This is a genomic window from Variovorax sp. P2_H12 (genome assembly GCF_056403395.1).
Genome location: NZ_JBFUFO010000044.1, coordinates 1 through 44,509, shown reverse-complemented (window position 1 = coordinate 44,509; position 44,509 = coordinate 1). Strand labels below are relative to the sequence as shown.

The 44,509-nt window shown below is 63.7% G+C and carries 52 protein-coding genes and 4 pseudogenes; 23 read left to right on the top strand and 33 right to left on the bottom strand.

Annotation, left to right across the window (positions count from 1 at the left end):
* Nucleotides 1-348: 348 nt before the first annotated feature.
* The gene (locus AC1DYK_RS29035; RefSeq protein WP_478169447.1) at nt 349-585 is read right to left on the bottom strand and encodes a hypothetical protein; all 237 of its coding nucleotides are present in this window, start codon (nt 583-585) and stop codon (nt 349-351) included.
* A 111-nt stretch (nt 586-696) separates the two neighbouring features.
* Here AC1DYK_RS29035 and AC1DYK_RS29030 point away from each other — a divergent pair, with 111 nt between their 5' ends.
* From AC1DYK_RS29030 to AC1DYK_RS29010, 5 genes and pseudogenes are all read left to right on the top strand, one after another.
* Complete coding sequence (locus AC1DYK_RS29030; protein WP_478169451.1) at nt 697-1,116, top strand: helix-turn-helix domain-containing protein; 420 nt, start codon at nt 697-699, stop codon at nt 1,114-1,116.
* Between the two features lie 40 nt (nt 1,117-1,156).
* The gene (locus AC1DYK_RS29025; RefSeq protein WP_478169446.1) at nt 1,157-2,233 is read left to right on the top strand and encodes a PDDEXK nuclease domain-containing protein; all 1,077 of its coding nucleotides are present in this window, start codon (nt 1,157-1,159) and stop codon (nt 2,231-2,233) included.
* Nucleotides 2,230-2,562 (top strand): annotated as a pseudogene (locus AC1DYK_RS29020) (type I restriction endonuclease); the annotation flags it as partial. The gene AC1DYK_RS29025 and the pseudogene AC1DYK_RS29020, both read left to right, overlap by 4 nt.
* Before the next feature lie 186 nt (nt 2,563-2,748).
* Nucleotides 2,749-3,114: pseudogene (locus AC1DYK_RS29015) on the top strand (helix-turn-helix domain-containing protein); the annotation flags it as partial.
* Between the two features lie 66 nt (nt 3,115-3,180).
* A complete protein-coding gene (locus AC1DYK_RS29010) occupies nt 3,181-4,884 on the top strand; it encodes an ATP-binding protein (RefSeq protein ID WP_478169450.1) in 1,704 nt (567 codons plus the stop codon).
* A 61-nt stretch (nt 4,885-4,945) separates the two neighbouring features.
* Here AC1DYK_RS29010 and AC1DYK_RS29005 read toward each other — a convergent pair whose 3' ends face one another.
* The 9 genes from AC1DYK_RS29005 to AC1DYK_RS28965 form a co-directional block, all read right to left on the bottom strand.
* On the bottom strand, nt 4,946-5,077 hold the full coding sequence (locus AC1DYK_RS29005) for a hypothetical protein (protein ID WP_478169445.1): 132 nt from the start codon (nt 5,075-5,077) through the stop codon (nt 4,946-4,948).
* A gap of 179 nt (nt 5,078-5,256) precedes the next feature.
* Nucleotides 5,257-6,588, bottom strand: a complete 1,332-nt coding sequence (locus AC1DYK_RS29000; RefSeq protein ID WP_478169444.1) for a HipA domain-containing protein — start codon at nt 6,586-6,588, stop codon at nt 5,257-5,259.
* On the bottom strand, nt 6,588-6,887 hold the full coding sequence (locus AC1DYK_RS28995) for a helix-turn-helix domain-containing protein (RefSeq protein WP_478169443.1): 300 nt from the start codon (nt 6,885-6,887) through the stop codon (nt 6,588-6,590). The genes AC1DYK_RS29000 and AC1DYK_RS28995 overlap by 1 nt, the downstream gene beginning before the upstream one ends.
* A 77-nt stretch (nt 6,888-6,964) precedes the next feature.
* On the bottom strand, nt 6,965-7,093 hold the full coding sequence (locus tag AC1DYK_RS28990; protein WP_478169449.1) for a DUF4113 domain-containing protein: 129 nt from the start codon (nt 7,091-7,093) through the stop codon (nt 6,965-6,967).
* Between the two features lie 253 nt (nt 7,094-7,346).
* On the bottom strand, nt 7,347-7,640 hold the full coding sequence (locus tag AC1DYK_RS28985; protein WP_478169442.1) for a BrnA antitoxin family protein: 294 nt from the start codon (nt 7,638-7,640) through the stop codon (nt 7,347-7,349).
* Entirely contained in the window at nt 7,597-7,872 is a 276-nt protein-coding gene (locus AC1DYK_RS28980; protein ID WP_478169441.1) for a BrnT family toxin, read from the bottom strand. Before AC1DYK_RS28980 ends, AC1DYK_RS28985 begins: the two co-directional genes overlap by 44 nt.
* A 169-nt stretch (nt 7,873-8,041) precedes the next feature.
* Nucleotides 8,042-8,689, bottom strand: coding sequence for a hypothetical protein (locus AC1DYK_RS28975; RefSeq protein ID WP_478169440.1), 648 nt, complete (start codon nt 8,687-8,689; stop codon nt 8,042-8,044).
* An 8-nt stretch (nt 8,690-8,697) separates the two neighbouring features.
* The gene (locus AC1DYK_RS28970) at nt 8,698-9,528 is read right to left on the bottom strand and encodes a hypothetical protein (protein ID WP_478169439.1); all 831 of its coding nucleotides are present in this window, start codon (nt 9,526-9,528) and stop codon (nt 8,698-8,700) included.
* A gap of 9 nt (nt 9,529-9,537) precedes the next feature.
* On the bottom strand, nt 9,538-10,245 hold the full coding sequence (locus tag AC1DYK_RS28965; RefSeq protein ID WP_478169452.1) for a hypothetical protein: 708 nt from the start codon (nt 10,243-10,245) through the stop codon (nt 9,538-9,540).
* A gap of 311 nt (nt 10,246-10,556) precedes the next feature.
* Between AC1DYK_RS28965 and AC1DYK_RS28960 the strand changes: the two genes are divergently transcribed.
* Complete coding sequence (locus AC1DYK_RS28960) at nt 10,557-10,934, top strand: PH domain-containing protein (protein WP_478169438.1); 378 nt, start codon at nt 10,557-10,559, stop codon at nt 10,932-10,934.
* Nucleotides 10,935-11,140: 206 nt separating this feature from the next.
* Here AC1DYK_RS28960 and AC1DYK_RS28955 read toward each other — a convergent pair whose 3' ends face one another.
* The 3 genes from AC1DYK_RS28955 to AC1DYK_RS28945 all read right to left on the bottom strand — a co-directional run bounded on the left by AC1DYK_RS28955 (nt 11,141) and on the right by AC1DYK_RS28945 (nt 13,491).
* Complete coding sequence (locus AC1DYK_RS28955; RefSeq protein WP_478169437.1) at nt 11,141-11,488, bottom strand: hypothetical protein; 348 nt, start codon at nt 11,486-11,488, stop codon at nt 11,141-11,143.
* 659 nt (nt 11,489-12,147) lie between these two features.
* Complete coding sequence (locus tag AC1DYK_RS28950) at nt 12,148-12,522, bottom strand: hypothetical protein (RefSeq protein WP_478169436.1); 375 nt, start codon at nt 12,520-12,522, stop codon at nt 12,148-12,150.
* A 615-nt stretch (nt 12,523-13,137) separates the two neighbouring features.
* Nucleotides 13,138-13,491, bottom strand: a complete 354-nt coding sequence (locus AC1DYK_RS28945) for a DUF2726 domain-containing protein (protein WP_478169435.1) — start codon at nt 13,489-13,491, stop codon at nt 13,138-13,140.
* Here AC1DYK_RS28945 and AC1DYK_RS28940 point away from each other — a divergent pair.
* The 5 genes and pseudogenes from AC1DYK_RS28940 to AC1DYK_RS28920 form a co-directional block, all read left to right on the top strand.
* The gene (locus AC1DYK_RS28940) at nt 13,440-13,880 is read left to right on the top strand and encodes a helix-turn-helix domain-containing protein (RefSeq protein WP_478169434.1); all 441 of its coding nucleotides are present in this window, start codon (nt 13,440-13,442) and stop codon (nt 13,878-13,880) included. The genes AC1DYK_RS28945 and AC1DYK_RS28940 overlap by 52 nt on opposite strands.
* Nucleotides 13,881-14,186: 306 nt before the next feature.
* Entirely contained in the window at nt 14,187-14,444 is a 258-nt protein-coding gene (locus AC1DYK_RS28935) for a hypothetical protein (protein WP_478169433.1), read from the top strand.
* Entirely contained in the window at nt 14,437-14,721 is a 285-nt protein-coding gene (locus AC1DYK_RS28930) for a BrnA antitoxin family protein (RefSeq protein WP_478169432.1), read from the top strand. The genes AC1DYK_RS28935 and AC1DYK_RS28930 overlap by 8 nt, the downstream gene beginning before the upstream one ends.
* Nucleotides 14,722-14,761: 40 nt before the next feature.
* Nucleotides 14,762-14,956, top strand: a complete 195-nt coding sequence (locus AC1DYK_RS28925; RefSeq protein WP_478169431.1) for a hypothetical protein — start codon at nt 14,762-14,764, stop codon at nt 14,954-14,956.
* 5 nt (nt 14,957-14,961) lie between these two features.
* A pseudogene (locus AC1DYK_RS28920) lies at nt 14,962-15,102 on the top strand (PDDEXK nuclease domain-containing protein); the annotation flags it as partial.
* A 212-nt stretch (nt 15,103-15,314) separates the two neighbouring features.
* Here the strand turns inward: AC1DYK_RS28920 and AC1DYK_RS28915 are convergent.
* The gene (locus AC1DYK_RS28915; protein WP_478169430.1) at nt 15,315-16,133 is read right to left on the bottom strand and encodes a hypothetical protein; all 819 of its coding nucleotides are present in this window, start codon (nt 16,131-16,133) and stop codon (nt 15,315-15,317) included.
* Between the two features lie 284 nt (nt 16,134-16,417).
* Between AC1DYK_RS28915 and AC1DYK_RS28910 the strand changes: the two genes are divergently transcribed.
* The 7 genes from AC1DYK_RS28910 (at nt 16,418) to AC1DYK_RS28880 (ending at nt 21,596) form a co-directional block, all read left to right on the top strand.
* Nucleotides 16,418-16,618, top strand: a complete 201-nt coding sequence (locus tag AC1DYK_RS28910) for a hypothetical protein (protein ID WP_478169429.1) — start codon at nt 16,418-16,420, stop codon at nt 16,616-16,618.
* A 135-nt stretch (nt 16,619-16,753) separates the two neighbouring features.
* Nucleotides 16,754-17,008, top strand: coding sequence for a hypothetical protein (locus AC1DYK_RS28905; RefSeq protein WP_478169428.1), 255 nt, complete (start codon nt 16,754-16,756; stop codon nt 17,006-17,008).
* A 5-nt stretch (nt 17,009-17,013) separates the two neighbouring features.
* Nucleotides 17,014-17,211, top strand: coding sequence for a DUF1016 N-terminal domain-containing protein (locus AC1DYK_RS28900; RefSeq protein WP_478169427.1), 198 nt, complete (start codon nt 17,014-17,016; stop codon nt 17,209-17,211).
* A 22-nt stretch (nt 17,212-17,233) separates the two neighbouring features.
* Complete coding sequence (locus AC1DYK_RS28895; protein WP_478169426.1) at nt 17,234-18,208, top strand: LysR family transcriptional regulator; 975 nt, start codon at nt 17,234-17,236, stop codon at nt 18,206-18,208.
* A 56-nt stretch (nt 18,209-18,264) separates the two neighbouring features.
* The gene (add, locus tag AC1DYK_RS28890; protein WP_478169425.1) at nt 18,265-19,350 is read left to right on the top strand and encodes an adenosine deaminase; all 1,086 of its coding nucleotides are present in this window, start codon (nt 18,265-18,267) and stop codon (nt 19,348-19,350) included.
* Between the two features lie 41 nt (nt 19,351-19,391).
* Nucleotides 19,392-20,399, top strand: a complete 1,008-nt coding sequence (locus AC1DYK_RS28885) for a tripartite tricarboxylate transporter substrate-binding protein (protein ID WP_478169424.1) — start codon at nt 19,392-19,394, stop codon at nt 20,397-20,399.
* Nucleotides 20,400-20,801: 402 nt separating this feature from the next.
* Nucleotides 20,802-21,596 (top strand): SDR family oxidoreductase, encoded by a 795-nt coding sequence (locus AC1DYK_RS28880; RefSeq protein ID WP_478092229.1) that lies wholly within the window; start codon nt 20,802-20,804, stop codon nt 21,594-21,596.
* Between the two features lie 140 nt (nt 21,597-21,736).
* Here AC1DYK_RS28880 and AC1DYK_RS28875 read toward each other — a convergent pair whose 3' ends face one another.
* The 5 genes from AC1DYK_RS28875 to AC1DYK_RS28855 all read right to left on the bottom strand — a co-directional run bounded on the left by AC1DYK_RS28875 (nt 21,737) and on the right by AC1DYK_RS28855 (nt 25,574).
* Nucleotides 21,737-22,225 carry a RidA family protein gene (locus AC1DYK_RS28875; RefSeq protein WP_478169423.1) on the bottom strand — a complete coding sequence of 163 codons (489 nt, stop codon included), beginning with the start codon at nt 22,223-22,225 and terminating at the stop codon, nt 21,737-21,739.
* A 65-nt stretch (nt 22,226-22,290) separates the two neighbouring features.
* Nucleotides 22,291-23,286 carry an ABC transporter substrate-binding protein gene (locus AC1DYK_RS28870; protein ID WP_478169422.1) on the bottom strand — a complete coding sequence of 332 codons (996 nt, stop codon included), beginning with the start codon at nt 23,284-23,286 and terminating at the stop codon, nt 22,291-22,293.
* A 46-nt stretch (nt 23,287-23,332) separates the two neighbouring features.
* Nucleotides 23,333-24,076, bottom strand: coding sequence for an SDR family NAD(P)-dependent oxidoreductase (locus tag AC1DYK_RS28865; RefSeq protein ID WP_478169421.1), 744 nt, complete (start codon nt 24,074-24,076; stop codon nt 23,333-23,335).
* Nucleotides 24,073-24,879, bottom strand: coding sequence for a pirin family protein (locus AC1DYK_RS28860; RefSeq protein ID WP_478169420.1), 807 nt, complete (start codon nt 24,877-24,879; stop codon nt 24,073-24,075). The genes AC1DYK_RS28865 and AC1DYK_RS28860 overlap by 4 nt, the downstream gene beginning before the upstream one ends.
* An 8-nt stretch (nt 24,880-24,887) precedes the next feature.
* A complete protein-coding gene (locus AC1DYK_RS28855; RefSeq protein WP_478169419.1) occupies nt 24,888-25,574 on the bottom strand; it encodes an isochorismatase family protein in 687 nt (228 codons plus the stop codon).
* Nucleotides 25,575-25,684: 110 nt separating this feature from the next.
* On the opposite strand from AC1DYK_RS28855, the gene AC1DYK_RS28850 reads away from it, so the two are divergent.
* On the top strand, nt 25,685-26,677 hold the full coding sequence (locus AC1DYK_RS28850) for a LysR substrate-binding domain-containing protein (RefSeq protein WP_478169418.1): 993 nt from the start codon (nt 25,685-25,687) through the stop codon (nt 26,675-26,677).
* 50 nt (nt 26,678-26,727) lie between these two features.
* Here the strand turns inward: AC1DYK_RS28850 and AC1DYK_RS28845 are convergent, their stop codons facing one another.
* The 5 genes from AC1DYK_RS28845 to AC1DYK_RS28825 form a co-directional block, all read right to left on the bottom strand.
* Entirely contained in the window at nt 26,728-28,404 is a 1,677-nt protein-coding gene (locus AC1DYK_RS28845) for a 3-(methylthio)propionyl-CoA ligase (RefSeq protein ID WP_478169417.1), read from the bottom strand.
* Complete coding sequence (locus AC1DYK_RS28840) at nt 28,401-28,757, bottom strand: Rieske (2Fe-2S) protein (RefSeq protein ID WP_478169416.1); 357 nt, start codon at nt 28,755-28,757, stop codon at nt 28,401-28,403. Before AC1DYK_RS28840 ends, AC1DYK_RS28845 begins: the two co-directional genes overlap by 4 nt.
* The gene (locus AC1DYK_RS28835; protein WP_478169415.1) at nt 28,757-29,608 is read right to left on the bottom strand and encodes an SDR family NAD(P)-dependent oxidoreductase; all 852 of its coding nucleotides are present in this window, start codon (nt 29,606-29,608) and stop codon (nt 28,757-28,759) included. The genes AC1DYK_RS28840 and AC1DYK_RS28835 overlap by 1 nt, the downstream gene beginning before the upstream one ends.
* Nucleotides 29,609-29,774: 166 nt before the next feature.
* The gene (locus AC1DYK_RS28830) at nt 29,775-30,785 is read right to left on the bottom strand and encodes a Bug family tripartite tricarboxylate transporter substrate binding protein (protein ID WP_478169414.1); all 1,011 of its coding nucleotides are present in this window, start codon (nt 30,783-30,785) and stop codon (nt 29,775-29,777) included.
* Between the two features lie 43 nt (nt 30,786-30,828).
* The gene (locus AC1DYK_RS28825) at nt 30,829-31,884 is read right to left on the bottom strand and encodes a beta-keto acid cleavage family enzyme (RefSeq protein WP_478169413.1); all 1,056 of its coding nucleotides are present in this window, start codon (nt 31,882-31,884) and stop codon (nt 30,829-30,831) included.
* Nucleotides 31,885-32,076: 192 nt separating this feature from the next.
* On the opposite strand from AC1DYK_RS28825, the gene AC1DYK_RS28820 reads away from it, so the two are divergent.
* Both AC1DYK_RS28820 and AC1DYK_RS28815 read left to right on the top strand, forming a co-directional pair.
* Nucleotides 32,077-33,105, top strand: a complete 1,029-nt coding sequence (locus AC1DYK_RS28820) for an AraC family transcriptional regulator (RefSeq protein ID WP_478169412.1) — start codon at nt 32,077-32,079, stop codon at nt 33,103-33,105.
* Between the two features lie 398 nt (nt 33,106-33,503).
* The gene (locus AC1DYK_RS28815) at nt 33,504-33,584 is read left to right on the top strand and encodes a DUF2200 family protein (protein ID WP_478169448.1); all 81 of its coding nucleotides are present in this window, start codon (nt 33,504-33,506) and stop codon (nt 33,582-33,584) included.
* Between the two features lie 187 nt (nt 33,585-33,771).
* Here the strand turns inward: AC1DYK_RS28815 and AC1DYK_RS28810 are convergent, their stop codons facing one another.
* The 8 genes from AC1DYK_RS28810 to AC1DYK_RS28775 form a co-directional block, all read right to left on the bottom strand.
* The gene (locus AC1DYK_RS28810; protein WP_478169411.1) at nt 33,772-34,569 is read right to left on the bottom strand and encodes a DUF3047 domain-containing protein; all 798 of its coding nucleotides are present in this window, start codon (nt 34,567-34,569) and stop codon (nt 33,772-33,774) included.
* 295 nt (nt 34,570-34,864) lie between these two features.
* The gene (locus AC1DYK_RS28805; protein ID WP_478169410.1) at nt 34,865-35,560 is read right to left on the bottom strand and encodes a LysR family transcriptional regulator; all 696 of its coding nucleotides are present in this window, start codon (nt 35,558-35,560) and stop codon (nt 34,865-34,867) included.
* Between the two features lie 129 nt (nt 35,561-35,689).
* Nucleotides 35,690-36,955 carry an MFS transporter gene (locus AC1DYK_RS28800; RefSeq protein WP_478169409.1) on the bottom strand — a complete coding sequence of 422 codons (1,266 nt, stop codon included), beginning with the start codon at nt 36,953-36,955 and terminating at the stop codon, nt 35,690-35,692.
* A gap of 136 nt (nt 36,956-37,091) precedes the next feature.
* Nucleotides 37,092-38,720, bottom strand: coding sequence for a 3-(methylthio)propionyl-CoA ligase (locus AC1DYK_RS28795; protein WP_478169408.1), 1,629 nt, complete (start codon nt 38,718-38,720; stop codon nt 37,092-37,094).
* An 11-nt stretch (nt 38,721-38,731) separates the two neighbouring features.
* On the bottom strand, nt 38,732-40,075 hold the full coding sequence (locus AC1DYK_RS28790; RefSeq protein WP_478169407.1) for an aconitase X: 1,344 nt from the start codon (nt 40,073-40,075) through the stop codon (nt 38,732-38,734).
* Nucleotides 40,076-40,114: 39 nt separating this feature from the next.
* Nucleotides 40,115-40,558 carry an aconitase X swivel domain-containing protein gene (locus tag AC1DYK_RS28785; protein WP_478093178.1) on the bottom strand — a complete coding sequence of 148 codons (444 nt, stop codon included), beginning with the start codon at nt 40,556-40,558 and terminating at the stop codon, nt 40,115-40,117.
* A 26-nt stretch (nt 40,559-40,584) separates the two neighbouring features.
* Nucleotides 40,585-41,421: an SDR family NAD(P)-dependent oxidoreductase gene (locus AC1DYK_RS28780; RefSeq protein ID WP_478169406.1), complete on the bottom strand. Its 837-nt coding sequence runs from the start codon at nt 41,419-41,421 to the stop codon at nt 40,585-40,587.
* A 15-nt stretch (nt 41,422-41,436) separates the two neighbouring features.
* Entirely contained in the window at nt 41,437-42,492 is a 1,056-nt protein-coding gene (locus tag AC1DYK_RS28775) for a beta-keto acid cleavage family enzyme (protein ID WP_478169405.1), read from the bottom strand.
* Between the two features lie 131 nt (nt 42,493-42,623).
* On the opposite strand from AC1DYK_RS28775, the gene AC1DYK_RS28770 reads away from it, so the two are divergent.
* Nucleotides 42,624-43,619: an AraC family transcriptional regulator gene (locus tag AC1DYK_RS28770; RefSeq protein WP_478169404.1), complete on the top strand. Its 996-nt coding sequence runs from the start codon at nt 42,624-42,626 to the stop codon at nt 43,617-43,619.
* Between the two features lie 180 nt (nt 43,620-43,799).
* Nucleotides 43,800-44,204 carry a hypothetical protein gene (locus AC1DYK_RS28765; RefSeq protein ID WP_478169403.1) on the top strand — a complete coding sequence of 135 codons (405 nt, stop codon included), beginning with the start codon at nt 43,800-43,802 and terminating at the stop codon, nt 44,202-44,204.
* Nucleotides 44,205-44,370: 166 nt separating this feature from the next.
* Here the strand turns inward: AC1DYK_RS28765 and AC1DYK_RS28760 are convergent.
* Nucleotides 44,371-44,509 (bottom strand): annotated as a pseudogene (locus AC1DYK_RS28760) (IS5-like element ISCARN85 family transposase); the annotation flags it as partial.

Here is a 44,509-nt window from a genome sequence, read left to right as displayed (position 1 = left end):
GTCGTCCTCGGTCGCCAGAAATCCATCAAGGCTTGTAGATGTGTAGTACTGGGTTTTCATGGTTCGGGAAGTCCTATTGATTTTTAAGCGTCTGGCAGGCGCTTCCGGGCGAAAACTGGATGTCCGTGGCGTAGTTCCGCTCTTGGCCGAAAGCGGCCTTCCGATAAGGGCAACACGGAGGACCGCACGCTAGCGCTGTGCGGACATTCGTGTTGACAATCTCGCCCCCGAACCGGCCCACGCTACTTAATCCGAAGTGACGTACTGACCCGCGTGCCGACGCTGTCCAATGGCCGCATCGGGGAATGGCTGCCGCACAACTGGATATCGGCCGACTATTCTTTGCCATCATGGGAAGGTCAAGTCCAAACCGAGCATCCTGCTAAGGCCGAAGGTGAGGAGCGAAAGGCCCAGGAGCGATAGCACGAAGACTGCGGCCACCTTGCCGCCCGCGCGTAGCACCGCGCTCTGCTTCTCCTTCCCCTTCTTCCCTTGCTCATAATGCCACTTGATGGCGAAGAACATGCCCGTGCCGAACACGAGAATCTTGAACGTAATGAAGGCTATAGGGACCCAATCCATCATTTTGAGTATTTCCAGGCTATTACTTGACACTATCTATCGTGAGGAGCACTGGTCTGCAACCAGTCTCAAGCGGACAGTCGACGCGGAACTGTGTATGTCCGCTGTTGGCCGATTCTCGCGGCGCAGCAATCCGGCGTTCCGGCATCGATGCTGCGGTTCTATGACGAAAAGGGGCTGATTGCCTCTACCGGCAGGCGCGGGCTGCGCCGCCTATTCGATCCCGGCGTGCTCGAACGGCTGGCGCTGATCGCGCTGGGGCGCGCCGCCGGCTTCTCGCTCGACGAGATCGCGCGCATGTTCGCGCCCGAGGGGCAGCCGCGCATCGACCGCCAGATGCTCGCGGCCAAGGCGGACGAACTGGACAGGACGATCCGCAAGCTGAGCGCCATGCGCGACGGCCTGCGGCACGCCGCCGCCTGCCCGGCGCCTAGCCATATGGAATGCCCTACGTTTCGGCGCATCGTGAGGGCTGCGGGGGCTGGGGGTGTGGGGGTGGGGAGGAAGAGGGTTGCGAAGGCGCCGGGGGACTAGTTCGCGTCCGCGTGGCGCGACTGTTGTAGGCTGCCATGCCATGACCGAGCGCCCCGCCTCCCTCACCCAGCCGCCAGCCGGTTACGCCGATTGGCTGGCCGAGCTCAAGATCCGCATCCACAGCGCCCAGCAGCGCGCGGCGCTGGCCGTCAATCGCGAGTTGGTGTCGCTGTACTTTCAGATCGGCCGCGACATCCTGGCGCGGCAGGCGCGCGAGGGCTGGGGCGCCAAGGTGATCGACCGCTTGGCGCGCGACCTGAAGGACGCGTTTCCGGACATGCGCGGCTGGTCGTCCAGCAACCTCAAGTACATGCGGTTTTTTGCCCAGCATTGCCCTGATGGCCAATTTGGTCAGCAGCCCGCTGACCAATTGCCGTGGTTCCACATCGTCACCCTGCTGACCCAGCTGGATGCGACACCAGATCGCGCCTGGTACGCCGAACAGACGGTGCAGCAAGGCTGGTCGCGCAGCACGCTGGCGCTGAATATCAAAAACCGCCTGCACCTGCGCCAGGGCACGGCGGTCACCAACTTTCAGGCTCGCCTGCCGGCGCCTGATTCAGCACTGGCGCACGACACGCTCAAAGACCCTTACCTGTTCGACTTTCTGGGCCTGGGTGATGACGCGCATGAGCGCGAGATCGAAAACGGTCTGATCCGCCACATCACGCGCTTCCTGCTGGAACTCGGTGCGGGCTTTGCGTTCGTCGGGCGGCAGTTCCGCCTGGAGGTGGCGGGCGACGAGTTCTTCATCGACCTGCTCTTCTATCACACGCGCCTGAAATGCTATGTAGTGGTGGAACTCAAGGCCACGGCCTTCAAACCCGAACATGCGGGCCAGCTCAACTTCTACCTTTCGGCCGTCGACGCGCAAATCAAGGCCCCCGACGACAAGCCCACCATCGGCCTGCTGCTGTGCAAGCAACAAAACCGTCTGGTCGCCGAATACGCGCTGTCAGGCATCGACAAGCCGATCGGCGTGGCCGAGTATCAGTTGCTGCGCGATCTGCCCGATGCGCTGGAACACAGCCTGCCTAGCATCGCCGCGATCGAAGCGGAGCTGGCCAACGATTTGGGCACGCTCGGTGCCCTCGACGACTCCGACGCACAGCCATGACTGAAGACCAGCTCGAACAGGAAGCCTTGGGCTGGTTGCAGGACGTGGGCTACGCGCACCGCTATGGCCCCGACATTGCGCACGACGGCCCCACACCTGAGCGCGCCAACTACCACCAGGTGCTGCTGCCATTTCGCCTGCGCGAGGCGATCCACAATCTCAATCCAGACATTCCGACCGCCGCCCGCGAAGATGCATTCAAGCAGGTGCTCGATCTCGGCATCCCCGCCCGTCTCTCGGCCAACCGCCACTTCCATCGTCTGCTGGTCGGCGGTGTGCCGATTGAGTATCAGAAGGATGGCGAAACCCGTGGCGACTCCGTGCGCCTCCGTGGCGCAGCCCAGCGCTGCATTGGCTGGCGCACCATGTCGCCGGTCATGGCACACAGCAGCAGAGCAACTTCCCCGGGAACTTCCCCGGGACTCCCCCGGTGACTCCGTGGTCAAGCGTGTAGCCGCGTGCACCGGCAGGCGGATGACGAAAGCCGAGCGGCGATCGTCGTCGGCCTCGGATCAATGGCATCGACGCTGCGCCTCTATGACGAAAAGGGGCTGATCGCCTCCACCGGCAGGCGCGGACTGCGCCGCCTGTTCGATCCCGGCGTGCTGGAGCGGCTGGCGCTGATCGCGCTGGGGCGCGCCGCCGGCTTTTCGCTCGACGAGATCGCGCGCATGTTCGCGCCCGAGGGGCAGCCGCGCATCGACCGCCAGATGCTCGCGGCCAAGGCGGACGAGCTCGACCGGACGATCCGCAAACTGAGCGCCATGCGCGACGGCCTGCGGCACGCCGCCGCCTGCCCGGCGCCTAGCCATATGGAATGCCCTACCTTTCGGCGGATCGTGCGAGCTGCGGGGGCTGGGGGGTGGGGGTGGGGACGAAGAGGGTTTCGAAGGCGCTGGGGGATTAGTTCGCATCTGCGTGGCGCGACTGTTGTAGGCTGCCAGGCCATGACCGAGCGCCCTGCCTCCCTCACCCGCCCGCCCTCCGGCTACGCCGATTCCCTGCCCGCACGCGAATCGCTCACGGTCGAATTCAAGAGCGACCGTGTGCGCCTGTCCGACCGCGAGTTGGTGGAGGCGATTGCATGCCTGGCCAACGCCGAGGGCGGAGAACTTTGGTTGGGTGTGGAAGACGATGGCACGCCCTCCGGATTGCACGCCGAGCACATGCAGCTTTCCGGCCTGCCTGGCTTGGTGGCCGCGCGTACTTCGCCGTCGCTAACCGTCTCTGTCACATCGATGGCTATCGACGGCGTGGCGGTGGCCCGTATCGCGGTGCCCAAGGCGCACGGCGAGGTCGCGACCACGGGCGGCGTCTATCTGCGGCGCCGGCTCAAGGCGGATGGCCAGCCCGAATGCGTTGCGATGCTGCCGCACGAGCGCTCCAGTCGGGCGTCCAGCTTCGGGCTGATGGATGCGTCGGCACAGGTGGTGGCGGGCGCCACCCTGGCCGACCTCGACCCGCTGGAGCGCGAGCGCTTGCGCCAGAGCGTGCAGCAATATGGTGGCGATCGCGTGCTGCTGGAACTGGATGACGAGGCGCTCGATGGCGCGCTGGGTCTTGCGGCCCGCCAAGCGGACGGCAGCCGCTTGCCCACGCTCGCCGGCCTGCTGCTGGTCGGGCGCGAGCAGTCACTGCGTGACCTGGTGCCCACGCACGAGTTCGCCTTTCAAGTGCTGGCGCGCGAGGCGGTCGGCTTCAATGAATTCCGCCGCTTCCCGCTGCTCAAGGCCCTGGACTGGCTGGAGACCAACTTCCGCCCCTACAACCCGGAGCGCGAGATCCAGGTCGGCCTGTTCCGCGTGCCGGTGCCCAAGGTCGACATGGGCGCGTTTCGTGAAGCGGTGGCCAATGCGCTGGTCCATCGCGACTATCACCGCCTGGGTGCCGTGCATGTGCGGCTGGACGACGAGGGCCTGACCATCAGCAACTCCGGCGGGCTGGTGGACGGCGTAACGCTGGCCAATCTGCTGACGACGGAGCCGCGACCACGCAACCGTGCGCTGGCCGACGCGATGAAGCGCGTGGGCGTGGTCGAGAGATCGGGCCGGGGCGTCGACAAGATCTATCGAGGCATGTTGCGCTTGGGTCGACCCGAGCCCGACTACCGACGCACCGATACCCACAACGTGGTGCTGCAACTCGCCACGGTGGACGCCGACGAGGCCTTCCTGAGGCTGGTGGTGAGCGAAGAAGGCCGACGCGGCGCTGCCTTGCCTATCGATAGCCTGATCGCGCTAGCGGCCCTGCGTGAGCTCAAGCGGCTCACCACCGAGGAACTGGCCTCCCATATTCAGCGCGACCCGGCCCAAGCCAGGCGCACGCTAGAGGCGCTGCTCGAAGCCGGGCTCGCGCAGGCGCACGGCGCGACCAAGGGACGTACCTACACGCTGGCCCCTGGGGTCTATCAGGCTGACGGCGACAAGGCTGGCTATACGCGGCAAGCCGGCTTCGCGGCGATCCAGCACGAGCAGATGGTACTGAGCTACGCGATGCATCACGGGCGTGTGACGCGCGCTGACGTGATCACCTTGTGCCGCCTTTCGCCGGATCAGGCGGCCAAGCTGCTGAAGCGGATGAAGGAGCAGGGTCGGCTGGTGCAGCATGGCGAGCGGCGCTGGGCCAGCTATACGGTGACGCCAGGTGCTTGATATGGGCTGCTATGAACCTCTATGAGCTTCTATGAGCCCCTATGGGCTCCTGGAATCATAGTCAAAGGAAACGCATGGGCCTGATAGACCGGCTCGCCGAAGCGGTCCGCGCCGTGTCCGGGCACCGGGTGATCGACGTCGGCTGCGGTACGGGCAGCACGACGTTGTCGGTCGGGTGCGTGATGGCATCCATGGTCGTCTTCCTTTGCTTGCCCTCAAGAGGCGGAAGCTAGACTGCGCAACTTCAAGTCGACTTGAGGTCAAGAGGGTGAGACATCTGGACATCGCCGAGGGTTCGCGCCCGAGGGGCAGCCGCGCATCGACCGCCAGATGCTCGCGGCCAAGGCGGAGGAACTGGACAGGACTCAACGACTAGAAGTTGTCCGCAGCGAATTTCGGGATGTCGCGCGCCATGGCCAACAAGGCCTCCGCTCGGGTGGCCACGAACTGAGCAAGGCCCTGCACGAAAGCGACTTCCTCTCCCATGTACGCGGGGTCCGCCGCCTGCGCCGGCGCCTCTTGAAGTGCGAACTCGCAGAGTCGCGTCAGCTCGCGTGCGAAGTACCTGCGTTCAATGCCCATGCGCACGCAGAAGTCTGCAAGCGCGAACGAGCGCACTGCTTCCAGCTCGAACTCATTCCCGAATGCCATCGCCAGGTCGTGATGGAACGCCGCGTACTGCACGACGCTCACCAGGTCATACAGCGGCGTCGGGGTGAGCCCTGTGCGGTTGACGAAGAACGAGATGTTCTTGCCGTGCGAATCGCTGTTGCCGAAGAGCAGGGTCGTGACCGCCCAAAGGACCAGGCGCTGCATCCCCAGCGCTGGTTCGACGAACCCGGGCCTGAGCGTGCCGAGCTTTTCGAAACTGGCTCCATCGCGAATGTGCCGCACCTCCGGTTGAGCCCCCACGTTACGCTCGTACTTTGCACTCACCGACAAATCCAGCGCCTGGCACCCATCAATGATGTGCAACCGCTCGACACCGTCCGGCGTCCTGCGGCGGTCGAATCGCTCGATGCTCAAGACCGGCGACGGTACCCGCAGGATGCTCACGTGCGCGGCACCAGGCGCCTTCCAGCGCCGCATGCTGATGCGATTGGCCAGCTGCATGCAGAAATGCTCGTTGGCCACCATGAACCTCGTTTCCTCGCGCGCAGGCTCTGGCTTGAGGATGTGCGTAGACGACAGCACCCCGTCGACCAGGAACAGTTGGTCTTCTTCGATGGCCACCAGAAGCTTGTCCTGGTGCCCGGCGATGGACATGCGCACTTTGCCGTCCCACCGGTTGAAGGGTTCGTTCGCGCGGTTGTCGATCCGTGCCTGCAGCTCTTCGAACGGCAGGTGCCGGCGCAGTGGCTCCTGCTCAGCCGGCACCTGGCCGGCAGCGACAAAGCTCAGCGCGCCAGCAGTCTCATGTCCGAGGTGGCGAAGAAGCCCGAAGACGTTGTTGCGCGCCACGCGAGCATCGTTGGCCGCCACAACCAGTGCCTCGCCTTCAGGGAGCAGGTTCTCCAGGAAACGGCGGATGGCCTGCGGCGCCGCGCCACCCTCCAAGGGCACATGTGGCGAGAGTGGGTATCGGCTTGGCAACGCCAGCCAGGCAGCGTCGTAGTCGAACTGGAAGGCATCCTGAGCCTGGTCATAGCCCAACGTGCCGACGCGCACGGCTCCCGCGTACACGCCCAGGATGTACCCTTCCATCACCGACCCTCGCTCGCAGAGAGGCCAAGCACTGCTTCGAGGGCAGGAATGTCGGTCTTGGGCACGACGAGCATGCGCAGGCCCAGACTCTCCAGCACCAGCATGAGCTTGTCCGCGGTCACCGGCTTGCCGTTCTCCAAACGCGAAAGCACGTCACTGGAGACTCCGCTGAGGGAAGCAGCGTCGTCGATGCGCATGCGCGACTGGGCGCGTCGATTTCGCACGAGTTTGCCGAGTTGCTCAAGGGATGCAGCGGCTGGACTCAGGTTCTGCTGGAATTCAGGAAGTGTGCGGGCCATATTGTTTCGGTTTACCGAAACTATAAACCGAAAACTGAAAATCCACTATTAGTTTCGACATTACGGAACAATGACTCCTACGCGTCGCTGAAGGCATTTGTTTCGGTATGCCGGAACAATTTCGCTCGAACGGTGGGCATCTCGGCCCACACAGTCGTGTAGTCGGGCGTTCGCCGCTCCTGCTTCATTTCCCAGTCGCGCTGGATGACCGGTGCCTAGCCATATGGAATGCCCTACCTTTCGGCGCATCGTGCGGGCTGCGGGGGCCGGGGTGTGGGGGTGTGGGGGTGGGGAGGAAGAGGGTTGCGAAGGCGCCGAGGGACTAGTGTGCGTCCGCGCGGTGCCGCTATCGTATGCGGGGCTTCTGCCGAGGCCTGGCCGGATGACGCAGATGTCCAACAGCTTGTTGGACATTTTCCCTGCGGGTCTGAGCACCAGCCCAACCCGCCTGCGCGCTCCCTATCTACGCGAATGCTGCGCGACGTATTCCTTCAGCACGCCGTCCATCCGGGACTGCCAGCCGTCGCCCGTCGCCCGGAAAAAGTCGACCACCTCCTGGCTGTACCGGACCGACAGCAGCACCTTGCTGGATGCCGAGCGCGGCCGGCCGCCGCGGTTCACCGTTGCTCGCGCCAGCATGTCATCCGACAGTTCCGGCAGCTCGTCGTACTCGGAAGCCTGCACCTGGTGGCTGTCCACCTTCGCCAAATCAGAGCCCAAGGTGCGGGCCGATGCGGTTTTGCTCGCGTTCATGTGCTTTCCTCATGCTGAAGACGTGGCGATCCGCGCCACGCGGGGAATAGCCGACAACCACCATGCGCCCGGCCAGCAAGCCGAAGCAGATGATGCGGACTTCGCCGTAGTCCCTGCGGTCGTCTTCGACCTCCAGGGTGTCGCCCTCGAACACGATGGCGGCATCAGCGAAATCCAGGCCCCGCTCTGCGAGCGTCTTGGCTCGTTTCGCTGGGTCGAAGGTTACCTGCATGAGGTTATTGTAGCTACATAAACCACCGCATGCAATGTGACGAGGTGGGGTGCAAGGTGCTCATTGCGGCTCGAATTCAGGCCCAGGTGCGCGGTCTTGTCATCCTCAAAACGATGAACTACGAGTCTGCGGGCCTGCTAGGCAGCGTGACTGGGTTACGGGGAAGGTGCTAGGCGCTCGCCTGGTCGTTCGGCGCCGGCCTGGGGGCAGCGATGATTGACACGTTCTCGCCGGATTCGATCGCCCAGATCACGGTCTGACCGGCAACGATCCGGACATGCCTGACGTCGACGTCTTCGCCGTTGACCATGATCAGGACGGGTTGCCCGGCCCTCGCGTGCTCATCCCCAGCGGCTGCGTCGCGATGATCCGCGACGCTGACGCGGTAGCTGGCACGACCCAGTGTGTAGGTGTAGTCGCCAGGCTCCAGGAAAAAGTGCGTGAAGGCATCGTGCTTGCGCAGGCTACGACTGTCCCCGACGGTCCGCCCGCCTTGCTGGACCAGGATGAAACAGGGGGGCTGCCCGAAGCCCGCAGCCTCGAACTGGAAGACGACAAAGTCGTTCTGCTTGATCGTCTTGCTCCGCTCGAACTCGTTCGGGAGGAATCTTCCCGCCGCGGCTTCCCAGTGGAGCACGATGTCGTGCTGCTCTCCCTCGCCTTCTCCTGCGCCGCCGGGTTCGACGGTGATCTGTCCGGATTCGCTCGACTCTCGATGCGTGCCCACCATGGCCGCATACTGAAAGACACCGGCTTCGCGGAATGGATGGACATAGCCGTTGTGCGATGTCAGGTGGCGCGAGTTGAGGAAGTCCATGGCATCTCCTACGCCAGTTGGCCGGAGGCGACGAGTTCTCGATCGAGAACCTCGGCCCCCAACACCGCAATGGTCAGATTCACCGGTGCACCTCCGCCCAATGGCACATTGGCCGGGATGAATGTCTGCGTTTTGTCGAAGCGCAACAGCACAAAGGGAATCGTGACGTTGAGCAGGTCGAGCAAGGACAGGATCGTGTTGATGAGGAATCCAAAGGCGCCGAGAAGGGCGCTGAGGACACCACTGAACGCACCGATCGCGGTATTGACGAGGTCGGCGATCAATCCACCGATGAGCGGAATCCCGGACAGCGTGTTCGTCACTTCCGTCTTGATCGCATCGACAAGGAGCGACCCCATCGGGGTGAGGTCGAATCGCGCCGAGAAGGGGTCGACCAGCAAGACGATGCCCCATTGAGCACCGAGATCGTCGACTTGAAACCCGAATGATGCGTCCAGTCCAAAGGCAAACGGCAGGTTGAACCCGACGTGCACGCTCGGCCAGGTCACGCAGAACTGAGGCGTGCAAACCCGACCCAGGAAAGGGATCTTCACGCAGAGCCTGACGGGCGGTATGCATACCTTCGGAAGGATGAGCCCGAGGTCGAAGCCCACGCTGCCGGAGACGAAGCCCGAGACGTTGACGCCGGTAAGGTCCAGGCGATTGGCCGGCGCGTTCTGCAGCGTGGCGGTCCCGCCGCTCAATGCCACGGACGCCGAGTAGTTGGCAAAGAACGGTCCCCAGGTTCCCGAGTCCGACTTCGACGCCTTGGCAAGGGCGATCGCCTTGTCGAGTACGACGTTGACTCCGGTCTCACTGATTGCGAGCGTAGCGTCCATGATCGAACCTCAGCTGATGTCTGCCCAGATCTTTAGCTGGTCATCGGCGATCGAGGGTCCGTCGACGAGCCCCAGGAATCCGAAAGCGCCGAGGGCGAACCGCTCCACCGGGTAGCGCAGCGCATCCAACAGCGAATTCAGCATCGTTTCGCTGTAGCACTGGAGCAGCGACTCGAGCGCGCCGACTTCCTTGACGACGATCTGATCGACGTGCAATCCGATGTCGCGTCCGCCCTTGCTGTTAGCGCTCGAGGTGGGGTGGCCTATGGCCCAGATGGAGAGCTTCGCGCAATCACTGTGTGTTCTTGCTTCATTCTTTCGAGAGTCCTGGCGACGGCCTTCGCGTTCCCGCTCCTGCTCCCTGGGAACAGGCATCTTCTGCAGCACGCCGCACAGGAAGCAGACTTCGACCGTTGCCGACAGTGCAAACTGGTTCGCGCCGAGGATCAAGGGCGGTGGCAACGCAAGGCCGGACTGTGCTGGCGTGAAATCGACTTGGATCTCAAGAATGCGCACCGAGATCGGCATTCCCGAGTTCGTTCCAGGAACGGGAAGCGGGGGAATGATCCAGAAGTCGATGCTAGGAACGCCCGATCCCAGGGGCGGGCAGGCATAGAAGAAATACTTCGGCCTCGCTTTGCGAAATGCCTGCATCACCTTGTTGACGGCGCTCTCGTGCAGACCCGCAAAGATGTGATGTCCGTTCGTAAGCGCCATGACGAGCCTCGGCGGAAGAAGGAGGACTGACTCTACGTCCCGGGGCGCCACCTCGAATCATCAATGGTGATGAGGACACTGGCGCACACGTACCTTGGGGCTCGGCCACCATCGTGCCCATCGTGTCGTCGGCATTGCGGGTGCCGAACTCGTACTCGCAGTGCTTGTCCCACGGCGCGCATGGGCTTGAAGCGGGTACGGCCGAGCGCAGGAAGAGTCCGGCCTCCAGTACATTACTGACACGCTGCGCTCGCGCGGCCTTCGACGATCGGCAACGGTCACGCATGTTGACGGAATTTCTAGGAGCAACCTTGGGACTACTTGATGGAATGCTTGGCAACGCAGCCAAGATCGACCCGGCTAAGATTCAGCGTGAGTTCAGCCAGATCCTGGCCGCCGGGGAAGTGGTCGAGCACGCCTATCAGCTAGTCCGAGACTACTTCGTATTCACCGACAAGCGCTTCGTGCTGGTCGACAAACAGGGCATCACCGGAAGCAAGACCGAATACCACTCGATTCCCTACAAGAGCATCACGCACTTCAGCATCGAGACGGCTGGCACCTTCGATCTCGATGCCGAGCTCAAGATCTGGATCTCAGGAACACCCGCTCCGATACAGAAGCAGTTCAACAAGAAGCTCAGCATCTACGAGGTGCAAAGCGTGCTCGCCAGCTACGTGCTCAGATAGGCGCGAGGAAGATGCTGCCCGGCCAATCCGCCGATGTCGACGAAGCCCTCTCGCGCGGTTGTGCGCCGGAAGGGGGCCGAGTCAGGTCATGGCGGCTTCGTATTCCACGACCGCTTCCGGGCAGGTTTGGCCTCCGCTGTAGGTCGGCTTGGGGCCGAGGCCGTGTGAAAACACGGTCGGCTGCGACGAACAGTTATGGGCGTGTACTACTCAGAGAAGGTATGTCCACAAGCGAGACATTCGTAGTTGTTGAGCACAAATTTATCAACTGCCGCATCGGCAGCGCCACCTACAGCAGTTCCGCCAGCGCCGCCTGTAAGTGCACCTAGCACGGCACCTGCGACACCTCCAGCGGTAGCGCCAAGAGCAGCACCGACGGGGCCAGCAAAAGCACCTACAACCAGTCCAGCTTTTGCACCAGCTGCGGCACCCGCACTGGCCCCAACATAGCCAGCAACGCCACCAGCTGCGGCACCGACGCCCGCGCCGACCTTGGTTGCATGATTTCGTTTATCGATCTTCTTGGATTCACAATTCGGGCAAATGGTGGCCATATTTTCTGTCTATATAACGCCTGAACGAGGGTGCGTCTTCTCGCGAGCCGCGCGTATTTCCACACGAAAGTTGTAGCGATGGCTACTTGAGCCCTTGGTAGGACAAGAGGAGGACTACTGCAAAAGCGACGAAAGACGCTCTCTCTTTGAGCCAAGAGACTCGGCGCGCGAGTGCCCACGCTATCGTGGCTCCGAGAAGCAGAGAGCCAGTCGGGCGAGCCATCAAGTCCCAAAACTGGGCATTGAAAATCTGCTCGCCAAACGGCAGCTTGTCGAGGCCATTGCCACGCTGCTTACAAATCTCGATGGCCAAGTGGCGCCCCCGACAAAGCACGCCATGACCACATAGGCAAAGAAAGGCAGGCCCTGCGTTTGCGCCGCGGGCGTGGCTTCTGCGGCCGGTTGAGCCGAAGGAGTTTCCCCTCCCGCTGAACTCCCGGCCGCTGAATCGTGGGGCTTGTCTTTTCCATTCCGTGAAGCGCTGGCCGGAGGTTTCAGCAAGTTCTTTCCCAGCGCGGGCGACGGTGCAGGTGGCGGGGGCTTCGCGGCGTAGTCGGCCGGCTTGCCGGTGCTAGAAGTCGGTGCCGGCTGCCTTGCCTTGAGGTCGTACGTCGCTCTGCGAATCGGATTTGAGAGCACCTCGAACGAACTAATGTGGGTCAGGCGGCAGACGCGATGGGCATGGCCATACCGAGGGCCGAAGCTGCCAAGGCGTTCTCGCCTTCACTACCCGCCAGCGCATAGCCGCGCTCCAGAAGCTTTCGCGTGTAGTACTTGTTGTACATAAATGCCCAGACGATGCCGATGCAGAAGGCGCCAACGCCAAACGTCAGCAGGCCGACGATGACAGCAATGACGAAGCCACCAATGAACGTAATGAAGTCACCCCGAAACAGTGCCGGGAAGAATCCAAAGAAGAATGTCGTCCACGAAAAGCCGTAGAACCCGTTCTTCATGAGACCAGTTTCCTTGTGACGCAGTGCGATTCGAGTTGCCATTGCAATTTCTTCAGTTTGATTGTTGTTGGAAGCCACCTCGCATGATGCTTAGCAGCCGGGAACCGCGGTCAGTCTATCAAGCCATGTCGAAAACTCGAAAGCTGCGACACGCTATCTACGCACGATTGCGACTTTGCTCACATTTATGGCCAAGTCATCGGGCAAGTTGAGGAACTCGGAAGTCGGTCTTCCGGTGCGCAGGGTCCGCCTCAAACACGACGGTCCCGGACTTGGAGGACTTGAGGTTGTCTGCCCGGGGTGATTGCGTCCGGCGAAAGTCGAGGCGAACGACCCGGTGCCGAACCGTGTGTCCGTTACGAGCGGGCCGTTGTCTCAGTTTCTCCCGCCTCGAGCGCGAGCGAGAGAGGCTCCGCACGACGCCTTGTCACCATCTCGCAGGTCCGGGTCGAGGTATCGTGGCGAAGCCGAGCGCTGTCATTGACTTCCGCGATTGGGGGCCGCATTCTGCCCGTCGCGCTACTCCTCTGTTTGCTGGTCTTTGGCCTGCCGGCTCCAGCGCGCTTCACGATGCTCGCGCCACGCCATCCAGCCTGGTTTTCGGCAAGCTGGAGCAAGGTCGCCTCGGCGAGGGACCGCGATCTCGACTGCCTTCGAGCATCGCGAGGCGGTCTCGATCACCGCCGGTTGAACTCAAGTGGGGTCGACCCTAACCCACCCCTCTTGGCCCGGGGTGGGGGGCGGAGGCGACGCAAAGTCCGCTTGCACTCGGTCAATGTTGGGGATGCCCCGATAGCGAAGTACGCGATACCCAGCAGCCTTGAGTTGCGCATCGCGCATCTCATCGCGGGCCTTCTTGCCGTCGTGGCTGCTGTCGTCCAGCTCGATGATCGCGACGACCTTGAACGATTTCTCGCAGATCACGAAATCTGCACGTTTCCGGTCGAACGTATTACGCACTGCCGTCGACCTGGCAGAAAGCAAGGCACCGAACGTTGAGACATCTGGACATCGCCGAGGTGGCGCAGCAATCCGGCGTTCCCGCATCCACGCTGCGGTTCTATGACGAAAAGGGGCTGATCGCCTCTACCGGCAGGCGCGGGCTGCGCCGCCTGTTCGATCCCGGCGTGCTGGAACGGCTGGCGCTGATCGCGCTGGGGCGCGCCGCCGGCTTCTCGCTCGATGAGATCGCGCGCATGTTCGCGCCCGAGGGGCAGCCGCGCATCGACCGCCAGATGCTCGCGGCCAAGGCGGAGGAGTTCGACCGGACGATCCGCAAACTGAGCGCCATGCGCGACGGCCTGCGGCACGCCGCCGCCTGCCCGGCGCCTAGCCATATGGAATGCCCTACCTTTCGGCGCATCGTGCGGGCTGCGGGGGCTGGGGGGGTGGGGGTGGGGAGGAAGAGGGTTGCGAAGGCGCCTGTGGCCGCGTGACGCCCCTGTTGTAGGGTGCCATGCCATGCCATTGCCGATGGCCCTGCCTCCCTCACCCAGCCGCCGGCCGGTTGCGCGATTCGCTGCCCGCGCGCGAATCGCTTACGGTTGAACTCAAGAGCGACCGTGCGCGCCGGACTTCCCCGGGAACTTCCCCTGCAACTTCCCCGGTGACTTCCGTGGCCACGCATGCAGGCCAGCTTGCCGCCCAGGCAGAAGCCGAGCTCGACACCGGGCTGCCGGCGCCAGAACAGGTCGGGCACGAGCACCACGTAGCCTTCTTCGGCGTAGTAGTCGGCCACTTCGTTGGACATCTGCCCTGGGGCCGCAATTTGGTGCCGCTCAGCCTCCGAAAGCGGATCAAGCACTCCTGGCGATGGCCTTGCCCCTATTTTCTGTAGGAACAAAATAATCCTTGCTGGATTTATTCGTTACTACAATAAATTTTATTTCAACCGCAACGAGCGCGGCGACCTGGTGCTGCTGCTGGTCTACGTGAAGGCCAAGTTCGACAACATCCCCGCTGCGACCCTGATGAAGCTGAAGGAGGCCCTCGATGCCTAAGACCAAAGACCTGGAAATGGAGCAATTCGAAAAGGACCTGCTCCAGTCCGTCGGCGAGATGAAGCGCGGCGAGCATGCCGCGGTGCACACCCCTGAGCAGATGGCGACGCGCAAGCGTGGCCGGCCCGCGGGCAGCACGAAGGCGGAGCCGAAGGTGTCGACCACCATCCGCTTGGACGCGGGCGTGCTGGAAGCGCTGAAGGCGTCCGGCCCAGGCTGGCAAACGCGAGCGAATGACGCACTGCGCGAGTTCGTCTCGCGCCCCCCGCACCGGTAACGAGCGGCGCTTCGCCGAGGCGAAGAGCCAGAACACGAACATGCGGCCCGACGAGCACCGGCCCGATGTGCGGCTCGTCAACGCCCAGCTCGTCGAGACCTACTGGCAGGTGGCCGCCACATCGTCAAGTTCGAGCAGGCCGCAGGTGCGCGCCGAGTACGGCAAGGCGCTGATTGACACCCTGGCCGCGACCTCGGCCTGCGCCACGGCAAGGGCTTCAGCCGCAGCGACCTGATCCGCTTGTGCCAGTTCTACCTAGCCTATCCCGCCCTGGCGACGATAGGTGCGACGCTGTCGCACCCATTGACCTGGTCGCACATCGTCGAGCCGCTGAAGATCGACGACCCGCTGGAGCGGGGCTTCCATGAACAGCAGGCGCTGCGCGAACGCTGGTCCGTGCGCGAACTGGTCCGGCAAAAGGCCAGCGCGCTCTTCCTGCGCCTGGCGCCAGCCAGGACAAGGCCGGCATCCTGCAACTGGCCAAGGCAGGGCCAAGTTGCCCAAACCGGCTGTTCCCATTGCCACGAAGCTGACGTTCAACCCGCTCGTGCACCAGCACCTTCCTGCGGTCCGCGCCGTCGCCAGGCACGGGACTATTGCCGAGCGTGCTTCTGCATGTACGCGACGATTGAACTCATCTCCTGTTCAGTCGGCGTGTTGATGCTCTGCCAGCGACTGTCCATGTGGATGTGCATGCGCTGGGTCACGCTGGACCACTCCTTGGCGGTATGCAGTGAGGGCGCCGGTGCTGCGTGGCACTGAACGCAATAGGTTGAGACCAGCTTGGCGCCCGCGGACTTGGCGTCCGGTAGCGGGCTCGAACCTGGCGGCGGGCCGCTACCCATCATCCCCCCACCCATCATGCCGCCGCCCCACATCCATCCCCTGCCGCGCATGGTCTGCATGCCCTGATACATCTCACGCCATTGCTCTTGCATGAGGCGTTGGCGCTCCTGCGGGTCGGTGGTCTGCGCAATCTTGTTCATCTGCTCTTGCATCCGCTGCGTGTAGTCGCGCATCTGCTGGCTGTATTGGTCGGGCGTTACGCCCTGGGGCGCGGGCCACGATGCACCTCCCCCCATCATTCCGGGTCCCATCGTCGACCATGGATGTCCCATCATCCACGGATACCCCATCCCCCACCGGTCGTGCATCTGTCCCATGTAGGTTTGCATGCTCTGCCAGTGTTGCTGCATCAGCTGCTGGCGGGCGGCCGCGTCGGGCGCGGCCTTGAGCTGGTCCAACTGCTTTTGTAACGTCTCGACTTGCTGCTGCAGTTCGCGCACTTGCGCGTCGGTCGGCGCAGACATTGCGGTTGGAGCCTGCGCCGGCGCCTGGGCGAAAACCACCGCTCCTGCGCTCATGAAGCCAGTGAGCAATGCGGCAAGTGCCGCTCTTCGCAACATCGTCATGGCAGTCGCTCCTTGATGGTCGGTTTGACGGCGTCGTCAAGGGGAAGGCAGAGGCGTCGTCCCGCCCGCGCCTGACATCTGGCCGACTCGGTCATCCGAACTGGCGGCCGCTGAACTGAAGATACGCCGCGATATGCGCCGGGAACTGATGCAGATCAAGGAATCCTCAGCGGCGAGTGAACGCCTCTCCGTACTCCGATTCAATCTTCCTGGCAAGAGACATTCCAAGGTGGCGCGCTGGTTAGACGCGCGACGATACTGGCCGCCCGCTGAAGGAGAGTGCGATGGCCAACCAGAAAGTTCAGCTCAACGACGAACAGTGGAGTGCTCTCCAAGCTATCCAGGAGGCCAATGCCCGGCGGTATCCGACCAACTCAATCAAAGTCTCGAATCGCCTAAGGTCGAACGGATTTGTGGAAATGGACCGCCAAGGCGGCAAGCTCCTGACAGACCAAGGGCTGCATCGGTTGCAGCAAGGACGCTAAGCGATTTAGTCGTCTTTGTAGGCGACTACGTCCTCTCAATGCGTGGTTTGCCGGTGTCAGCACGGTGCGGCGACGGGTCGAAGTCAAGCGGGGCTCAGCCGGACCGACCCATCCGCCCGGCCAGCAACGGCCGCGGTGAAGGTCGGCTTGTGGCCGCGTGCTGAAGTCCACCGGGACAAATCCATCGCTCAGCCGCCACCGTGGAAAACCTTCCAGGCTTCTTCCTCAAGCTGGCCACACCAGCTCGTCGAGACCTACTTGCAGGTGGGCGCCACATCGTCAAGTTCGAGCAGGCTGCACGTGCGCGCCAAGTACGGCAAGGCGCTGATTGACACCCTGGCCGCGACCTCGGCCTGCGCCACGGCAAGGGCTTCAGCCGCAGCAACCTGATCCGCTTGCGCCAGTTCTACCTGGCCTATCCCGACCTGGCGACGAAAGGTGCGACGCTGTCGCACCCATTGACCTGGTCGCACATCGTCGAGCTGCTGAAGATCGACGACCCGCTGGAGCGGGGCTTCCATGAACAGCAGGCGCTGCGCGAACGCTGGTCGGTGCGCGAGTTGGTCCGGCAAAAGGCCGAACGTGAGGCATGAACCTTTGCGGCACACTCGCGCCATGCCCAATGCCGCATCTCCTCTTGAAGACAACGTCCGGCGGTTGGACGAGCCGCTACTGCGCTCGCTGTATGCGCTGCTGACCGAGGTCAGCGTGTCGCGCGCTGCGGGCAAGCTGGGAATCGCGCAGTCGGCGCTGAGCCGACATTTGGGCGTGCTGCGTCGCCTGACCGGTGACGAGCTGCTGGTGCGGGTGGGGAACCGCATGGTGCTGACCGAGCGGGCGCAGTCACTGGTAACGCCGACACGGCGCATCTTGGCCGACATGTCGCTGCTCACCGCGCAGGCCGGGCCACTTTCGCTGGCCGACCTGCGACTGTCGTTCCGCATCGCGGCCTACGACTTCCTGCCTAGGCGCTTCTTTGGCGAGTTGGCCGCCCGAATTGCCAGCCAGGCGCCCGAATGCGATCTGGTGATCCAGGGACTTGGCATGCGCTTTGAGCACTACCGCCAGCTGGCCGATGGTGAGGTGGACCTGGTGATTACCGTCTGGCCCGAGCTGCCGGCGCATTTGCGGGCCAGCGTCCTGCTGAGCGAACCCATCGTCTGCCTGATGCGGCGGGACCACCCGTTGGCGCGCGGGCCCATGATCCTCAAGGATTTCCAGAGCGCCCGGCACCTGGCCTCGCTGGAGCACGTGCCGGGCCAGGGCACAGTCATCGACAACCAGTTGGCCGAGTTGGGTGCCGCTGTCCGCACCGCTGTCCACACCCAGTACCTGGGCCTGGTTCCGGCGATCCTGGCGCGTACCGACTTGATCTTCACGACGGGTCGATCGCTGGCGGAAGACTTTGCGGCGGCCGACCCCCAGCTTGCCATCGTGCCCTTTCCGGCCTCAATCAAGCCGCTTCGCTATCGTCTGGTGTGGCATGAGCGTACCCATGCCAATCAAGCGATGCGCTGGCTGCGTGAAGAGATCGGCGCCTTGGCACGCGCGAGCACCCTCCGCTCCAAGGTCATGACACCGGCGTCATAACCTGCTGCACGGCGCTGTGCTGTGCACCGGGCCTGCGCGCATCTATTGTTCGGGGCATGACGAGTGCCGCCATCGAATTGCCCACCACCGACCGCGCTGCCGTGCCCCGCGCACTTCTGGCGCGGCTGCCCAAGGTCGATCTGCATTGCCACCTGGCCGGCGCGGTGCGGCCGACCACGTTGGCCGAATTGGCGCGGCGGCACGGAGAGACGCTCCCGCGCCCCCTGGAAACGCTCTACACCTACAGCGGGTTCTACGACTTCATCGACGTGCTGCGTCTGGGCGGACGGGTGCTGCGCACGGCAGGCGACTTCGAGCGGGTGGCCTACGAGGCGATCGAGGATGCTGCCCGCAGCGGCGCGCGCCATGTAGAACTCTCCTTCAACCCCCAGTACTACCAGCCGACGGGTGTGCCCTACCGGGTGCAGGTGGAAGGCCTGGTGGCGGGCGTGCGCGCCGCGCGCCGCGATTGGGACTGCTCGGCCCTGCTGATCGCCGCGCTGGACCGCGGCCTGCCCATGGCGAGCGCCGAGCAGACCATGGACGACATCGTGCGCCTGCGGCACGAACTGGTGGTGGGCGTGGGTCTGGATGGCCCCGAGCGCGAGGGCAGTCCGGCCCAGATGGCGCCGCTGTTCCAACTCGCCGGTCGGGCCGGCTTGAAGCGCACCGCCCATGTGTGCGAGGACAACCAGACGCTGGAAGAGGCGCCGCCCTCCAACGTCGACGACTGCATCCACCTCATGGGCTGCGACCGACTGGACCACGGCTACAACCTGCTGGCCAGCGAAGAGGGCTTGCGCCGTGCGCGCGAACGGGGCGTGTACTTTTGTGTCTGCGGGGTCACCAGCGTCACCCGCAATCGCGAGAAGCGCTTGCGTTCGGTGCGCGCCATGGTGGACGCCGGGCTGCTGGCGACCCTCAATACCGACGACCCAGCCATGTTCCAAACCAGCCTCACGGACACCTACGCCCTGGTGCTCGATGGCTGCGAGTGGGGCTGGACCCAGGCCCGTGCCTTCAGCCTCGCCGGCGTCGACGCCTCCTGGCTGGACGACGATGCCAAGCGAATGCTGCGTCAGCGTTTCGAGCACGAGATCGCGGCGCTGGAGCGCGAGTTGCCGTCAGCAATCCGAGCCTGAATTCCTTCAACCCTTCCATCTTTTCGCAGGAGCTCCCGATCATGAAAGCCACCGCTTCCGTCCGCCGCACTCTGCTGGGCGCCCTCGCGCTAGCGGCCGTAGCGCCGCTGGCCACGGCGCCGGCCGCCGCCGCCGATGCGCCTTGGCCTGTCCAGCCCATCACGCTGCTCGTGCCCTACGCGGCGGGCGGCAACGTGGACGCCATGGCGCGCTGGGTTGCGCCCGAGATGTCAGCCAAGCTGGGCCAGCCGGTGCTGATCGAGAACCTGGCCGGCGCCGGCGGCGTCATCGGCACCGAGAAGGTGGTGCGCGCCAAGCCGGATGGCTACACGCTATTGCTGTCGGTGGAAAGCACCATCGTCATCGCCAAGATGGTCACGCCCTCCACGGTGCGCTACGACGGCCTGAAGGATCTGGCACCCGTCACGCTACTTGGCTCACAGCCCCTCGTGCTGGCCGCCAAGCCCGGTCTGGCCAGCCGCAGCGCCGCCGAACTCTACAAGGACATGAAGGGCAACCCGGGGAAGTACAGCTACGCAACCTCCGGCGTCGGCACCTCGCTGCACCTGGGCGGCGAGATGCTCAAGCAGGAGGGTGGGGTGGACATGGTGCATGTGCCCTATCGTGCGGCCCCGCAGATCGTGACTGACCTCGCCGGCAATCAACTCGACCTGGCGGTGCTGCCCATCTCGATGGTGATGCAGCAGGCCAAGGCGGGCAAGGTCCAGGTGCTGGGCGTGCTTGACGACAAGCCTTCGCCGGCGCTCCCTTCAGCACCTGTGCTGGGCGCCAGCGTGCCGACCTGGAAGGGCGCCCGCGTATCGGTGTGGCAAGGCGTGTTTGCACCCAAGGGGACGCCGCCCGAGATCATTGCCAAGGTCAACGCCGCCTTGCAAGAAGCACTGAAATTGCCGACCGTGCGCAAGAATTTCGAGGATGGCGGCGTCACTGCGGTGGGTTTGGGCCCGGCCCAGTTCGCCGACTTCATCACGGGCGAGCAGACCAAGTTCTCGGCCATCGTGACGAAGGGCCAGATCAAGGCCGAGTAGGTCCACGAGTACCGTCAGCGTTTGCGGCGAAGAGGTTTCCGCCGCATGGCTGAATGTCCGTTCTTGGCTGCCTGTTCATGGCTGCGAGTTTGTATGTGCGCTTCAACGCGAGCACACCTATCGCGAACAGAGTTTGTTTTGAGCGTGCCGCAAGCGTCGGCTTTCAGGCGAATTGAGCCTGGCAAGTGAACGTCGGATAGTGGCCGATTCCGGCGGTTGGACGCATTCTGCCTCTCCCACTGGCCGCGCGCGAGGCCGCCGCCACACGCCAGCCTCGCCGCCCTTCCCCCGCTTACCTCCCTTGCCTGGCGTCTTGCGAGTCAACCGGTGCCAGGCGAGGTCCGCGAGCGCAAAATGCGCAGCTTGCAACCCGCGGTGATCGCCGTGCCAAGGAGCGCGTCCATGAGCAATGACAGCCGATCCGTTCTTGTCACGGGCGCGAGCGGCGGTATCGGACGCGCCGTCTGCGCCCGGCTGGCGCAATCGGGGCGTGCGCTGGTGCTTGCGGCTCGCGATGAAGGCAGGCTGCTTGCGCTTTGCGATGAGCTGAGGTCGGTTCGCCCAGGCCGCTACGAAGCCATCCCAGTGGAGATGGGTGACGACGTCGCCGTCGCCGCCTTCGGTGAGCGGCTCGTCGACCAGGGTATCGTGCTCGATGGCGTTGTATTGATGCCGCCGCAGATGACTCCGACGAACGATTGCCTGCCGCCCAACGACACCTGGCGCACGCTGTTCCAGCGCAGCTTCATCGGCCCCTTGGGGCTTCTGAAGGCGGTTATCCCTGCGATGAAACCCGAGCCGGCCCAGGGCCAGCGCGTCAAGGTAGTGATCATCTCGGCCGTCACGTCGGTGCAAGCTCTCGGGAACTATGCGACGAGCAACGTCCTGCGCTGTGCCTGGCTGGCCGAGGCCAAGACGCTCGCGTTCGCCTTGGGCGAGCGTGGCATCCACATCAACACCTTGTCACTCGGCGGCACGCTGACGCCCGACTACACAGCCTCGGTGCAACGGCGCGCCGATCGGGCGGGCGTCAGCCTCGCTGAGCGCCTGGCAGACGAGACCTCGAACATTCCGCTGGCCAAATACGGCAGGCCGGAAGAAGTTGCCGTGGTCGTCGAGCAACTGCTCGGTGCATTCTCGGATCACATGACCGGCGCGAACTTGCTGCACGACGGCGGATTTACCCGCGCGTACTGAGGGCACTGAACTCGCGGACGGCTCCCAGCAGGGTCAGCCGAGGCGTTGCCATTTGTGGGGAAGCAGCTCGTCAATGCGGCTGTTCAGATGCGTCGTTTCCAACTTCTTGCTGTACGTGAAATCGAGACGGAATCAAGCCACTACTTGGCGGCTTCTGGCCGCTTGTCACCGACCACAGCGATTGCTTGGATCTCCACGAGCAGGCCCGGCTTGGCCAGATTGGCCACGGTGATCAGAGCACTTCCGGGATAGTTACCATCTCTCCAGATCTGCCTGCGTGACTCGACCACCTTGTCGCCGAGGCGCGAATCAGTGATGAAGACGGTAATGGTCACGATGTCCTTGAGCGTGCCCCCTTGTCTGTGGAGCACCTCGTCGATCTGCTCCCAGACACGCTTCAATTGCGCATCGAAATCCCATGCGATATCTTTGCCGATGGCATCTTTCAACGCAGAGGATCCGGCCAACCAGATGGTCTTCCCGCCTTCGGTAACGACTGCTGGCGAGAAGGCGCGCTCGGTCTGATACGCGTTCTTGGTCATGTGTTCCGCGGCCACGGCCGGAATGCTGCACAACACGCCGACGCTGCCCAGCAGGGCCGCAATCTTGACACTGTTGAAAGTCGTCATCTTTCGATTTCCTTGGTTAAAAAAAGTTGTCGTTCGTTTTTCATGCAAACCTCGATGCAGCCCGCCTAGAACGCCTGCCAATCGGCGCGCGCTTGTGCACGCTGCAAGTAGGTGAGGTCGATCAGCGGCTTGGCGCTGATGGGCATCGGCACGCTCGTGTGTTTGGCGCGGAGGCGCTGCACGGTGGCGAACTCTTCCGCGTCGATCTCAAGTGTCGGTATCAGTCCGAACGCGGGATCGCGCAGGTCTTCATAGACCTTGCGAGCATCTTCTGCGCGAAGCTCGGGAAAGTTCTCGAAGAGCAACGCGAGCACGGCCTCTCGGTTGTCGGCGTGCGCGAACCAGTTCAGTGCTTGCCGGTACGCCGTCAGAAATCCTTCGAGTTCCTCTGTATGTTCCTTGGCCCATTGGCTCCGAACCGCTCCGACGGTTCCCAGGTATTTCGGGAGGACAGACTGCGCACGTATCAACACGCGAAACCCCTTTTGCCCTGCCAGATACTCGAACGGCGAGCGCAGCAAGGTTGCATCAAACTTCCCGGCGACGAGCGCTCGATAGCGGCTCCCAGTGCCTCCGGCGGTCAGCCACTCGACCGAGTTGGTCTGCAGGCCCTCCGATGCCAGCAGTTCTTGCGCGACAAAGGAAAATCCAGTGGTCATCGCGTCCACTGCCACAGAGCGGCGCTCCAATCCGGCTACGGTTCGCACATCTGCGCGAGCGACGAGGGACAGCAAGCCATGGTCACCGCCCATGACCGCGACGAGGTCCGCGGCCAAACCGGAGGTTGTTTCGCCTTGTCCGTTGGCATACGCGATCACGTTGTCTACGCTCGTGAGCGCCAGCTGACCGGTGTTCGCCTGCAGCCGCTCGACGACCTCGACGGACCCCTTTGGATACTCGAGCTTGACGATGAGACCCTGACGTTCGAAATAGCCGTTCCGCTGTGCGATCCATACCGGCAGGTTGAAGGCCCCTTCAAATCCGAGCACCGTCAGAGCCTTCGAAGGCCGCTGGCTCTGCGCAATAGCAGAACTGTGCAACGTGACCATCAGCAGGCACACGCCCCAGGCCAGTCGAAGCGCGGGTCGAACGCATGCGTGGAACCTCCTACAGCGCATCGGTCAAGCCCCCGTCAGTCAGGATGGTGCGCCCCGTGATCCAACGCGAATCTTCCGAAGTCAGGAAGACGACGACGTCAGCAATATCTGCCGGCTCCCCAATGCGGCCTGCAGGCGTGGCCGCAATGACCGCCTGACGACGGGCTTCAGGGGTGGCAGCGGTCATGTCCGTGCTGGTCATGGATGGCGCCACGGCATTGACGGTGATCCCGCGTGCGCCAAGCTCCTTGGCAAAGGCGTTGGTCAAGACGGAAACGGCGGCTTTGCTTGCCGAATAGATCGCTGTCCCGGGACGTGGCGCGTAGATGAGGTTGCTGGAAACGTTGACGATGTGCCCGCCCGCAGCGGGAAAATGAGGTACAGCAACCTGGGTCATGTTCAGGACGCCGCCGATGTTGACGCTGAACACGCGACTGACGTGCTCGGCGTCGATGTCGCCAAAAGTGCGCGCTTCAAACACACCGGCGTTGTTGACCAGAATGTCGATATGGCCGAATCGGGCCACGATCGCCTCTATCACGCTCTGCGCCGCTGCTTGATCAGCCACATCTGCCGCGAATGCTGCGGCCGTACCGCCTGCAGCCGTGATGGCGTCGATGACCGAATGCGCCTGCGCGCGATTGCCGCGGTACACAATGGCAACGGCCGTGCCTTGCGCAGCGAGTTTCTTGGCAATCGCTGCACCGATTCCGCGTGAGCCGCCAGTCACAACGGCGACTTTGTTCGTGGTCATGATCTGCACTCCATTTGGTCAGGGGTTATGGACCTCGATGCCCCGTGAGAAATGACGGGCTCATTGATCCGCTCGGCTGCCAGCACGACGCAGTGCGCCCCTTCGCCAGTGCGCAGACCGACGATGCCGCCAGTGCCGTCGGCACTGGCACAGATGGCCTGATCGGTCTGCAGTTCGGTACTGCCGTCCACGACAACGCTCCCCTGGACCACATGCACCCATGCATTCCATTCGCCCGGCAAAGGCACTTCGATGGACGCGCCGGCTCTTGCAAGCTGCACATCGAGCATCAGGATGGGACAGGGCGCCCGGGTTGGGGAGGACCGACCTTGGAAATCTCCAGCAACGACGCGCACACGCGTACCCTCCTCTGTTTCGACGATAGGCATCCGGTCGCGGCCGATGTGGAACGAATCCGGCGGCAGATGCTTCAGGGATGCCGGCAGATTCACGAAAATCTGCAGCGCATGGATGTGCGCCGATGCCGCCGGAAGCTGGGTGTGGAGGATCCCGCGACCCGCCATCGTCCAATGCAGGTCACCTGCACCGAACGTCGCATTGTTGCCAATCGAGTCGCGGCTCACCATGGAACCCTTCGTGTCCTCGAAAACGAGCGTGACCGCAGATAACCCCGCGTGGGGGTGGACGTCGAAAGTGGGCTGCCACATATGAAAGTGATCGACCATCACGAAGGGTGACATCGCCGTGCCCCCGAACGCGTCGTGCCGGAACTGAGCGATGGTGCATCCGGCGCCTACCGGCTGCGCCGTCGCAGTCGCCACTTTTGAATACCGGGTACCCATGGCTGTCCTCACTGGTTCTTGGATTGCGGGGTGTTCTTCAACTGCCAGACCAGCGTCGCGAAGGGAATGTCCAGCGCGTTGTAAACGTCATGGGCCTTCGGGTCCGCGTTGTCCCCCAGCAGTTCGACCCCTGCGGTGGCGTAGTCCGTCACCGGCACTCCCGCGAGCGTGAGCCGCTGCAGGCCGCCCACCCGCTTGGCTTCATTGAACGTGCCAGAAGCATCGAGCACCACGCGCGCGTCGTAGCCAGCCGCCTTGGCGGACATGGCGGGGAACGCTGCGCAGACCTCCAGCGAGACGCCGGCAACCAGGATCTGCTTGCGGCCGGTCTTCTCGATGGCGGCCCGCACCTTCGGGTCGTCCCAGGCATTGATCACCGTACGGGTGATGACCGGCACCCCGGGCAGGGCCGCAGTCAGTTCGGGAATGATCGGGCCCCACAGGCCATCTGGCATGGTGGCCGTCAGCACGACCGGGATGCCCAGCGCCTTGGCGGCCTTGGCCAGTGCAGCAACGTTGTGTTTGAGGTCCGCCACGGGGATGTCGCGCACGCCGGTGTACAAGCCAAGCTGCTGATCGACCAGAAGCAGCACGGTGTTCTGGCGCGACAGCATTTCCAATTGTCTTGGCACAGGCTGGACCATGTCAGCTCCGGTGGTTTGACCGGGTTGTGCCGCCTTGGTGTCGGCCGCCATGGCACCGGTTCCAAGTGCCATGAGCAGTGCACTGACGGCCAATTGAACAACTGCCCTTTTAGAGAAAGACCTCGACATCGCCGACTCCATAAAGTTGAGAACTGAACTGTATGGATTCATTCATCGTTCGAGAAGCCAGAGAAAATCTGACGCATCGTTTTAGAAAATGGGATGATGTCGGGATGTTGAACCTGACAGATGTCTTCTATTTCGTGCAGGTGGTGAACCATGGCGGATTTACCGCTGCCGCGCGGGTGCTGCGCGCGTCAAAGTCGACATTGAGCCTGCGTGTTCAACAGCTCGAGACGGATCTCGGGGTCCAGTTGCTCAATCGAAGCTCCCGAAAACTTGGATTGACGAACGTGGGCGGCGAGTTCTACCGCCATGCGCAATCCTTGCTTCGGGCTGCCGAGGCCGCGGAGAATGTCGGCCGCCAGCGGCAGAGCGAACCGAGTGGGACGATCCGCATCACGTCGTCCGTGACGGTTGCGCAGTTTGCGTTGCGGGAAATCCTCCCCGCCTTCATGCGCATGTATCCGAAGGTCAGTATCGAGCAGCACGCCTCCGACGTCATGACGGACATTGTTGGAGAAGGGTACGACCTGGCCATTCGCGCACACGCCGACCCGCTGCCTGATTCGTCACTCGTGCAGCGTAGGCTGGCAGCGGTTCCCTGGTATCTGTTCGCCTCTGCGACGTATCTCCATGACAAGGGCGTTCCGCACCACCCCGATGATCTTGTGACCCACAGTGCCATCGCGCTCGGCCGGGGAACGACGAATAGCTGGTCTCTTCGATTCGAGGAGGAGCCCGCTTCCATAGTGCCAATTACCGCCCGCTTCGTGAGCAACGACATGGTTGCATTGAAGCAGGCCGCCTGTGCCGGCCTGGGCGTGGTCATGCTTCCCGGCTACGTGTGCCGAGAGGAAGAGGCAACGGGAAGGCTGGTCCGGGTGTTGCCGCATTGGCGCGCAGTCGACTCGCGTCTGACGGCCGTACTGCCCGCTCGGCAGGGTTGGCTGCCCTCGGTGCGAGCCTTCCTGGATTACCTGGTAGACGAACTGCCCCGCGCGGTCGAGTGCCCCTCACACGCGAGCGAATGAACCCAGCGACGAACCCCGGAGAGAGCCGGGGCCGCCCGCACATGGAGAGCTCATCCGACCAGGATTCTTCCTTTCCGACCGAGAGCGACCTTGACCATCAGGTGATCAGCGTACTGATCGCGCAGTTGGTTCTTGAGCATCTTTCCGGTTGCGCCGAGAGGGATGGCGTCCACGAAAACGACATCATCCGGCGTCCACCATTTGGCGACTTTGCCTTCGAAAAAAGCCAGTAGCTCCTCGCGCGTCACTTCGGCGCCTGCCTTTTTCACCGCCAGCAGCAGCGGGCGCTCGTCCCACTTCGCGTGCTTGGCCGCGATACAGGCGGCCATCGCGATCGCAGGGTGCGCGCCGGCGATGTTCTCGAGGTCAATGGAGCCGATCCATTCGCCGCCGCTCTTGATCACATCCTTGGCGCGATCGGTGATCTTCATGAAGCCGTCGGCGTCGATGGTGGCCACGTCTCCGGTGGGAAACCAGTCCTTGCCGTCCTTGCTGCGCAGCAGCGGGCTCTTCTCGCCCTTGAGGTACTGGTCCACCACCCAGTGGCCGCGCACCAGCAATTCGCCACTGGCGACCCCGTCCCAGGGCAACTCGTTGCCATTTTCTCCGACGATCTTCATGTCGACGCCGAACAGGCAGCGGCCCTGCTTGGCCTGGATGGCGCGACGCTGCTGCACCGGAAGCGCTTCCTGGTGATCCTTCAAGATGCCCACCGTGCCGATGGGGCTCAGCTCGGTCATGCCCCAGGCGTGAATGACCCTGACATCGCAGTCGTCCTCGAAGGTGTCCAACATCGCCGGCGGGCAGGCCGAACCGCCGATGATCGTGCGCTTCATGGTGTTGAACTTCAGGTCATTGTTCTGCACATGCGTCAGCAGGCTCTGCCAGACCGTCGGCACGCCTGCCGAGACGGTGACACCCTCGGCTTCAAACAGTTCATACAGGCTCTTGCCGTCCAGACCCGGTCCTGGAAACACCAGCTTGGCGCCGACCATGCAGGCGGAGTATGGCAAGCCCCAGGCGTTGACGTGGAACATCGGGACCACCGGCAGCACGGCGTCGCGCGAACTCAGGTTCAGCGAGTCGGGCAAGCTGGAGCCCAGGCTGTGCAACACGGTCGAGCGGTGCGAGTACAGAACGCCCTTGGGGTTGCCGGTGGTGCCGCTGGTGTAGCACAGGCTCGATGCCGTGCTCTCGTCGAATTCAGGCCACTCGAAGCCCTCGTCGGTTTGAGCATCGATCAGGTCTTCGTAGCAGATCAAGCCGGGGACCTTGCTCTCGGCCGGCATGTGGCTGCGATCGGCCATCAGCACGAAATGCTTGACGCTGGACAGGCGCGCGGCCACGGCCTCGACCAGCGGCAGGAAGGTCTTGTCGAAGCACAACACCTGCGCTTCGGCGTGGTCGGCAATCCAGACCACCTGGTCCGGGTGCAGGCGCGGGTTCATGGTGAGCAGCACGGCGCCCGAACCCGATACGGCGTAGTACTGCTCCAGGTGGCGGTATCCGTTCCAGGCGATAGTGCCCACGCGTTCACCGAACTTCACGCCCAGTGCGGCGAACGCCTTGGCCAAGCGACGGCTGCGAGAAGCCAGCTCGGTGTAGGTGCAGCGGTGAATATCGCCTTCGACGCGACGAGAGACGATCTGCTGCTCGCCGTGGTGGCGCTCGGCATGCGTCAGCAGCGATGAGATCAGCAGCGGTTGCTGCATCATCTGTCCGTTCATGAAGCTTCCTTTTCTACAGGTTTCGGATGGGGGGCTGGCAAATGCGCGTCCGAAGCCAGCATCACCATGCCGTCCGTGACATGCACGGCGTATTTCTTCGCCGCCAGCGTCGACAGGCCCGGCTGGCAGTTGTTTTCCAGATCGAACTTCAGTCCGTGCGCAGGGCAGGCGACGCGCCTGCCCTCCAGCTTGCCGTTGCTCAACGAGGCGCCGGCATGCGGGCAGCTGTCTTCGATGGCGTAGACCTCGTCGCCGATCCTGAACAGCGCCAGGTCGAGTCCGACTTTGCACACCCGTCGACCCCGCCCCTCGGGCAGGGCGCTCCATTCGATCAGAGGGATCAGCGCCTTCATCAGATCACGTAGCCACCGTTGGGGCTGATCACCTGGCCGACCAGGAAGTGCTCGTCAGAGGCCAGGTACACCGCGAGCGACGCATACTCTTGAGGCGTGCCGAGGCGGCCCATCGGAATCATCTGAAAAAGGCTGTTCTTCTGCTGCTCGGTGGCCGTGGCGAGGTAGGCCTCGAATGGCGGCGTCATCACGCCGCCGCAAGCGATGGCGTTGACGAAGATATTGGCCCCGGCAACGTCGTAGGCGGTCGTCTTGGTCAGGCTGATCACGCCGGCTTTCGCAGCCGAATAGCCGGGGCTATGCATGCTGCCCACGCCGAGGCCGGCGATCGAGGCGATGTTGATGATCTTGCCGGAGCGCTTGGGCTCCATCAGCCGCAGCGCGGCGCGCGTGCAGTAGAAAACGCCGTGCATGTTGACGTTCCACCACTTCAACCAGTCGTCGTCCGAGAGTGACGAGACGATGCCCAAGGTATCCCGCGCGATCGGTGTCGTCGCATAGGCGTAGTGCTTGTTGCGACGCTCGTGCTCGACCGGGGTGCTGGGCACCAGTGCCGCGTTGTTCACCAGGATATCGACCTTGCCGAAGTGCGCCTCGGCCTGCTCGAACATCGCGTCCACCGCAGTGCTGTCAGAGACGTCGCACTGCAGCGCCAGCGACTCGGTATCGCGCTGCGTCAGCCGCGTGCGGGTGATGTCCAGGGCCGCAGCGTTGATGTCGCACAGCACCAGCTTCGCGCCCTCTTCGGCCATGGCGAGCGCGATCGCACCGCCCAGTCCTGGGCCGGCGCCGGTGACCAGCGCCACCTTGCCAGCCAGGCGGCCAGCGCGGGATGAATTCGTGGTTTTCATGTCGTGTTTCTTTCCGTTTTTCATAAGCGTTAGCGCCACGGGTATCCCCGGCAAGTGCGACGAATGCTCTTGCCACGGGTTGACTGTCCATGGGCAGTCACAAGGTGTTTTGCGAAGTGCGCGCCGGCGTGCAGATCCATCGCGGGCGCGCCCCGCGGCCGACGCTTCAGCCGCCCAGATCTTCCGGCTTGATGCCCAGCGCGCGCAGCATGGTTTCCTGCTTTTCGTAGGCCGAGCGCAAGTCCTTGGCCAGGGCTTCCGGTGTCGCGCCGCTGCCCTGGTCGAAGCCGATTTCGAGCAACCGCGTCTTGTAGGCGGGTTGCGCCATCAGCTTGAGTACCGTGTTGCGCACCTTGGTCTGCACCTCGGCGGGCACCTCGGGCCGCGCCCACAGCAGCATGATCCCGGTGGCATCGATCATCGGGAAACCCTGCTCGGCGAAGGTGGGCACGTCGGGCAGTGCCGGGTTCCGCTTCGGGCCGCTGACTGCAAAAGCCTTCAGCTTGCCGGCCTTGATCAAGGGCATCGAGGTTGGCGGGGCGTCGAACATCAGCGCCACGTGGCCACCCATCACATCCTGCAGTGCTGGCGGCGAGCCCTTGTAAGGCACATGGGTCATGTCGATGCCCGCGGCCCTGTTCAACTCCAGGCCCATCGTCTGCGAGACCGTGCCGGTGCTGTACGACGCGTAGCTGACCTTGCCAGGGTTGGCTTTCACATAGGCAATGACCTGGGCGAGGTTTTTGGCCGGCAGCGACGGGTTGCCGACAAACACGAGGCCACCGCCGCCCAGGTCGACCAGCGGCTTGATATCCTTGAACGGGTCGTAGCGCACCTTGACCACGAGCGGGATCTCGGTGGCGGTCGCGATCGCGCCCAGGTACAGCGTGTGGCCATCGGCTGGCGAATGAACCATGTCGTTGACGCCGATCGAACCGGCGCCGCCGGGCTTGGCATCGACGATCACTGGCTGCCCCCATTCCTTTTGCATGCCTTCGGCAAGCACGCGCGCAAGGATGTCGGAAGTGCCTCCGGCGGGGGCGCCAACGACGATGCGCACGACCTTGGTGGGCCAGGCGGCCTGTGCCATCGCGGCGACTGGCGTCAACGCCAGGCCGAGCGCGGCGCCGAGGATAACCGCGACACGGCGACGGGTGGTGATGTGCTTGGGGTTCATGGGTGATCTCCTGAACGACGGGATGGCGGGGGGCGTGGCTGGCTCAGGCGACCCGACGCAGCGGCATGCCGCGCTCGCCGGTGCGACGGGTGGGGTCGTAGCCGAGATGGGCCAGCGTCTCGTCGGCAGACTGGTACTGGGTGCCGATCTGGTAGATCTGCCGGGCTTGTTTGCCGGTGGCCACTTCCCGGTACAGTTCGCGGGCAATGCGCTGGACCTGCTCGATTTGCTGCACGCTGGTCAGGCGCTCGCCCTTGCGGCCCCACAGGTTGTCCTCGATGCCGACCCGCACATGCAGGCCCAGCGCGATGGCCATGGTGTTGAGCGGCAGCACGTTGCGCATGATGCCCTCGATGGTCAGCACCGCACCGGGCGGCACGCGACGGACGAATTCCATCATGTTGAAGGGATTCGGGCCGTCCATGCCGCCACCGATCATCACGTGGTTCAGCACCAGCGGACCGGTGTAGATGCCGCGGCGAATCAGGCGTTCGACGCTCTCGAGCTGGCCTGCATCGCCGAGCATGAAGTGCGGCTGTATGCCCTTGGCCTGCAGGCGCCTCAGGTGCTCCTCGACGAAAGCCGGGCCGGACGGAATTGTCATCTCGGAATAGGCCGACTGGTACGCCGCCTGGGCCAACGAGGTGCCCGCAACGTCGTCGGCACTCATCAGCTCGAAGATGTTCATCTGGTTGGTGTTGATGGCGACCGTCACCTGGTCGGGCGCCGGGTCCAGTTCGGCCAGCATGTGGCGCGTGTCGTCGCTCAGCCACTTGGCGTCGGCACCGTCGCCTTCGGGCGCGAAGGAGATCGAGCCGCCGACCTGCAGAATCATCTCCGGCACCGCGTCGCGCAAGCGGGCCAGCAGTTCGTTGAACATCGACAGGCGCTTGCTGCCCTTGCCGTCGGCCTCGCGGCAATGCACGTGCAGCACGGTGGCGCCGGCGTTCCAGCAGTCCACCGCCTTTTGCACCTGTTCGGCCATCGTGACCGGGATGTCATTCGAATCACCAGGCAGGAATTCGGGCCCATAGGGCGCCACCTGGATCACCAGGGGTTGCTGGTTTTCGGGCAGCAGGGAGTCGTCGAGAAAGTTCATGAAAGTCTCCGGAATGCGTGGACGAGGGAAGTCAGGTGGTCTGGCGGGAGCCCATTTCATCTCCAGGATGCCCCTTTCGGGCTCAAGCTGCGGTGCCGCGACCATCGATCAGATTGTTGGACTTGAGCTCATTACTTGCTTAGCATTCGGGGACATGTATTTATCTATACGGGACATAAAGGGTAAGCACCTATGACCACCCTGGTTCGGGCTGCGTCCCTGACCCACTACGAGGATGTCGCCCGCCATGCGGGCCTGGATCCGTGGCGGATGCTGCAGGAAGCCGGCCTGCCACCCAGTTGCCTCAACACCCCCGACCTGAAGATTCCGGTGCAGGCATTGCGCCGTCTGCTGGAACAGTCGGCCGACCTGTCGCAACAGGAAGCCTTCGGCTTGCTAATGGCGGAAGGGCGGCGCATGTCCAACCTGGGATTGCTGGGCATGCTGCTGCGCGAGGAGCCGACCTTGCGCTGCGCCCTGCAGTCCTTGCATGGCTATGGCCGTATCCAGAACGCGGCGCTGCTGCAGCGCATCGATGAGTCCGAGGGCTTCGCCACCATCTACGAGGAGCTACTGCTGGATGGCTCAGGCCCGTGTCGCCAGGGCAGCGAACTGCTTGTAGCGGTCGTTTTGAAGACCATGCGCTTTTTTATCGGGTCCGAATGGAAGGCGCTTCGCATCTGCTTCATGCACCCAGCGCCGGCCGATGCTTCTGTGCACCGTCGCGTGCTGGGGCAGATGCCCGAATTCGGTTGCGACTTCAACGGCATCGTCTGCACCAGCAAGGACCTGGACATGCCCATCGCGTCGGCCGACCCTGTCGTGGCCAGTTACATCCGGCAGAAGATCCGGGACATCAGCCAGACCTCGATGACGCTGACGCAGGAAGTTCAGCAAATGGTGCTGGTGCTGATGCCGCGCGGGCGCTGCACCGTGGACCAGGTCGCTCGTTTGATCGGGACCACGCGCCGCACGCTGCACCGCCAACTGGCGAGCGAAGGCCAGGTGTTCAGTGACTTGGTGCAGTCCTTGCGGCGCGAGCTGGCATCGCGCTACGTTGGCGACCCGCAGCGCAGCCTGACCGATATCACCCAGCTGCTGGGTTTCGCCAACCTGAGCTCCTTCTCCCGGTGGCACAAGACCAGCTTCGGATCCAGCGCCGGAGCGCGCAGGAAGGGAGTGTCGCCGCGGAGCCAGCCCGGCCGCGCGAGGGTGCCATGAGCACGGTGCCCTCTTCTTCGTTGCAGGAACTGCAGGCATCCGCAAAGGCGGACGAATTGATCAAGCTGAACAATTTGCGGGATGAGTTCTTTGAGTAGCTTTGTTGCTTGTTGCAGCTGCCTTGGCGGCTGCCGGCATCTGGCTTGCACGCGAGGTGTCGATAGACAGGTGCTTGGACCGTAGAGGTGCGTGGGACTACGAGCAATCACATTGCGTCGTGGCAGCACGGTAGGCGAAGGCAGAATTCTGTGCCACTAGCGGACACTCCACAGTTCGCGGCGGAGTTGGGCGACGGAAATCCAAGGCGAAAGCATGTCAATCGACACGGTCGCGCTTGCGGCAGGCCATGACCTGCCACAAGGGCCGCCGGTCATCTTCACGTTGGCGAAGAACCGCTCATGCAAAAGATACGCCATCTAGACAAGCTGATTGATGAACTCGCAAAAGGAACGGCGATGGAAAATATTCTGCGGCGATAGAACGTGAATGTCCGCTCCGGGCCACCGAAGCTCCAATGACCGCAACAGGCTACAGTCGGCCAGGACCTGGACAGGGTCGTGGCCGGAAGCATTTCCGCCACCGAAAACCAGCCCGGGCCCGATCTTTGCCGATGCAATGACCCTGCCCATCGGGAATATGGCGATGATTTCGATCGATGAAGGGCCGCTATTGCGCGGGTTTTACAGCGGGTGCGCCGCGCAGGTCGATGTCGGAAAAATAGGAGATCCCGCGAGACTTCGTGTTGTCCGCGTCGGCTTGGATCGCGACCCCCACCACGTCCGGCAATGTATCCCCGGCCTCAGCGCCGAAGGCTCGCTTGTAATCGGGCAGCAGGTTGCGGCGCTCGGTCAGCCAGCCGCCGGCCTTGTCAGTCGCGCCTGATTCAATGACGTCCATGCGTATGCGCTTGGTGAAGGCGTTGTCGAATTCGCTGTCCTTGCTTTCCTTGGCGTCCCAGACGTAGCAAAGGGTTTGGGTGGGCACCGATTCGCCGGTCGTGGTGCTCCCCACTGCGAGCTTGGTGCGCTCGCCCAACGACAGTCGGTTGGCCGGGAAGTCGAAGTAGACACAGAGCTTGGCCGCGCCGTCGTCGCCGCTCTTGGTGTGCAGATCGGCGCCGGTCACGAATTGCTCGACCTTCCAGCGCCAGGCCAGCGTGGCCTCGTCATTGAGCTGAACCCGCGTGGGATGGACCAGGTTGCCGTAGGACTGGTCGGCATCGACCTTCAGCACCTTCTGGCCATCGAGCTGCGTGATCTCGAACTTCGTCGGCGCCTTGTTGGGCAAGGTCGCGAAGCGCCACGGCGCGGGCGCCTGCGGACCCGGAGCGGTCGAGAACGGCGTCAACAGGCCCTCGGCGCGCGCGGTTGGGGCGACCATGCAGATCAGCGCGGCCGCAACAGGCAACACCGCAAAGGCGAGCGAACGCCGTCCGTGCCCAAACCGGAGCCTCGTGTCGTTCATGGCTGGCCTCTAAAGCTGGTGGGTGGGAGTTGGGCGCTTTGCGCCCGCCGACACGTAGTGTGATCCGGGCGCGCGACAAGATAAATACCCCTTCGGCGAACGTAGAAGCATGGATACGCACCAAGCGGACGCAGGGTTGAGCCGCCACGGAGAAGCATTTCCGCCGCCAGAGATCGAGCCCGGTCCCGGAGGTTTCCTTGCACGCACGGTTCCCCCCCCACCGAAGCCGCCCCGCTCTCGCGCCGGTGCGCCGCCGCCCTCTTCCGCCTGCGGACACCCCGCAGCGCCGCCGTGGTCAGCGGCGGAATCTCGGGGTCTCGCACGCGCGCTTCGAGAAAGTCCAGCAGCGCCCGCAGCGCGGCACTGTTGTGACGGCGCTGCGAATAGGCGGCGTACAGCCAGAGGTCGCGTGGCATGAACTCAGGACGTCGTGCCGGCGCAGGTCGTCGGGCTGCTTCGGCATGCCGCGGCGGACCCAGTAGTCGGGCGTCGCGCACAGGGTGAGGTCCATCAATCGCAGGCGCCGCACGATCAGGTTCTCGTCTGGGATGCGGTCCAGTCGCAGGGCGATGTCCACCCCTTCCTCGACCAGGTCGATCACGCGATTGCTTACGTGCAGGCTCACGTGCACGTCCGGATAGATGACCATGAATTCGCCGATCCATCCCGCAAAGCTGCTCTGGCCGAGCCCGTGCGGCGCCGTGACCCGCAGCCGGCCTCGCGGGTGTCCCGCATGTCCCTGCAGTTCCGACTGGGTCAGCTCGATCATCTCGAGCAGCGGCTTGCTGCGCTCGAGCAGCAGGTGGCCCGCGTCGGTCAGGCTGACTGAGCGCGTCGAGCGATTGAGCAGCCGTACGCCGAAGCGGGTTTCAAGCAGCGCCACGTACTTGCTGGCGTTGGCCTTGGACATCCCGAGCGAGTGGGCGGCACGGGAGAAGCTGCCGCGCAGGGCGACTTCGCGAAAGGTCTTAAGCAGGTCCTGGCCGTCCATGGCGCTCCATTGATTCTGTTTCTCTTGTGTGCTTGGGTGGGCTGCTCAGTGGGACGGTTTCGCCTAGACGCCGAAGGCTGCCGCGGACCGTGGTGCGCGAAGCGCCCGCCGACAACGTGCTGGACCGCGTCAAGCTGCAAGTTGTGGTTCAGGCAGACTTGTGTCATCGACAAGCGGGCTTGCGGCCCGCTCGACATCGCGCTCGTAGGTACGGGAACCGATCACCAGCAGCCAGGCGGCAGCGATCCCGAACACCGGTGTCACGGCCAATGCCGTCTGCAGCCCGAAGGCGTCGGACAGTACGCCCCCAATGAGCGGTCCCATGGCCATGCCGAACAGGTTCTGGAGCAACCCGAGGATCGAAGCGCCAGTGGCGCGAAAGCCGGGGTGAACGACGTTCATGACAATGGCAGCAGAAGGACCGGCGGTACAGGTGGCAAAGAAGCCGCCAAGGGCAAACAACGCGAACTGCACCTGGTTGGAGAGCGGCACGCCCAGCAACGGCAGCGCGAACGCGGCGCCAAGGATGGCTGTCGAGATCAGGCACAACACGCCCATCGAAAACACCCGGCCGCGCGGGTATCGCCTTCCGGCCATGTCACACACAACGCCCCAGACCACGCTGCCCAGCGCACCGCACAGCACGACAAGCGCGGCGTGCACTCCTGCCTGTGCAGGTGCGATCCCATGCACACGATTCAGGAAACTCGGCAACCAGGCCCACATCGACGACAACACGATGAGTTGCACAGCGCTCCCGATGCCGACCCACAGCAGCGTCGGCGACCGCTTCAGTGCCTCGAAGGCCGCGCGGAACACGCCGACAGCCGAGCGCGTGGCTCCCTGGGCATGCGTGCCGACGTCGACCGTGTGGTAGTCGCGCACCTTGATGTAGGCCAGACTCAGCAGGAGGCCAGGAATGCCGACCACGCCGAACGCCGCCTGCCAACCCCAGCGCGCCGCGATGACGCCACCGAGCGCGACGCCCAGCACGGAGCCCACGGACGCGGCCGCCATGAAGCTGCCCATCAGCGCGCTGCGCATCCGGTCGGGGAAGTGGGTCGCAATCAGTGCGGCGCCCACCGCACCGTAGCCGGCCTCTCCGACGCCGACCACGGCGCGCGCCGCCAACAGGGCGCTGTAGTTGCGCGTGAACATGCAAGAGATCGAAGCGATGCTCCACACCGTGGCCATCGTCACGATGCTCTTGACGCGGCTCACGCGGTCGGCAACGAGCGACACTGGAAGCGCGCAGGCGGCGAGGACGATCGAGAGGGCCGAAACCAGGGCGCCGAGTTGCTTGTCCGAGAGGCCCCAATCCGCCTTCATGTACGGGAACAGCGAGACGATGACCTGGCGATCGATGTAGTCGAAGAGCATCAGGCCGATGGTCATCGCAAAGGCGAACCACGCCTGGCGCGGCCCGAACAGGTAGCCGTCATTCGGCTTTGAGCTGGTAGTTGGGATATTCACTTTGTCTCCTTCGTTATAGATATGCGGCGCCCGAGAGCGTGGTGTGGACCTTCCGAACTCAGGCTGTCGGCAGCAGGTAGTCGCGGAAGCTCTCGCGCAGCCGGTTCTTCAGCATCTTCCCGGTGGCGCCCAGCGGAATGCTGTCGACGAATGCCACGTCGTCCGGCGTCCACCACTTGGCGATCCTGCCGTCGAAGAAGGCGAGAAGTTCGTCGCGCGTCACCTCGGCGCCCGGCTTCCTCGCCACCACCAGCAGCGGGCGCTCGTCCCACTTCGGGTGCTTGACGCCGATGCACGCGGCCATCGCCACTGCCGGGTGGGCCATCGCAATGTTTTCGAGGTCGATCGATCCGATCCACTCGCCGCCGGACTTGATGACGTCCTTGCTGCGGTCGGTGATCTGCATGAACCCGTCGGCATCGATCGTCGCGACGTCGCCCGTCGGGAACCACCCCTCGACCAGGGGATCACCGCCTTCGCCCTTGAAGTAGGCGGCAATGACCCAGGGACCGCGCACCATGAGTTCGCCCGAAGTCTGGCCATCGCGCGGGAGTTCGCCGCCGTGCTCGTCCACGATCTTCATGTCGATGCCGTACAGAGAGCGCCCCTGCTTCGCCTGCAGCGCCCGGCGCTGCGCCGCGTCAAGGCCCGCATGCTTGCCCTTGAGTTTTCCCAGCGCACCCATCGGGCTCAGCTCGGTCATGCCCCAGGCATGGATCACCTGGACGCCGTACTTGTCCTCGAAGGCATCCATCATGGCCGGCGGGCAGGTCGAGCCGCCGATCACGGTGCGCTTCATGGTGCTGAACTTCAGGTTGTTGGCTTCGACATGCGTCAGCAAGCCCTGCCACACGGTCGGCACGCCTGCCGACATGGTCACGCCTTCGGTCTCGAACAGCTCGTGCAGCGACTTGCCATCCATCCATGGGCCGGGGAACACGAGCTTGGCGCCGACCATGCACGCCACATAGGGCAGGCCCCAGGCGTTGACGTGGAACATCGGAACGACCGGCAGGATCGTGTCGCGCGAAGAGCAGTCGAGCGAATCCGGCAATGCACTGGCGTAGGTGTGCAACACCGTGGATCGGTGGCTGTACAGCGCGCCCTTGGGGTTGCCGGTGGTGCCCGACGTGTAGCACAGCGACGAGGCCGTGTTTTCGTCGAACACCGGCCACTTGAATTCCGGGGAATGCGCGTCGATCAGGTCCTCATAGCACAACAGGTTCGGGATCATCGACGCCACCGGCATGAAGTCCCGGCTGGTCATGGCAACGAATGTCTTGATGGTTTTCACGCGCGAGGCGATCGCCTCGACCAGAGGCAGGAAGGTCAGGTCGAAGAACAGCACCTGGTCTTCGGCATGGTCGGCGATCCACACGACCTGGTCCGGATGCAACCGAGGATTGAGCGTGTGCAGCACGGCGCCGGAACCCGACACCGCGTAGTACAGCTCCATGTGGCGGTAGCCGTTCCATGCGAGCGTTGCGACGCGATCGCCGAAGCGGATGCCGTTCGCGGCCAGCGCGTTGGCCATGCGGCGCGCTCGCTGGGCGAGGTCGCCGTAGGTCTGGCGATGCAGGTCGCCTTCGACGCGGCGCGAGACGATTTCCTGTTCGCCGTGGTGACGCTCCGCATGATTGAGGAGCGTCGAGATCAGCAGCGGCTGCTGCATCATGTTTGCGTTCATGGTGGCTCCTCTTACCAGCGGGTGGACACGAACCGGCCGGTCACGGCCGCGTCGATGAGATCGGGAACCGCACCGAAGTGCCAGCCCTGTCCGAAGCCGCCGCCGAGCTTGACGTACTTGAAGCTGTTCGTCGCGATGTTGAGGTCGTGACTCCAGGTGCGCACCGGGTTCATGCCCATGCACGTGGAGTGATAGATCTTTCCGCCGGCGTCCTCGATGATCTTGGCCTCGCCGTTGTCTCTGGCCATGTGGTAGGACGGAGTGTCGGTCTGCACCCACATGTGCACGTTCGAGCTCACCTTGCGGCCCTTGATCAGGCCGGCGATCTGGCGAATCTCGTGGTACGTCAGGTGCGGGCAGCCGAAAACGACGATGTCCACCTTGTCGCTCTTGGCCGAGTCGAGTTTGCGGTAGTACTCCCGCACGTCGTCCAGCGTCACGATGTGCCTCTCGACGTTCGCCGGGACCTTGCCGCCGAACGCGGCTTCCAGCGTCCGCGACTCGGGCAGGGCTGAGCCGATGATGTGCAGCATCGGGTCGTTCATTCCCGCGGAGACGCAACCCGACAGGCACTTGCCGGCCGTCGGGCTCAGCAGCGGCGGCATGTTGACGACAGCCGGGATGCGGTTGCCACCCTTTTCGGCAATGACGGCGCCCAGGGCCGCCCAGTCCGCCGGGTCGGTCATCTTCTCCTTGACCTCGTCGGTGAGCTCGACGATCACCTTCGCGAGCCGGTTTTCATCGAGCAGCATGCCGTATTTGGGCAGGTAGCCGGTATAGCCGGCATACACGGTGTTGACCGTGCTCTCGCGGTTGCTGCGCGCACCGACGAAGGTGTTCAGATAGGCGGCGACGCTGGACTCGGAGGAGGCGCAGAACTCGCCGTACCTCGGCGTGCGGGTGGTGAGGTGCGAATTGCACGACTGCGACATGATCCAGCCGTGCTCCTTCAGCGCATCATGGCCGCGCACATAGCCGTCATAGATGTCCTTGGGAAGCTTGTAGCTGCCGTCGCCCCACGAGAAATTCCACGGGTAGCCGGGTTCCTCGTACTTGTCGATCTGGACGAGATACGGGTCGTTCAGGCAGATCGTCTTGCTCTCGTCGGCGACGCGGGCATCCTTGATCTCGATGAATTTGTCGTACAGCGGGCTGTGACCCATGTCGAAGGTCGAGAGGTCGGGATGAGACCGGTCCTTCATCTCTATCGGACAGACGTTGAGGACGAAGGACAGCGGCACCATCTCCTCGGCGCCGACAGCCTTGCCGAAGTCCACCAGCTTTTCCAGCGCGAAGCGCCGTGCCTCGCCAAACTTTCCATCCAGCATTTCCTGCTGGTTTCGATCGAGCTTCATATATTCCTCGTGCATTTCAAACGGGGGTTGGACAAGGCATCAGGCCGATGCTTTGCGCGTGATCGTGACGGTGGCTTCCTTGCCGACTTCGTCGGCGCGGATCTCCACCCAGTCACCTGTGCGGATCTCCTGGAGGGGGTCGCCGTCGAGGCAGTCCACCGCGGGGATCTCGCCGGCGATGGCGCCGGCGATGTCGATGTCGTGCACGTTGCGACAGACGATGCCGGTCGGGCCGACCTTGGACACCTGGCACTTGTAGTACAGGCCCACCGAGCCGAGCGTCGTGCCGGACACGGTCGGGTACACCATGATCCTGCCCTTCACGCACTGGCCGTTCAGCGGGTTCTCGTACGCACCGATGATTCCGCCGTCGTTGGTGACCGTGTTGTAGCCCCACCCGAATCGCATTTCACTGACGAGAGCCTCACCGCTGGCCCGCCCCTTGGAGCGGGCAATGCCCTTCATTACTTTCACGTGTTCCATGTCTGTCTCCATGTTTTGTTGGTTGCTCAGATCAACATGCCGCCGTTCGGCGAAATGACCTGCCCGGCCAGGTAATGCTCGCCCGCCAGGTGAACGACCGTGGCGGCGTACTCTTCGGGGGTGCCCATCCGTCCGGAGGGCACGAGCTGCAAGAAGCGATTGCGGCCTTCCTCGCCCATCTTCTGCAGGACCGCTTCGACCTCCTGCGTGTGGACAAGGCCCGGTGCCATCACATTCACGTAGATGTTGCTGCCGGCGACCTCCGCGGCGACTGACTTGGAAAAGGCAATCACCGCCCCCTTCGTCGCGCTGTAATGGGGGCTGTGGGCGGACAGGCCCGACATGCCGGACAGCGATGCGACGTTGATGATGCGTCCGTACTTCTGCGGCTCCATCAGCTTGAGCGCTTCGCGCGTGCAGTAGAAGGTGCCGTGCACGTTGACGCCCCACCAGCGGTGCCATTCCTCATCGGTGATGTTGCTGGTGAACTCCAGTGACTGCCTCGGCAGGGGCGTCGTGAGGTATGTGTAGTGGCGATTGCGCCGCGCATCGTCGGCCTGCCGGTTAGGCGTCAGCGCCGCGTTGTTCACCAGGATGTGCACGGTGCCGAAGCGTTCGGCCGCCTGGGCGAACATGCGCTGTACCGCGGCGCTGTCCGAGACATCGCAACGCACGGTCAGGCATTCCGAGCCGGCCTCCTCGACCGCGGCGCGCGCCTGCTCCAGACTTGCTTCATTGATGTCGCAGACGACGAGATTGGCGCCGGCTTCGGCCAGGGAGCGCGCCAAGGCGCGGCCGAGGCCCGGGCCTGCGCCCGTGACGAGCGCGACGCGCCCTTCGAGAGGTCTTGTGGATTTCACCATGACGTGCTCCCTGTCTCAGGCCACGCGGCGAAGCGGGGCGCCCCGTTCGCCGGACTGACGGTTCGGCGCGTAGCCGATCTTCGCCAGGGTTTCGTCGACGGTCTTGTATTGCTCGCCGATCTTGTAGATCTCCTTGGCCTGCCCGCCGGTAGCCACTTCGCGATGCATTTCGCGCGAAAGCCGCACCATCTGCTCGACCTGCTGCACGGAGGTCATGCGTTCACCCTTGCGGCCCCAGAGGTTGTCTTCGATACCCACGCGCACGTGCAGGCCCATGGCGATCGCCATTGCATTCAAGGGCAGCACGCTGCGCATGATGCTTTCGATGGTCAGGACTGCGCCATCAGGGACTCGGCGGATGAACTCCATCATGTTGTAGGGGTTCGGACCGTCCATGCCGCCGCCGATCGCCGCCCAGTTCATGGTCAGGGGGCCGGTGTAGATGCCGCGCCGGATCAGTCGCTCGACCGACTCGAGCTGCCCCACGTCGCCGAGCATGAAGAGCGGCTGGATGCCGTTGGCCTGCAGCCGGCGCAGGTGTTCCTCGACGAAGCCGGGTCCCGAGGGAATGGTCATCTCGCGGTAGGCCTGCTGATAGGCCGGGTTCGCAAGGGACGTGTTCGCCACATCGTCCGCGGTCAACAGCTCGCAGATGTTCATCTGGTTGGTGTTGATCGCGATCGTCACCTGGTCGGGCTTGGGCGTGAGCTCCGCGAGCATGTGGCGCGTGTCGTCGCTCAGCCATTGGGCCGCCTCGCTGTCGGTCTCGGGCGCAAACGAAATCGAGCCGCCAACCTGCAGGATCATGTCAGGAACTGCATCGCGCAGGCGGGCGAGCAGCTCGTTGAACATCGAAAGGCGCTTGGAGCCCTTGCCGTCGGCCTCGCGGACATGGACGTGCAGGAGCGTGGCGCCCGCGTTGTAGCAGTCGACCGCCTTTTGAACCTGCTCGTCCATCGACACCGGGATGTCGCTGGAGTCGGCGGGAATCCACTCCGGGCCGTAAGGCGCGACCTGGATGACGAGGGGTTGCTGGTTTTCGGGGAGGAGTGAGTCGTCGAGGAATTGCATGGTTGTCTCCGTAGGGAATCGTTGAGTGACGGTGTTGAGTATGGTTTTTCCGGATGCCAGGCGATTGACCCGAGGGGACATTTGGATGACCATTCGGGACATCCAAAACAGTCCCTCACGGCCCCGGAGAAATGCACTCCACCATTCGCAGCGCGACCCTGAGCGGGTACACCGAACTGGCGCGCTCGGTCGGCCTCGATCCCAACCGCCTCATGCGCAAGTGCGGCCTGGATCCTTCGTGTCTTTCGGATCCGGACGCGCGCATCGATGCGGCAGCGGTGGCAAGGCTGCTCGAAACCTCAGCCGCGGAAAGCGGGGTCGAAGACTTCGGGTTGCGGCTTTCCACGGCCCGGCGCCTGTCGAACCTGGGTCCGTTCAGCCTGGTGGTGCGAGAAGAAACCACGGCACGGCGCGCCCTCGAAACGCTCGGCCGCTATTTGCAGTTGCACAGCGAACTGCTCTCCATCCGCATCGAGGATGCGGGCAAGCTCGTGATCCTTCGAGTGGACATCGTGCGGGGGGCGCGGATGCCTCTGCGGCAGGCGATCGAACTCTTCGTGGGCTATCTGTTTCGCATCTTGCAAGAGTTGCTGGGTCCGTCGTGGATGCCGCGGCGTGTTCTCTTCACGCACTCCGCGCCTGCGAGCCTGACCCGGCATGTCGCCATGTTCGGGCGCATCGTCGACTTCGACGCCGAGTTCAACGGCATTGCCTGCGGGGCGGAGGACCTGGCCGGGCAGCTTCCGTCCGCAGATCCGGTCATGGCGCGCTATGCACGCCAATATCTGGATGCAATGATCTCGCGGCCGGACATGACGCTCGCGGACAAGGTCCGCTGGCTGGTGCGCGATTTGCTGCCGCTGGGCCGCTGCAGCGTCGACAAGGTGGCGCAGCATCTTGGTGTCGACCGCCGGACGGTGCACCGCCATCTTGCGCGCAGCGGAGAAACGTTTTCGTCGCTCGTGGATGACGTGCGAGCCGACCTTGCCGAAAGCTACCTCGAAGGCAACAAGGGCCGCCCTACCGATGTCGCGGATCTGCTCGGGTTCTCGGCACTCAGCGCCTTCTCGCGATGGCACAAGCGCCACTTCGGCTTCACCCTGACGGAAAGGCGCAGCGGCAAATAGCCTCGGGCAGTCGGCCCGCTGGCGACATATGCCCCGCTCCGACGCGCCAATCCCATGACGCGACGTAAGCTGCTGGAGCACATCAACAGCGGGTACTAAAAAAGCGCATGCTTGGTGCAGAGGATCCGCCAGAGCCGAAGGCAGGCCATGTTGAGGCAGCGATCCCCGAGGAGTGATGAAATGAAGATGCTTGTTTTGACAGTTGCGATGGCCATCGGCCAAATGCTGGCCCTGAGCGCACAGGCGCAGGCCGTGGGCGCCGACGACAAGGCGGCCGCACGCGCCGAGCGGAAGAAGGAAGGCGCGAAAGCGTCGCAAGGCCCGCAGATGGGCGAAGGTACCCCGATCCCGGAAGCGAAGCCGAAGGCCTCGGCCGACGAACGCGCCGCCGCGCGCGCGCCTCGCAAGGCCGCCGGGGCAGAAGCCGCCCGGGGGCCGCAAATGGGCGAAGCCGAGCCGCCGCGCGTGACCGCGCCAAAGGTGTCGAGCACCGATCGTTCGGCGGCGCGCAAGACCCGCAAATCGGAAGCCGCTGCGGCCAGCAAGGCTGGCGAAATCAAGTCGAAGGGCGAAACGAGCTACTGAACGGGCGCGGTGGCCTGATGGCTGGCCCGAAGTGGCTGCGCCTCGTCCTGCCGACCCCGCCCTCGCCAGCTGAGGAGATACGTCAGCGCGTGCGCGCGGCGCCGAGGCCCGCGGAGATGCTGCGGTGCAACCGCTGCGCTTAGCACGAACTGCGAACTAGGGCCTGTTAACACAAACGAAGCCCATCGGCGATCAGCGCGAAGCTGATGAAGCCGAGGAACATCACATCGAGTTTCTCGAAGCGAGAGAAGATGCGCCGGAAGCCCTTGAGGCGTCGGAACAGTCGCTCAACCTCGTTGCGCCGC

What these genes read in the sequence shown, in the direction of transcription:
- AC1DYK_RS28880 (WP_478092229.1), top strand. Translation starts at nt 20,802, where the DNA reads ATGAGCAATGACAGCCGATCCGTTCTTGTCACGGGCGCGAGCGGCGGT.
- AC1DYK_RS28915 (WP_478169430.1), bottom strand. Translation starts at nt 16,133, where the DNA reads ATGACGATGTTGCGAAGAGCGGCACTTGCCGCATTGCTCACTGGCTTC.
- AC1DYK_RS28775 (WP_478169405.1), bottom strand. Translation starts at nt 42,492, where the DNA reads ATGCAATTCCTCGACGACTCACTCCTCCCCGAAAACCAGCAACCCCTC.
- AC1DYK_RS28860 (WP_478169420.1), bottom strand. Translation starts at nt 24,879, where the DNA reads ATGGGTACCCGGTATTCAAAAGTGGCGACTGCGACGGCGCAGCCGGTA.
- AC1DYK_RS28895 (WP_478169426.1), top strand. Translation starts at nt 17,234, where the DNA reads ATGCCCAATGCCGCATCTCCTCTTGAAGACAACGTCCGGCGGTTGGAC.
- AC1DYK_RS28875 (WP_478169423.1), bottom strand. Translation starts at nt 22,225, where the DNA reads ATGACGACTTTCAACAGTGTCAAGATTGCGGCCCTGCTGGGCAGCGTC.
- AC1DYK_RS28975 (WP_478169440.1), bottom strand. Translation starts at nt 8,689, where the DNA reads ATGGACTTCCTCAACTCGCGCCACCTGACATCGCACAACGGCTATGTC.
- AC1DYK_RS29010 (WP_478169450.1), top strand. Translation starts at nt 3,181, where the DNA reads ATGACCGAGCGCCCTGCCTCCCTCACCCGCCCGCCCTCCGGCTACGCC.
- AC1DYK_RS28840 (WP_478169416.1), bottom strand. Translation starts at nt 28,757, where the DNA reads ATGAAGGCGCTGATCCCTCTGATCGAATGGAGCGCCCTGCCCGAGGGG.
- AC1DYK_RS28765 (WP_478169403.1), top strand. Translation starts at nt 43,800, where the DNA reads ATGAAGATGCTTGTTTTGACAGTTGCGATGGCCATCGGCCAAATGCTG.
- AC1DYK_RS28865 (WP_478169421.1), bottom strand. Translation starts at nt 24,076, where the DNA reads ATGACCACGAACAAAGTCGCCGTTGTGACTGGCGGCTCACGCGGAATC.
- AC1DYK_RS29035 (WP_478169447.1), bottom strand. Translation starts at nt 585, where the DNA reads ATGATGGATTGGGTCCCTATAGCCTTCATTACGTTCAAGATTCTCGTG.
- AC1DYK_RS28790 (WP_478169407.1), bottom strand. Translation starts at nt 40,075, where the DNA reads ATGAAGCTCGATCGAAACCAGCAGGAAATGCTGGATGGAAAGTTTGGC.
- AC1DYK_RS28910 (WP_478169429.1), top strand. Translation starts at nt 16,418, where the DNA reads ATGGCCAACCAGAAAGTTCAGCTCAACGACGAACAGTGGAGTGCTCTC.
- AC1DYK_RS29025 (WP_478169446.1), top strand. Translation starts at nt 1,157, where the DNA reads ATGACCGAGCGCCCCGCCTCCCTCACCCAGCCGCCAGCCGGTTACGCC.
- AC1DYK_RS28855 (WP_478169419.1), bottom strand. Translation starts at nt 25,574, where the DNA reads ATGGCGGCCGACACCAAGGCGGCACAACCCGGTCAAACCACCGGAGCT.
- AC1DYK_RS28835 (WP_478169415.1), bottom strand. Translation starts at nt 29,608, where the DNA reads ATGAAAACCACGAATTCATCCCGCGCTGGCCGCCTGGCTGGCAAGGTG.
- AC1DYK_RS28795 (WP_478169408.1), bottom strand. Translation starts at nt 38,720, where the DNA reads ATGAACGCAAACATGATGCAGCAGCCGCTGCTGATCTCGACGCTCCTC.
- AC1DYK_RS28980 (WP_478169441.1), bottom strand. Translation starts at nt 7,872, where the DNA reads ATGCAGGTAACCTTCGACCCAGCGAAACGAGCCAAGACGCTCGCAGAG.
- AC1DYK_RS29005 (WP_478169445.1), bottom strand. Translation starts at nt 5,077, where the DNA reads ATGGATGCCATCACGCACCCGACCGACAACGTCGTGCTGCCCGTACCG.
- AC1DYK_RS28970 (WP_478169439.1), bottom strand. Translation starts at nt 9,528, where the DNA reads ATGGACGCTACGCTCGCAATCAGTGAGACCGGAGTCAACGTCGTACTC.
- AC1DYK_RS28925 (WP_478169431.1), top strand. Translation starts at nt 14,762, where the DNA reads ATGCGGCCCGACGAGCACCGGCCCGATGTGCGGCTCGTCAACGCCCAG.
- AC1DYK_RS28965 (WP_478169452.1), bottom strand. Translation starts at nt 10,245, where the DNA reads ATGGCGCTTACGAACGGACATCACATCTTTGCGGGTCTGCACGAGAGC.
- AC1DYK_RS28830 (WP_478169414.1), bottom strand. Translation starts at nt 30,785, where the DNA reads ATGAACCCCAAGCACATCACCACCCGTCGCCGTGTCGCGGTTATCCTC.
- AC1DYK_RS28930 (WP_478169432.1), top strand. Translation starts at nt 14,437, where the DNA reads ATGCCTAAGACCAAAGACCTGGAAATGGAGCAATTCGAAAAGGACCTG.
- AC1DYK_RS28995 (WP_478169443.1), bottom strand. Translation starts at nt 6,887, where the DNA reads ATGGCCCGCACACTTCCTGAATTCCAGCAGAACCTGAGTCCAGCCGCT.
- AC1DYK_RS28845 (WP_478169417.1), bottom strand. Translation starts at nt 28,404, where the DNA reads ATGAACGGACAGATGATGCAGCAACCGCTGCTGATCTCATCGCTGCTG.
- AC1DYK_RS28770 (WP_478169404.1), top strand. Translation starts at nt 42,624, where the DNA reads ATGCACTCCACCATTCGCAGCGCGACCCTGAGCGGGTACACCGAACTG.
- AC1DYK_RS28945 (WP_478169435.1), bottom strand. Translation starts at nt 13,491, where the DNA reads ATGCGGGAACGCCGGATTGCTGCGCCACCTCGGCGATGTCCAGATGTC.
- add (WP_478169425.1), top strand. Translation starts at nt 18,265, where the DNA reads ATGACGAGTGCCGCCATCGAATTGCCCACCACCGACCGCGCTGCCGTG.
- AC1DYK_RS29000 (WP_478169444.1), bottom strand. Translation starts at nt 6,588, where the DNA reads ATGGAAGGGTACATCCTGGGCGTGTACGCGGGAGCCGTGCGCGTCGGC.
- AC1DYK_RS28780 (WP_478169406.1), bottom strand. Translation starts at nt 41,421, where the DNA reads ATGGTGAAATCCACAAGACCTCTCGAAGGGCGCGTCGCGCTCGTCACG.
- AC1DYK_RS28800 (WP_478169409.1), bottom strand. Translation starts at nt 36,955, where the DNA reads ATGACCATCGGCCTGATGCTCTTCGACTACATCGATCGCCAGGTCATC.
- AC1DYK_RS28955 (WP_478169437.1), bottom strand. Translation starts at nt 11,488, where the DNA reads ATGGCCACCATTTGCCCGAATTGTGAATCCAAGAAGATCGATAAACGA.
- AC1DYK_RS28885 (WP_478169424.1), top strand. Translation starts at nt 19,392, where the DNA reads ATGAAAGCCACCGCTTCCGTCCGCCGCACTCTGCTGGGCGCCCTCGCG.
- AC1DYK_RS28825 (WP_478169413.1), bottom strand. Translation starts at nt 31,884, where the DNA reads ATGAACTTTCTCGACGACTCCCTGCTGCCCGAAAACCAGCAACCCCTG.
- AC1DYK_RS28985 (WP_478169442.1), bottom strand. Translation starts at nt 7,640, where the DNA reads ATGAACGCGAGCAAAACCGCATCGGCCCGCACCTTGGGCTCTGATTTG.
- AC1DYK_RS28815 (WP_478169448.1), top strand. Translation starts at nt 33,504, where the DNA reads ATGCAAAAGATACGCCATCTAGACAAGCTGATTGATGAACTCGCAAAA.
- AC1DYK_RS28785 (WP_478093178.1), bottom strand. Translation starts at nt 40,558, where the DNA reads ATGGAACACGTGAAAGTAATGAAGGGCATTGCCCGCTCCAAGGGGCGG.
- AC1DYK_RS28805 (WP_478169410.1), bottom strand. Translation starts at nt 35,560, where the DNA reads ATGGACGGCCAGGACCTGCTTAAGACCTTTCGCGAAGTCGCCCTGCGC.
- AC1DYK_RS28810 (WP_478169411.1), bottom strand. Translation starts at nt 34,569, where the DNA reads ATGAACGACACGAGGCTCCGGTTTGGGCACGGACGGCGTTCGCTCGCC.
- AC1DYK_RS28850 (WP_478169418.1), top strand. Translation starts at nt 25,685, where the DNA reads ATGGATTCATTCATCGTTCGAGAAGCCAGAGAAAATCTGACGCATCGT.
- AC1DYK_RS28820 (WP_478169412.1), top strand. Translation starts at nt 32,077, where the DNA reads ATGACCACCCTGGTTCGGGCTGCGTCCCTGACCCACTACGAGGATGTC.